At 72.7% G+C, this 57,060-nt stretch carries 48 protein-coding genes and 1 tRNA gene (2 of these 49 running past the window's edge); 29 read left to right on the top strand and 20 right to left on the bottom strand.

Going from position 1 to position 57,060, the window contains the following annotated elements:
* Positions 1–1,695 carry the 5' portion of an alpha-N-acetylglucosaminidase gene (locus tag ACFWBN_RS11590; RefSeq protein WP_385174343.1) on the bottom strand. It extends 573 nt beyond the left edge of the window, so the window shows 1,695 of its 2,268 coding nt (coding positions 1–1,695); it begins with the start codon at positions 1,693–1,695; its stop codon lies off the left edge, out of view.
* Positions 1,696–1,813: 118 nt separating this feature from the next.
* On the bottom strand, positions 1,814–3,502 hold the full coding sequence (locus ACFWBN_RS11585; protein WP_385174340.1) for a ricin-type beta-trefoil lectin domain protein: 1,689 nt from the start codon (positions 3,500–3,502) through the stop codon (positions 1,814–1,816).
* A gap of 193 nt (positions 3,503–3,695) precedes the next feature.
* Here ACFWBN_RS11585 and ACFWBN_RS11580 point away from each other — a divergent pair, with 193 nt between their 5' ends.
* Positions 3,696–4,364 carry a TetR/AcrR family transcriptional regulator gene (locus ACFWBN_RS11580; protein WP_385174334.1) on the top strand — a complete coding sequence of 223 codons (669 nt, stop codon included), beginning with the start codon at positions 3,696–3,698 and terminating at the stop codon, positions 4,362–4,364.
* A 14-nt stretch (positions 4,365–4,378) separates the two neighbouring features.
* Positions 4,379–5,305, top strand: coding sequence for a serine/threonine dehydratase (locus ACFWBN_RS11575; protein ID WP_385174331.1), 927 nt, complete (start codon positions 4,379–4,381; stop codon positions 5,303–5,305).
* A 61-nt stretch (positions 5,306–5,366) separates the two neighbouring features.
* On the opposite strand, the gene ACFWBN_RS11570 is transcribed toward ACFWBN_RS11575, so the two are convergent.
* Positions 5,367–5,837 (bottom strand): universal stress protein, encoded by a 471-nt coding sequence (locus ACFWBN_RS11570; protein WP_385174328.1) that lies wholly within the window; start codon positions 5,835–5,837, stop codon positions 5,367–5,369.
* 210 nt (positions 5,838–6,047) lie between these two features.
* Between ACFWBN_RS11570 and ACFWBN_RS11565 the strand changes: the two genes are divergently transcribed.
* Positions 6,048–6,413 (top strand): hypothetical protein, encoded by a 366-nt coding sequence (locus ACFWBN_RS11565; RefSeq protein WP_385174325.1) that lies wholly within the window; start codon positions 6,048–6,050, stop codon positions 6,411–6,413.
* A 49-nt stretch (positions 6,414–6,462) separates the two neighbouring features.
* Here the strand turns inward: ACFWBN_RS11565 and ACFWBN_RS11560 are convergent, their stop codons facing one another.
* Positions 6,463–8,241, bottom strand: coding sequence for a hypothetical protein (locus ACFWBN_RS11560; protein ID WP_385174322.1), 1,779 nt, complete (start codon positions 8,239–8,241; stop codon positions 6,463–6,465).
* Positions 8,241–8,316 (bottom strand) — tRNA-Cys (locus ACFWBN_RS11555). Before ACFWBN_RS11555 ends, ACFWBN_RS11560 begins: the two co-directional genes overlap by 1 nt.
* Positions 8,317–8,676: 360 nt before the next feature.
* Here ACFWBN_RS11555 and ACFWBN_RS11550 point away from each other — a divergent pair.
* The 4 genes from ACFWBN_RS11550 (at position 8,677) to ACFWBN_RS11535 (ending at position 14,913) form a co-directional block, all read left to right on the top strand.
* Positions 8,677–10,011 carry an ABC transporter substrate-binding protein gene (locus tag ACFWBN_RS11550; protein WP_385174319.1) on the top strand — a complete coding sequence of 445 codons (1,335 nt, stop codon included), beginning with the start codon at positions 8,677–8,679 and terminating at the stop codon, positions 10,009–10,011.
* 71 nt (positions 10,012–10,082) lie between these two features.
* Positions 10,083–10,904 (top strand): carbohydrate ABC transporter permease, encoded by an 822-nt coding sequence (locus ACFWBN_RS11545; protein ID WP_385174591.1) that lies wholly within the window; start codon positions 10,083–10,085, stop codon positions 10,902–10,904.
* Positions 10,901–11,794 carry a carbohydrate ABC transporter permease gene (locus ACFWBN_RS11540; RefSeq protein WP_385174316.1) on the top strand — a complete coding sequence of 298 codons (894 nt, stop codon included), beginning with the start codon at positions 10,901–10,903 and terminating at the stop codon, positions 11,792–11,794. Before ACFWBN_RS11545 ends, ACFWBN_RS11540 begins: the two co-directional genes overlap by 4 nt.
* Before the next feature lie 62 nt (positions 11,795–11,856).
* Positions 11,857–14,913, top strand: a complete 3,057-nt coding sequence (locus ACFWBN_RS11535) for an alpha-mannosidase (protein ID WP_385174313.1) — start codon at positions 11,857–11,859, stop codon at positions 14,911–14,913.
* A 7-nt stretch (positions 14,914–14,920) separates the two neighbouring features.
* Here the strand turns inward: ACFWBN_RS11535 and ACFWBN_RS11530 are convergent, their stop codons facing one another.
* A complete protein-coding gene (locus ACFWBN_RS11530; RefSeq protein ID WP_385174310.1) occupies positions 14,921–16,390 on the bottom strand; it encodes an alpha/beta fold hydrolase in 1,470 nt (489 codons plus the stop codon).
* Between the two features lie 173 nt (positions 16,391–16,563).
* Here ACFWBN_RS11530 and ACFWBN_RS11525 point away from each other — a divergent pair, with 173 nt between their 5' ends.
* Together ACFWBN_RS11525 and ACFWBN_RS11520 are read left to right on the top strand one after the other, a co-directional pair.
* Positions 16,564–18,588 (top strand): FAD-dependent oxidoreductase, encoded by a 2,025-nt coding sequence (locus ACFWBN_RS11525; RefSeq protein ID WP_385174307.1) that lies wholly within the window; start codon positions 16,564–16,566, stop codon positions 18,586–18,588.
* A 70-nt stretch (positions 18,589–18,658) separates the two neighbouring features.
* Entirely contained in the window at positions 18,659–19,072 is a 414-nt protein-coding gene (locus tag ACFWBN_RS11520; RefSeq protein ID WP_385174304.1) for a PaaI family thioesterase, read from the top strand.
* A gap of 3 nt (positions 19,073–19,075) precedes the next feature.
* On the opposite strand, the gene ACFWBN_RS11515 is transcribed toward ACFWBN_RS11520, so the two are convergent.
* Positions 19,076–20,434 (bottom strand): ATP-binding protein, encoded by a 1,359-nt coding sequence (locus tag ACFWBN_RS11515; protein ID WP_385174588.1) that lies wholly within the window; start codon positions 20,432–20,434, stop codon positions 19,076–19,078.
* 67 nt (positions 20,435–20,501) lie between these two features.
* Positions 20,502–21,179: a response regulator transcription factor gene (locus ACFWBN_RS11510; protein WP_385174302.1), complete on the bottom strand. Its 678-nt coding sequence runs from the start codon at positions 21,177–21,179 to the stop codon at positions 20,502–20,504.
* Positions 21,180–21,315: 136 nt separating this feature from the next.
* Between ACFWBN_RS11510 and ACFWBN_RS11505 the strand changes: the two genes are divergently transcribed.
* From ACFWBN_RS11505 to ACFWBN_RS11485, 5 genes are all read left to right on the top strand, one after another.
* The gene (locus tag ACFWBN_RS11505) at positions 21,316–21,906 is read left to right on the top strand and encodes a hypothetical protein (RefSeq protein ID WP_385174296.1); all 591 of its coding nucleotides are present in this window, start codon (positions 21,316–21,318) and stop codon (positions 21,904–21,906) included.
* Positions 21,907–22,029: 123 nt separating this feature from the next.
* Positions 22,030–23,415: an MFS transporter gene (locus ACFWBN_RS11500; protein ID WP_385174585.1), complete on the top strand. Its 1,386-nt coding sequence runs from the start codon at positions 22,030–22,032 to the stop codon at positions 23,413–23,415.
* A gap of 61 nt (positions 23,416–23,476) precedes the next feature.
* Entirely contained in the window at positions 23,477–23,929 is a 453-nt protein-coding gene (locus ACFWBN_RS11495) for an SRPBCC family protein (RefSeq protein WP_385174292.1), read from the top strand.
* A gap of 61 nt (positions 23,930–23,990) precedes the next feature.
* Entirely contained in the window at positions 23,991–24,581 is a 591-nt protein-coding gene (locus tag ACFWBN_RS11490) for a TetR/AcrR family transcriptional regulator (protein ID WP_385174290.1), read from the top strand.
* A gap of 34 nt (positions 24,582–24,615) precedes the next feature.
* The gene (locus ACFWBN_RS11485) at positions 24,616–25,224 is read left to right on the top strand and encodes a DUF4865 family protein (RefSeq protein WP_385174287.1); all 609 of its coding nucleotides are present in this window, start codon (positions 24,616–24,618) and stop codon (positions 25,222–25,224) included.
* Positions 25,225–25,292: 68 nt separating this feature from the next.
* Here ACFWBN_RS11485 and ACFWBN_RS11480 read toward each other — a convergent pair whose 3' ends face one another.
* From ACFWBN_RS11480 to ACFWBN_RS11460, 5 genes are all read right to left on the bottom strand, one after another.
* Positions 25,293–26,873 carry an alpha/beta hydrolase gene (locus ACFWBN_RS11480; RefSeq protein ID WP_385174284.1) on the bottom strand — a complete coding sequence of 527 codons (1,581 nt, stop codon included), beginning with the start codon at positions 26,871–26,873 and terminating at the stop codon, positions 25,293–25,295.
* A 173-nt stretch (positions 26,874–27,046) separates the two neighbouring features.
* Positions 27,047–27,526, bottom strand: coding sequence for a hypothetical protein (locus ACFWBN_RS11475; protein ID WP_385174281.1), 480 nt, complete (start codon positions 27,524–27,526; stop codon positions 27,047–27,049).
* 103 nt (positions 27,527–27,629) lie between these two features.
* Positions 27,630–28,619: an SCO0930 family lipoprotein gene (locus ACFWBN_RS11470; RefSeq protein ID WP_385174278.1), complete on the bottom strand. Its 990-nt coding sequence runs from the start codon at positions 28,617–28,619 to the stop codon at positions 27,630–27,632.
* A gap of 149 nt (positions 28,620–28,768) precedes the next feature.
* Positions 28,769–30,217, bottom strand: coding sequence for an NADH-ubiquinone oxidoreductase-F iron-sulfur binding region domain-containing protein (locus tag ACFWBN_RS11465; RefSeq protein WP_385174276.1), 1,449 nt, complete (start codon positions 30,215–30,217; stop codon positions 28,769–28,771).
* On the bottom strand, positions 30,214–31,068 hold the full coding sequence (locus tag ACFWBN_RS11460; RefSeq protein WP_385174272.1) for a hypothetical protein: 855 nt from the start codon (positions 31,066–31,068) through the stop codon (positions 30,214–30,216). Before ACFWBN_RS11460 ends, ACFWBN_RS11465 begins: the two co-directional genes overlap by 4 nt.
* An 817-nt stretch (positions 31,069–31,885) precedes the next feature.
* On the opposite strand from ACFWBN_RS11460, the gene ACFWBN_RS11455 reads away from it, so the two are divergent.
* Positions 31,886–32,794 (top strand): PucR family transcriptional regulator, encoded by a 909-nt coding sequence (locus ACFWBN_RS11455; protein WP_385174268.1) that lies wholly within the window; start codon positions 31,886–31,888, stop codon positions 32,792–32,794.
* 70 nt (positions 32,795–32,864) lie between these two features.
* On the opposite strand, the gene ACFWBN_RS11450 is transcribed toward ACFWBN_RS11455, so the two are convergent.
* The 4 genes from ACFWBN_RS11450 to ACFWBN_RS11435 all read right to left on the bottom strand — a co-directional run bounded on the left by ACFWBN_RS11450 (position 32,865) and on the right by ACFWBN_RS11435 (position 37,679).
* A complete protein-coding gene (locus ACFWBN_RS11450; protein ID WP_385174265.1) occupies positions 32,865–33,656 on the bottom strand; it encodes an RNA polymerase sigma factor in 792 nt (263 codons plus the stop codon).
* 165 nt (positions 33,657–33,821) lie between these two features.
* Entirely contained in the window at positions 33,822–35,183 is a 1,362-nt protein-coding gene (locus ACFWBN_RS11445) for a DUF1996 domain-containing protein (protein ID WP_385174262.1), read from the bottom strand.
* A gap of 14 nt (positions 35,184–35,197) precedes the next feature.
* Positions 35,198–35,860, bottom strand: a complete 663-nt coding sequence (locus tag ACFWBN_RS11440) for a DUF4142 domain-containing protein (protein ID WP_385174259.1) — start codon at positions 35,858–35,860, stop codon at positions 35,198–35,200.
* A gap of 322 nt (positions 35,861–36,182) precedes the next feature.
* A complete protein-coding gene (locus tag ACFWBN_RS11435; RefSeq protein ID WP_385174256.1) occupies positions 36,183–37,679 on the bottom strand; it encodes a carboxylesterase/lipase family protein in 1,497 nt (498 codons plus the stop codon).
* 244 nt (positions 37,680–37,923) lie between these two features.
* On the opposite strand from ACFWBN_RS11435, the gene ACFWBN_RS11430 reads away from it, so the two are divergent.
* The 8 genes from ACFWBN_RS11430 (at position 37,924) to ACFWBN_RS11395 (ending at position 47,594) form a co-directional block, all read left to right on the top strand.
* Positions 37,924–39,594, top strand: a complete 1,671-nt coding sequence (locus ACFWBN_RS11430; RefSeq protein ID WP_385174253.1) for an AMP-binding protein — start codon at positions 37,924–37,926, stop codon at positions 39,592–39,594.
* 29 nt (positions 39,595–39,623) lie between these two features.
* Positions 39,624–40,121 carry an acyl-CoA thioesterase gene (locus ACFWBN_RS11425; protein ID WP_385174250.1) on the top strand — a complete coding sequence of 166 codons (498 nt, stop codon included), beginning with the start codon at positions 39,624–39,626 and terminating at the stop codon, positions 40,119–40,121.
* 97 nt (positions 40,122–40,218) lie between these two features.
* Positions 40,219–42,615: a bifunctional salicylyl-CoA 5-hydroxylase/oxidoreductase gene (locus tag ACFWBN_RS11420; RefSeq protein ID WP_385174246.1), complete on the top strand. Its 2,397-nt coding sequence runs from the start codon at positions 40,219–40,221 to the stop codon at positions 42,613–42,615.
* A 12-nt stretch (positions 42,616–42,627) separates the two neighbouring features.
* A complete protein-coding gene (locus ACFWBN_RS11415; RefSeq protein WP_385174243.1) occupies positions 42,628–43,671 on the top strand; it encodes a carbon-nitrogen hydrolase family protein in 1,044 nt (347 codons plus the stop codon).
* Positions 43,668–44,780, top strand: a complete 1,113-nt coding sequence (locus ACFWBN_RS11410) for a cupin domain-containing protein (protein ID WP_385174240.1) — start codon at positions 43,668–43,670, stop codon at positions 44,778–44,780. The genes ACFWBN_RS11415 and ACFWBN_RS11410 overlap by 4 nt, the downstream gene beginning before the upstream one ends.
* 186 nt (positions 44,781–44,966) lie before the next feature.
* Entirely contained in the window at positions 44,967–45,872 is a 906-nt protein-coding gene (locus ACFWBN_RS11405) for a fumarylacetoacetate hydrolase family protein (RefSeq protein WP_385174238.1), read from the top strand.
* Between the two features lie 9 nt (positions 45,873–45,881).
* Positions 45,882–46,643 carry an Asp/Glu racemase gene (locus ACFWBN_RS11400; protein ID WP_385174235.1) on the top strand — a complete coding sequence of 254 codons (762 nt, stop codon included), beginning with the start codon at positions 45,882–45,884 and terminating at the stop codon, positions 46,641–46,643.
* A gap of 111 nt (positions 46,644–46,754) precedes the next feature.
* Positions 46,755–47,594 carry a PaaX family transcriptional regulator C-terminal domain-containing protein gene (locus ACFWBN_RS11395; protein WP_385174232.1) on the top strand — a complete coding sequence of 280 codons (840 nt, stop codon included), beginning with the start codon at positions 46,755–46,757 and terminating at the stop codon, positions 47,592–47,594.
* 12 nt (positions 47,595–47,606) lie between these two features.
* Here ACFWBN_RS11395 and ACFWBN_RS11390 read toward each other — a convergent pair whose 3' ends face one another.
* Entirely contained in the window at positions 47,607–49,235 is a 1,629-nt protein-coding gene (locus tag ACFWBN_RS11390; protein WP_385174229.1) for a carboxylesterase/lipase family protein, read from the bottom strand.
* Between the two features lie 249 nt (positions 49,236–49,484).
* Here ACFWBN_RS11390 and ACFWBN_RS11385 point away from each other — a divergent pair, with 249 nt between their 5' ends.
* The 5 genes from ACFWBN_RS11385 to ACFWBN_RS11365 are packed head-to-tail and all read left to right on the top strand — an operon-like array spanning position 49,485 to position 54,012.
* The gene (locus ACFWBN_RS11385; protein ID WP_385174226.1) at positions 49,485–50,660 is read left to right on the top strand and encodes an ABC transporter substrate-binding protein; all 1,176 of its coding nucleotides are present in this window, start codon (positions 49,485–49,487) and stop codon (positions 50,658–50,660) included.
* Between the two features lies 1 nt (position 50,661).
* Complete coding sequence (locus ACFWBN_RS11380) at positions 50,662–51,540, top strand: branched-chain amino acid ABC transporter permease (RefSeq protein ID WP_385174222.1); 879 nt, start codon at positions 50,662–50,664, stop codon at positions 51,538–51,540.
* A complete protein-coding gene (locus ACFWBN_RS11375) occupies positions 51,537–52,550 on the top strand; it encodes a branched-chain amino acid ABC transporter permease (RefSeq protein WP_385174218.1) in 1,014 nt (337 codons plus the stop codon). Before ACFWBN_RS11380 ends, ACFWBN_RS11375 begins: the two co-directional genes overlap by 4 nt.
* Positions 52,547–53,308, top strand: coding sequence for an ABC transporter ATP-binding protein (locus ACFWBN_RS11370; protein WP_385174215.1), 762 nt, complete (start codon positions 52,547–52,549; stop codon positions 53,306–53,308). Before ACFWBN_RS11375 ends, ACFWBN_RS11370 begins: the two co-directional genes overlap by 4 nt.
* A complete protein-coding gene (locus ACFWBN_RS11365; protein WP_385174211.1) occupies positions 53,305–54,012 on the top strand; it encodes an ABC transporter ATP-binding protein in 708 nt (235 codons plus the stop codon). The genes ACFWBN_RS11370 and ACFWBN_RS11365 overlap by 4 nt, the downstream gene beginning before the upstream one ends.
* Positions 54,013–54,042: 30 nt before the next feature.
* On the opposite strand, the gene ACFWBN_RS11360 is transcribed toward ACFWBN_RS11365, so the two are convergent.
* The gene (locus ACFWBN_RS11360) at positions 54,043–55,161 is read right to left on the bottom strand and encodes a CapA family protein (RefSeq protein ID WP_385174208.1); all 1,119 of its coding nucleotides are present in this window, start codon (positions 55,159–55,161) and stop codon (positions 54,043–54,045) included.
* 61 nt (positions 55,162–55,222) lie between these two features.
* On the opposite strand from ACFWBN_RS11360, the gene polX reads away from it, so the two are divergent.
* Positions 55,223–56,950, top strand: coding sequence for a DNA polymerase/3'-5' exonuclease PolX (gene polX, locus ACFWBN_RS11355; protein ID WP_385174205.1), 1,728 nt, complete (start codon positions 55,223–55,225; stop codon positions 56,948–56,950).
* 9 nt (positions 56,951–56,959) lie between these two features.
* Here polX and ACFWBN_RS11350 read toward each other — a convergent pair whose 3' ends face one another.
* Positions 56,960–57,060, bottom strand: partial view of a DeoR/GlpR family DNA-binding transcription regulator gene (locus ACFWBN_RS11350; protein WP_385174202.1) — the end only. The gene runs 709 nt beyond the window's last position; only the last 101 of its 810 coding nucleotides appear in the window; its start codon lies off the right edge, out of view — the gene reads right to left on this strand; the stop codon is at positions 56,960–56,962.

The following is a 57,060-nucleotide window of genomic DNA, read 5'->3' as shown; positions in this document are numbered from 1 at the left end:
CAGGGCCGGATCCACCTTGAGCAGGTGGTCCAGGGCTCGGCGCACCGAACCGGCCGGGTAGCGCATGGACTGGGGGCTCCAGTACGCCGCCCCCGCCGCGGTCAGGCTCGGCCGTGCGGTGAAGAGGCTGTCCTGCGACTCCGACCACAGCCCCGAGGAGGTGCTGTACGGCCCCTTGCGCAGCTCTTCCCACGCGGCCGAGGCCTCGGCGTCGGGGCGGCCGTAGCGGCGCGCCGCGAAGTCGGCGAACCACCGGCGTTGGTCGATCGGCCCCGGTTCCCAGGCCAGGTCCGTGAAGAGGTCGAAGGCGGCCGGATTGGTGCCGGTGCCCTCCGGGAGGTAGGCGATGCCGGTCAGGGCGCTGTTGCCCTTGGCCCGCCAGGGGCCGAACCGCTCCAGCCAGACGGAGGTGTTGGCGCCGACGGTGGTGTGCCCGCCGAAGTTGTAGATCGTGCCCATCGCGTACGGCGTACCGCCCCAACGGGCCTCGCGGTCAAGGCGGTTGTACCGGTCGGAGAGGCCGTCCAGGATCAGCAGCCTGGTCCTGTCCACCCCCGCGAGGAGCTCCGCGGTCGGATCGTCCTGCCATCCCAGCACCGCCCACAGCGCCCCCGGGTGCGCGGCGTGGAGGGCGGCCTGGATGGCGCCGGCCGCCGCGCCGACGTCGACGGAACCGGTCCGGCCGCCCTCGTGCAGCGGGCTCATCCGGTACATCGTGCTGTCCCCGAACACCGCGCGCTGCTCTGCGTAGTAGGCCGCGGCCAGCCTTCCGAACACAGGCGAGGCCGGGTCCAGCCAGTCCGGGCGCTCGAAGCCCGCCCAGTCGCCCTGCGGCACGGTCGCCGCCCCCGGGTTGCGCGCGGCGAACTCCGGCGGCACGGTGCCGAAGTAGCCCGGCAGCACCGGGGTCATGCCGAGGCCGCGCAGCTGCTCGGCGATCCGCCCGCCCAGCTCGGCGCGCTCCCGCATCAGCCGCTCGGAGACGGGTCCGCCGAAGCCGTTCAGGTTCTGCAGCAGCCACCAGCTCTGGTGGGCCGGGCCCGGGATCCAGGCGCGCAGCTCCTCGGCGGAGTAGCCGAAGCCCTGGAGCGCCCGGTAGTACGGGTACTCGGCGCCGACCTGCACGAACACCTCGTTGACGCCGTGCAGGGCGAGCAGGTCGATCTGCCGCTGGTGCTCCTCGAAGGTGCGGTACGGGCCGGAGTAGCCGTCGTCGGTGTCGTTCAGCGCGTACCGGTGGGGTACGAGCGCGCTGCGGGTGACGGGTGCGGGGACGCCCGGCAGGCGGGCGGGCAGCATTCCGATGCTGTCGCCGGGCCAGCCGATGTCGGCCCCGGCGACGTGCTGCAGGTACCAGCCGACGCCCGTGAGCAGGGTGGCTCCGGTGCCGGCGCGCACGGTGATCGCGCCGGGCGGGCCGGAGAGCGTGAAGGTGTCGGCGGCGGCCGCCGCGTCGGGCACGAACGTGAACTGCCCGGCGTGGCGCGGCAGCAGCCGCTCCAGCGCGGCCCGCGCGGGGGCGACGTCGAAGGTCGCGCGCGGCCCAGGGGCCGGAAGGCCGGCCCGTACGTCGGCCCGCACGTCGGCCCGTACGGGCGCTGCGGCCCCGGGCCCGGTGGCGGCGGGCGCCACACCCGCGCAGACCACGGCCAGCAGCGCCGCGGGCAGTACGGCGAGCGCGACCGGCCGGGACACCGTCCGCCGCCCACGCCGCCCGGACACGGGCACAGGCGCCGAGCCCGGGAGGGACGCGGAGTCGGGCGGCACGGGGAGAGGCGCGGCCAGGGGCATCGGGTTCGTCATCCGTTCGCCGTCAGACCGGCAGGGACCAGGCCTGGTCGACCCGGTGGTCGCCGCAGGGGGTCAGCCGCAGCCGCTCGGCCGGGGCGTCCGGGGTGGCGGCCGCGGCCGGGGCCGTCAGGCACTGCCCGCTCGCCTCCTCGACGAGGGCGCCGTCGCGCCGGTGTGCCCAGCTCTGGCCGGGCTGCTCCGCCGGCCCCGACGCGCAGTCCGCCAGCTCCACCAGTCCGCCCTCGCCCGCCGACAGGCACTCGCCCGCCAGCCGCAGGCGCCCGTCCTGGCCGACGATCCACCGCTGGTCGGGGGCCCCGGTGCACGCCGACAGCACGACCGCGCCGACACCGGTGGTGTTGGCCCCGTCGGCGCAGCGGACGCCGTTGCCGACGATCTGCCCGGTCGCCACGGCCTGCGCGCAGCCGCGCGGGGTGAGCCGCCAGACCCCGGTGTCGTGACCGGCCACCCTCCCGGTCAACGTCTCGGAGAGCTCGCGGCGTTCCCCGTTCCAGAGGTTCCGCGCGTCGACCGTGCAGGACGGCAGTCCGATCTCCTCCAGCGGCACCGCGATGTCGCGGGCGGTGGACGAGCGGTTGAGGACGGCCACCGCGCGGTCGCCGTTCGCGAGCGGCCGTACCAGGATCTCGAAGGTGGCGTTGGAGGAGACCACCGCGCCCTGACGGCCCATGGGGTCCTGGTCCAGCTCGATCATCCGGGTGTTCCCGAGGGCGGCGAGCCCCTCCGGGGTCAGCTTCGAGACCTCGGAGGACAGGATGAAGGGGGCCGCCATCATGGCCCAGAGGGCGACCTGGCTGCGGCCCTCGGCCGCGGTGAGCCCGGGGGCGCCCGCGATCAGGAAGTCGGGGTCGTTCCAGTTGCCGGGGCCCGCGTACCGGCCCAGCCAGCGGTTGTAGCCGTAGTTGCCCAGCACCGAGCTCCACCGCGAGGTGGCGGGGGCGGCGGGCTGGTACACCTTGATGTCCTTGCCCTCGCGCCACAGCTGGCCCGTCTCCCCGACCCAGCCGAGGACCCTGTGCCAGTCGGAGCCGCCCCACTCGCCCTGCTGGAAGTAGGCGGGCGCGGAGGCCGACAGCACCATGTCCCGGCCGCTGCCGCGCAGGGCCGCGGCCACCGCGGTGTACGCGTCCCGGTAGGCCTGCTCCTTCGTCTTCCCCGGCGGCACCCACAGGTTGCAGCCGTCCATCTTCACGTAGTCCACCTTCCAGGAGGCGAACTGCCGGGCGTCCTGCGCGTAGTGGTCCGCGCCGCCGCCCTGCGGGGCGCCGCTGCCCGGGTACTTCTCGCAGGTGAGCGAGCCGGCGTCCTGGTAGATGCCGAACTTCAGGCCCTTGGCGTGCAGATGGTCCCCGAGCCAGGCCATGCCGTGCGGGAACTTCGCGGTGTCGACGACCAGTGCGCCCTGCGCGTCGCGGCTCTTGGTCATCCAGCAGTCGTCGACGGTGACCGTGTCGTAGCCCTTGGCGGCGAGGCCGGTGGACACGAGGGCGTCGGCGTTCGCGACGACCTTGGCCTCGTCGATGTCGCACATGTAGTGCGCCCAGTTGTTCCAGCCCATGGGCGGGGTGAGCGCGAGCGGCGTGTCCGAGGTCGCGGTGGGCTCCGCCCCCGCGGGGGCGGGGGAGAGGGCCAGGGCGAACAGGGCGGCCGCGGTCAGACAGGGGAGCGAGGCGCGCAGGCGGAGCGGCACGGAGTCTCCTTGACGTGAGGGCACTCGGTCGGGGGGCGGTCGAGGACAGTCGTGCGCCCAGTGCAGCCAGGTGACTACCCGCTGTCAACATACGTCGTTGATTATCCGTCAATGACCAGCAATATGGCCGTAGTCGATCGCATGCGAGAGCGGTGATACGTCGTATGGTACGAGGTATGTTACGATGTATCTCATGCCGAGGACATCAGCCGCACTGGACCGCGCCACACCCGAGGCGATCGCCGTCGCCGCCCTGCGCCTCCTCGACGAGGAGGGCCCGGGACAGCTGAGCTTCCGCGCCCTCGCCGACCGGCTCGACGTCTCCCACGCCACCGTCCAGCGGCGCTGCACCGACCTTGCCGGCCTGCTGGACCTCTGTACCGAGCACCTGGCCGCGCAGCTCCCCGACGTCCCCGCCGGCACGGACTGGGCGCAGGCGACCGAGCAGCGCTTCACCGCCCTCTACCGGCTGCTCACCGCGCATCCCGGGCTGCTGGTCCTGCGCGGCGGCCGGCCCTGGCTCGGGCGGCAGCTGCTGGCCCGGCTCGTCGAGCCCGCCCTCGCCGACAGCGTGGCCGCCGGGATGACCGCCGCCGAGGCGATGACCGTCTACCGCCGCATGTACCTGCTCACCCTGGGCAGCGCCGCCTTCGTGGACCACCGGGATCCGGCCGGAGCCACCGCCGCCTCGCGGGCGGCCCTGGCCGCGCTGGATCCGGAGGAGTTCCCCGTGCTCTCCGGCGCTCTGGCCGACGTACTGCCCCCGCTGACCGACCACGAGGTGTACTACGGCGCCCTGCGCCAGCTGATCGACGCCGCCCGTCCCGGCCGGCCCGCGGGGCCCGCCGGGCCCACCGTCTGACGAGGAGTCCGCCCATGGAACAGCAGCTCGACTACGCCGCCGTACGCGCCGCCGCCGACCGGATCGCGGGCGCCGTGCGGCCCGTCGCCGTCGCCCAGGCGGCCGAAGGCGTCTGGTACGCCCTGGAGCACCTCCAGCACACCGGGTCCTTCAAGGCCCGCGGCGCCCGCAACTTCCTCGCCGCCCACCGCGAGGCCGGCACCCTCCCCGCCGCCGGCGTCACCATCGCCTCCGGCGGCAACGCGGGGCTCGCCTGCGCCTGGGCGGCCCGCGCCCAGGCCGTGCCCGCGACCGTGTTCCTGCCCGCCAACGCCCCGCGGGTGAAGGTGGAACGGCTGCGCGGCTACGGGGCCGAGGTGCGGCTCGTGGGCGACCGGTACGCCGAAGCGCTGGCCGCCTGCGAGGAGTTCGCCGCCGAGAGCGGGGCCCTGAGCAGCCACGCCTACGACCACCCGCTCATCGCGGCGGGCGCAGGCACCCTGCTCGACGAGATCCGCACCGCCCTGCCCGGGCTGGACACCGTGGTCGTCGCGGTCGGCGGGGGCGGGCTGTTCGCCGGGGTCGCCACCGCCGCCCGCGAGCACGGCGTACGGGTGATCGCCGCCGAGCCGGAGAACTGCCGGGCGCTGAACGCGGCCCTCGCGGCCGGCCGCCCGGTGGACGTCGCCGTGGACTCCGTGGCCTCCGACTCCCTCGGGGCCACCCGGGTCTCGGCGGACGCGGTCGCCGCCGCGCAGGAGGAGAACGTACGGTCCGTCCTCGTCCCCGACGGGGAGATCACGGCCGCCCGGCGCGCGCTCTGGGAGGAGCACCGGATCGTGGTCGAGGCCGGGGCCGCCACCGCGCTGGCGGCCCTACGGGGCGCGCCGGAGCCGCTGGGCGCGCGGGTCGCCGTCATCCTGTGCGGGGCCAACACGGACCCCGGGGACCTGGTGCCGTGACCGCGGCACCGGCGGCTCCCGGGTTCCGGGTTCCCTGGTGCTGTGACCCCGGTGGTCGGGGTCAGTCGTTCTCGTCCTCGCCCTCGCGGACGACCACGACGCTGCTCACCGAGTACTGCACGACCTGCTGGCTCACGGACCCCAGCAGCGCTCCCTTGAAACCGCCGTACCCGCGGGTGCCGACCACCGTCAGGTCCGCCTCCTTCGACGCGTCGACCAGGACCTGGGCCGGCGAGCCCTGCTCCACGCGCCGGAACACCGGCACGCCGGGCGAGGTGCCGACGGTCGCGGCGACGGTGTCCGCCAGCTTGCGCCGGGCCGCCTCCTCGGCCGTGACCGCCGCGCTCTCGTCGGTCTGGGCGGAGCCCATGCCGATGGCGAAGGGGTTGGTGTTCCATTCCCAGGCCATGACGGCGTGCACCCGGCCGCCCATCATCCTGGCCTGCTCGACCCCCCAGCGCAGCGCCTCCTTGGAATGGTTCGAACCGTCCACGCCGACGACGATCAGAGGTTCGATGGCGTTCTCACTCACGGTGGGTTCCTCTCGCTTCGCCCGAATAGTCGATCTCCTCCCTGTATACACGGCAAAGGTGGTCTGACCTCGAACGACGATCGTCGCGGCAGGCGACGACTTTGGAGGACAGCACCGGCACCCCGCCCTTTGCGAAGGTCGGAGTGTCCGGGCGACCGCGGCCGGACGCGAACGGCACGAGCGGTATACGAGCGACACGGAGGAACGGGCGTGGCACAGCGCAAGGGTTGTCTGATCGGCTGCGGGGTGGCCCTGGTGCTGGGCGTGGGGCTGCTGGTGGCCCTGGTCTTCGGCATGGGCAAGGTCCTCGACATAGCCGACAAGACCCTGGTCGACCCCAAGGTCTACGAGGCCGTGAAGACGGGCGACGCGGAGAGCGAGGTCCGCGGCAAGCTCCCGTCGGGCGACACCTTCGTCAAGGGCGTCCTCAAGGAGGGCGGCCCGGCCCAACCCGAGGGCAGCGCCTGCTCCTGGTACGTCTCCAGCGGTGACACCAAGAACGGCAACGAGACCGTCTTCCGCTTCTGCTTCAAGGACGGAAAGCTCGCGGAGAAGGCCGAGTACCCCATGAAGTAGGGGCTGTCGCCCCCCTCATGCGGCTCGCCCCCCATGCGGCTCGTCCCGCTCATGCCGCCGCGAGCCGGAGCCCGGCGAGGGGCAGGGCGATCCGGACGGCGGTGCGCACCGGATGCCGGGCGGCCCGCGCGTCGATCCAGGCGAGTACGGACGCCTGCTCGTCCGCGGTGCACAGCGAGAGGTGGAACAGCAGCTGCCGCCAGGCGCACGCGGTGCTCTTGGCGGTGGCCCCGGGGCGGGTCGCGGCGGTGAAGGCGCCGCGGGCAAGGCCGTCCCAGCCGGATCGCGGGGCGATGCCCACGTGCCGGACCAGGGTGGCGAGGTGGGACGTGGTGAGGATCCGGGCCTGTTCGATCACCGTGGGGTCGGTGGCCAGTGCCCGGCCGGCGTGCCCGGCGTGGCCCGCGTGCCCGGCGCACAACTCGGCGAAGTCGGCCAGGTTCTGAGTGTCCGCCAGGTCGCGGACCGCCGCGTAGTCGATGCCGTAGTAGCGCTCGTACACCGTGCCGTGCAGCAGCTCGGCGGCGGTCCGCGCGGCCGCGAGCAGGTCCGCGCAGGCCGTCCCACTGGAGGAGTCGGCGAAGGGTTCGGTGAGGAACGGCACGGGCAGATCTGCCTGCCGGGCGAGTCCGGACAGGGTCAGGACGAGCGCGTTGGGCAGTCCCGCCCCGGGGAAGGCCCGGAGCGTGAGTTCGGCCAGTGACCGCAGGGTCGCCCGGGCCGTGGCCGCCGGATCGGGATTCCGGTCGCCGAGGGCGCGTACCCAGGGCGAGGCGGCGAGCCTCGCGCGGTGCTCGGGGTCCCACCAGTGCCGGTACCCGCGCCGGGCGCGGTACATGGCGGCCATCAGGGTGCGCAGCGACGCGTCGGCGTAGCCCTGTACGGCATACGTGACGAGCAACTGCGGTGACAGCTCGGCGAGGACCGTGGCCGAGGGGATCGTCCCCCGCTCCAGCAGTACGTCCAACGGGGCGTCGAGGGTGCCGGCGACCACGGCTCGCACCGACGGGGGGACCGCGGTCCCGACGGGTAGTCCGCTCTCCAGGGCTTCTTGGGCGGTCACCGGACCGGTCGCCGGTCCGACCTCCGGCAGGCCCCGGTCCACGGGGTACGCGGAAAGCCGGCGCAGGACCAGCGCGGTCAGTTCGTGGTGCGTGGGCCGGTCCGCCTGCCGCACCCGGTCGCGCTTGGCGCCTGCCGACGTGACGGCGTGCCGGAGCAGGCCCGCCGGCCGGGGAGCCGGCGCACGGCCGGCGACGGCCTCCTCCAGCGCGCGGCGCAGGATCGACGCGTTCGACTTGGGGTCGAGGTGCTTGGTGCAGCGGGTGTGGAGGGCCGCGAGGGACCGGTACCGCGTCAGCAGGGCGGCGCCGTCGGCCCGCCACGCCGCGCCGTGTGCGTCGGCGCGCAGCCAGTGGGAGAGCAGCTCGTCCTCGAAGGGCCGCCAGACGGTGAGAGCCTCGCGCTGGGCCTCGACGGCCGGGTCGGGCTCGCGGAGCGAGAGCAGGGCGGCCGCCTCGCCGACGGTACGGCGGTGCACGGCGTCCGCCTCGGGTACCGGCAGGCTCGCGGGGTGCGGCGCGAAGCGCACCTCGCGGGCGAAGGGCCGCAGTTCCTCGACGAGTTCCGCGGCCGCTCCGGTGTCCCCTGCGCGCTGCAGCCAGGCCACGGCGAGCAGCGCGGCCTCCTCGGGCGCGTGCAGCGCGTACCGCCCGCTGTCCAGCAAGGACCGCAGCCAGGCGAGGCCTTCGTCGGTGAGGCAGTGGGCGAAGGCGTCGCCCGGGGACATGCCCGCCAGGGGGTTCGGGTGCTGATCGTTCTCGTTCATGGCCGGCGTGGCAGGTCCTGCCCCTGCGCCCTCCGACTGTGCAGGTCGGTGCTCTGGCTGCTGAGCTACACGCCGTATCCGGAGCCTACAACAGGCCTCCGGTGGGGCTGGGCGGCAAAGCGGGTTTCGGGATCGGGATAAAGCGCATTAGTGGGCGTCTTCGCGAACCGTCGATAAGAAGTCAAACCGCTGACGGCGAGCCAGGTTGTTATCGAATCGATACCACCCGCAAATGCCTTTGGACTAAAGCGCATTAGTGCAGGTCGGGGCGGTCGACGAGGAGGCCGTGCCAAGCGCTCGCAGTCCTCTCGGGCCATTCGGGACCTGCGTACCACCGGCCAGTGGGGCCGGTGCCTCATTGACGGGAACTTCCTTTCGGACGACCGTGGGCACCGCCCCCGGCAATGAGGCCGGACTTCTGCGAAGGCGGCGACGATGACGCGTACGAACCTGCCCCGTATGGCCGTTGGCACGCTGGTGGCCGGCGCCCTCCTCTCGACCGCCGCCTGCGGGTTGAGCGGTGGGTCCGGGGACGTGAAGGAGGCCGAGAAGACGGGCAGAGTGGCCGGGGAGATCACCTTCCGGACCCTCCAGTTGAAGCCCGCCTTCACGGCGTACGTGCAGGGCGTGATCGACGCCTTCGAGAAGAAGTACCCCGACGCCAAGGTCAAGTGGGAGGACGTGCCGGGCGACGGCTACAACGAGAAGCTCGTCGCGGACGCCCAGGCCGGAGCCCTCCCGGACGTGGTCAACCTCTCCACCGACTCCTTCCAGCTCCTCGGCGACCGCGGCATGCTCGCCGACGTCGCCACGCTCGACGGCGAATCGGCCAAGGAGTACGTGCCGGGCGCCTGGGAGCAGTTCAAGCTCCCCGGCAAGGGCGACGGCGTGTACGCCTACCCGTGGTACGTGACCCCGGAGATCCTCACCTACAACAAGGAGCTCTTCGCGAAGGCGGGCCTGGACCCGGCCAAGCCGCCGACCAGCGTGGAGCAGTTCTTCGACTACGCCGAGCAGATCGCCGCCAGGTCCGGCGGCCAGTACTCCGCCTTCATGGCCGACCCCAAGGGCCGACTGCCCGGGGACTGGCAGAAGATGGGCATCCCGATCCTCAACGAGAAGCAGGACCGGTTCACCTTCGACACCGACCAGGCCGTCGCCTGGGTGGAGCGGATGAAGGACCTGTACGCCAAGGGGGCCATGCCCAAGGAGTCCCTGCTCAAGTCGGACGACATCAACCAGCTCTACGGCGGCGGAAAGATCGTCTTCGGCCCCGGCTCCCCGGGCTTCGTCAAGGACATCAAGCAGAACGCCCCGCAGGTCTACGCGAACACCCAGGTCGCGGGCGCCGTCACCGGCAAGCTCGGCCACATAGGCATCTACGCCCAGTCGCTCGGCATCAAGAAGGACACCAAACACCTCGACGCGGCGGCCGAGTTCGCCAAGTGGGTCACCAGCGGCCCCAACCAGGTGGAGTTCTCCAAGAAGGCGACCATCTACCCGTCCAACGCCCAGGGCCTCGCCGACCCGCGCTTCGCGGACCGGGGCGACGGCAGGGACGCGGAGACCGTCGCCCGCGCGATCGGCGCCGAGCAGCTGAAGACCGCCGCGCTCGACGCCAACACCCCCGTCCAGTGGACCAACCAGGTCGGCGACGCCGTCGTACGGGAGATGCAGAAGGCGATCAAGGGCGAGCAGGACGCCCGTACGGCGGTGAAGAAGGCCCAGGAGGAGGCGAACAAGCTCCTCGCCAACGCGGTCAAGAAGTGACCGCTGCCGAGACGGGGCTGCGCCACCGCAAGTGGTGGACCCCCTTCCTCTTCCTCGCCCCCGGCCTGGTCATGGTGGCGCTGTTCAGCCTCTGGCCGTTCGTCAACACCGTCATCCTCTCCTTCACCAGCGCCCAGGTCCTGCGCGGCGGCACCTTCGTCGGCTTCGACAACTACAGCCGCGCCTTCGCCGATCCCGACTTCTGGGTCGCGACCGGCAACAGCGTGCTCTACCTCGTGGTCGTCGTCCCGTGCCTGGTCTTCCTGCCGCTCGCGCTCGCGGTCCTCGTCCAGACCCGGATCCCCGGCATCGGCTTCTTCCGCTCCGCCTTCTACACCCCGGTGATCGCCTCCGCCGTGGTCGTCGGCCTGATCTGGCAGTGGGTGCTGCGCAGCGACGGACTCGTCAACACGCTCTTCCAGGAGCTGCGCCTCATCTCCGAGCCGATCCCGTTCCTGACCGACAGCACGATGCTGCTGGTCTCCGCGATGCTCGTGACCGTGTGGAAGGGCCTCGGCTACTACATGGTCTTCTACCTCGCCGCGCTGGGGAACGTCCCCGCCTCCCTCTACGAGGCGGCCGCCATCGACGGCGCCGGAACCGTCCGCCGTTTCTTCAGCATCACCGTCCCCCAGGTGAAGCCGATGATGCTGCTGGTCGGCACCCTGTCCGCCATCTCCGCCCTCCGCGTCTTCACCGAGATCTACATCCTCGGCGGCGAGAGCGGCGGGCCCGGCGGCGGCGCCCGGACCCTGCCCTTCCTCATCCGCCAGGTCGGCCTCGGCTTCTCCGGCGAGACCGGCTACGCCTCCGCCATCTCCATCCTGCTGTTCCTCCTGACGCTGGTCTTCAGCCTGCTGGGCCGGCGCCTGTCGAAGGGAGACGAGAGTTGAGCACCACCGTCTCTCGCAAGGGCACGGCCTCCCCCGGGAGCAGGGCCACCCCGCGCGTCGGCGCCGACCGCCGGCGCCACCTGATCGGCCTGGCCGGCCGGTACGCCACGATGCTCCTGATGCTCGTGATCATGCTGGGGCCGATCGTCTGGCAGTTCCTGACCTCGATCCGGGGCCGCACCGAGAACGTGTACGACGGCGTGCTGCCCTCGCAGCCCACCCTCGACAACTACGTCCGGGTCGCCGAATCGTTCCCGCTGCTGCAGTACGTGGGCAACACCCTGATCGTCGCCGCCCTCGCCATCACCTCGAACATGCTGTTCGCGGCGATGGGCGGGTACGCCCTCTCCCGGGCGGGCTGGAAGGGCCGCAAAGCCGTCTTCACCGTGCTCGTGGCGACCCTGATGTTCCCCTTCGAGTCCGTGATGATCTCGATGTTCCTCACGGTCCGCGAGATGGGCCTGGTCGACACGCTCATCGGCGTCTGGCTCCCCGGCGCGGTCTCCGTCCTCAACGTCATGATCATGCGGGCGGCCTTCCTCGCCGTCCCCGCGGAGGTGGAGGAGGCCGCGGTGCTGGACGGCGCGGGCGAATGGACCCGCTTCACGCGGGTCTTCCTCCCCGCCGCCAAGGGCGCCCTGGCCGTCGTCTGCATCACCAGCTTCATGGGTGCCTGGGACGACTTCCTCTGGCCCCTGCTGGTCCTGACCAACAGCGACAACTACACCCTCCAGCTCGGCCTGAAGACCCTGGCCGGCGCCACCACCGTCAACGACCAGCGGCTCATCGCCGCCGGCGCGATGGCCGCGCTCATCCCGATGATGCTCCTCTTCTTCGCCCTCCAGCGTTTCTTCTTCAAGGGCGTGGGCGAGGGAGCCGTCAAGACCTGATCCCGCGACCCCGCACTGCCGTACTGCCGCACCCACGACACCCCTCTCCTGGAGCAGCCGTCATGCATGACGACCGCAGCATCACCGAGCACCGCCTCCGCCGGGTCCTCAAGGAGCGCATCAAGCCCGCCGTCCACTCCCGTCCGGTCCCGCTGACCGTCGAGCGCTGGGAGGCCCCCGGCGAGCCCGTGCCCGTCGCCCAGGGCCTCGCCGCGACCTACGAGCCCTGCGCGATCGGCGACGCGTGGGGCCCGGCCTGGGGCACCACCTGGTTCAAGGTCACCGGCACCGTCCCGGCCGCCTGGGCCGGCCGCACGGTCGAGGCCGTCCTCGACCTCGGCTTCGACCGGATGATGCCCGGCTTCCAGTGCGAGGGCCTGGTCCACCGCGCCGACGGCGGCGAGATCAAGGCGCTCAACCCGTACAACGAGTGGGTGCGGGTCGCCGACCGCGCCGAGGGCGGCGAGCGGATCGAGTGGTACGTCGAGGCCGCCTCCAACCCGATCCTGGTCGACCACTCGGTCACGTACGAGGGCGACGAGCGGACCAGCGGCGACCAGCCGCTCTACCGGCTCGCCCGGATGGACCTCACCGTCTTCGAGACCGAGGTCTGGGAGCTGGTCCAGGACCTGGAGGTGCTCTACGACCTCATGACGCAGCTCGGCACGGGCGACGCGCGGCGGTACGGGATCCTGCGCGCCATCGACGCCGCGCTGGACGCGGTGGACCTCGGCGACGTGCCCGGTACCGCGGCCGCCGCCCGCGCCGAGCTGGCCGGGGTGCTCGCCGCCCCCGCCCACGCCACCGCGCACCGGATCAGCGCGGTCGGCCACGCCCACATCGACTCCGCGTGGCTGTGGCCGCTGCGCGAGACGGTGCGCAAGGTCTCGCGCACCGCGTCCAACATGGTCAACCTGATGGACGAGCACCCCGAGTTCGTCTTCGCCATGTCGCAGGCGCAGCAGCTCGACTGGATCAAGACCTACCGGCCCGAACTCTTCGAGCGGGTCAAGAAGAAGATCGCGGACGGGCAGTTCGTGCCGGTCGGCGGGATGTGGGTGGAGTCCGACACCAACATGGTCGGCGGCGAGGCCATGGCCCGCCAGTTCCTCTACGGCAAGAAGTTCCTCCTCGACGAGTTCGGCATCGAGACCCACAACGTCTGGCTCCCCGACTCCTTCGGCTACACCGCGGCGATGCCGCAGATCGTCAAGCTCTCCGGCTCCCGGTGGTTCCTGACCCAGAAGATCTCCTGGTCCCAGGTGAACAAGTTCCCCCACCACACCTTCTGGTGGGAGGGCATCGACGGGACCCGCGTCTTCACGCACTTCCCGCCCGTCGACACCTACAACTCGGACCTCGGCGGAGCCCAGATGGCGCACGCCGCCCGCAACTACCAGGAAAAGGGCCGGGGTTCGCGCTCCCTCGCCCCCTTCGGCTGGGGGGACGGCGGCGGCGGCCCCACCCGCGAGCAGCTCGCCCGGGCCAAGCGCCAGCGGGACCTCGAAGGCTCCCCGCGGGTCGAGATCGAGCGGCCCGACGCCTTCTTCGAGAAGGCGCACGCCGAGTACGAGGACGCACCCGTCTGGGCCGGCGAGCTCTACCTGGAGCTGCACCGCGGCACCTACACCTCCCAGGCCAAGACCAAGCAGGGCAACCGGCGCAGCGAATCGCTGCTGCGCGAGGCCGAGTTGTGGGCGGCGACGGCCGCCGTGCGCGTCCCGGGCTTCGGGTACCCGTACGAGGACCTGGAACGCCTCTGGAAGACGGTGCTGCTGCACCAGTTCCACGACATCCTCCCGGGGTCCTCCATCGCCTGGGTGCACCGCGAGGCGCGCGCGACGTACGCGGCCGTACGCGAGGAGCTCCAGGGGATCACCCTCGCCGCGCAGCAGGCCCTGGCCGGGGAGGGCGGGCAGGAGCTGGTCTTCAACTGCGCCCCGCACGCGCGCCGCGGCATCCCGGCCGGCGGCGCGGGCCGGCCGACCGCCCGAGCTGAGGCCGGGGACGGGGCCGGGGCCGGGGACGGGCAGCAGGTCACGGTGGAGGAGCGGCACGGCGGCGGGCACGTCCTGGCCAACGGCCGGCTGCTGGTGGAGATCGACGGCCGCGGCCTGATCGTCTCGGCGTACGACCTGGAAGCGGGCCGGGAGTCGGTCGCCCCGGGCGCCGCGGCCAACCTGCTGCAGATCCACCCCGACTTCCCGAACATGTGGGACGCGTGGGACATCGACGAGTTCTACCGCAACAAGGTGACCGACCTGGTGGAGCCGGCCTCCCTGGAGGTCACCGAGAGCGGCCCGTCGTCCGCGACCGTCCGCGTCGGCCGCTCCTTCGGCTCCTCCTCGGTGGTCCAGTCGGTCACGCTGCGGGCCGGGGCCAAGGCGGTGGACATCGTCACGGACGTGGACTGGCACGAGACGGAGAAGTTCCTCAAGGCCGCCTTCCCGCTGGACGTGAAGGCCGAACGCACCGCGTCGGAGACGCAGTTCGGCCACGTCTACCGAGCCACCCACACCAACACCTCCTGGGAGGCCGCCAAGTTCGAGATCTGCGCCCACCGCTGGATCCACGCGGAGGAGCCCGGCTGGGGCGTGGCGGTGCTCAACGACTCCACCTACGGCCACGACGTGACCCGCGCCGTGCGGCCCGACGGCGGCCAGACCACCACGGTCCGCCTCTCCCTGCTGCGGGCCCCGCGCTACCCGGACCCGGAAACCGACCAGGGCCGCCACACCCTGCGGTTCTCGCTGGCACCGGGCGCGACCATCGGCGACGCGGTCCGCGAGGGCCACGCCCTGAACCTGCCGGAGCGGGCGGTGCGCGGCGCGGGCCCGGTGGCCCCGCTCCTCTCCGTGGACAACGACGCGGTGGTCGTCGAGGCCGTCAAACTCGCCGAGGACCGCGGCGGCGATGTGATCGTCCGCCTCTACGAATCCCGCGGCGGCCGCGCCAAGGCCACCCTGGCACCGGACTTCCCGATCACGGCGGCGGTCGAGAGCGACCTCCTCGAACGCCCCCTGGAGGGCGCGGCGGTGGGAGCCCCCGGCGCGGACGGCATGGTCACCCTCACCCTGCGCCCGTTCCAGATCGTCACGGTCCGCCTGCGCCGCGCCTGAGCCGGGCTCAGCCGCTCCCGGCCCGCCCGTCCGGGCCCGGGGCGTGCTGCCGGGCGCGCAGGGCGGGGCGCGGATCGCAGTGTCCGGCAGCCAGTGCCCCGCGCAGCCCGTCCAGGTGCTCGGTCCGCGGCGGTACGTCGAGTGCGTCGAGGATGCCGAGGGCCTCGGCGGGGTCGAGGCGCCCGTAGACGTCGTGGTAGCTGCGCAGTACGGCCCGGAACACCGCGTGGTGCAGGGAGGGCAGGCGGGCGGCGGCCCGGTAGGTCTCGGCCTTGCCGGGCCAGGACACCGGCCCCGAGTGCTCCAGCACCCGCCGCGCCCGGCGCAGCAACGGCTCCGGGGCGCCGGGCAGCAGCCGTTCGCGGTCGTTGCCGAGGACCTCGGCGAAGGCTTCGTCGGCGGTTCCCGCGACCTCGAACCAGTCGAACCAGAGGGAGTCGGTGATCGCCGGGTACTCCCGGACGGCTTCGAGCCGTCGGCGGTAGCCGTCCCAGAGCAGGTCCGCCGGCAGCGGGCCCTCGGGCCCGAGATGGGCGGAGTGGACCTGCCCGGTCACCAGGAAGTGACCGCCGAGCAGATCCATCAGCCCGAGCGCCACCCGCAGCCGGCCCGCCAGGTCGAGCCGTTCGTCGGTGAAGGCCATCGAGCCGAGTCCGTTGGCGACGTCGTCCCGGTCGAGCGGCTCACCGGGGGAGTCGGCGTCGGCCCAGACCCCGTCGCCGGCCTGCGTGATGCCGTCCTCGGCGAGCCAGCGGCGGGCGAGCTCGATGTCGGGCAGCTGGTCCAGGAAGGCCGAGACCGCCTCCGTGAACTCGGCGGGGGCGGCGGCGTGCACCAGGTGGCCGACCGGGATCATGGTCAGCCGGGCGTCGGGGATCCGGCGGGCCAGCTCCGCGACGCCCTCCTGCGGAACGTGGCTCGTGGGGCCGCCCGCCACCACCAGGGTCGCAGCGGTGATCCGTCCGAGGCCTTCCAGCCATGCCGGATCGGGGCGGTCGAGCTGCCGCCTGACCGCGAGGACCATGTCCCAGTCGAAGTCCGGGTGGCTCTCGGGGCGGACCGGAGCGACCGCCTCGCGGGGGAGGGGGGCCGGTACGTCCTCCAGGACGAGACGGACCACCCGGTGCGGCTGCGCCTGCGCGACGAGGTGGGCCACGACGCCGCCCATCGAATGCCCGGCCAGGTCCACCCGGTCGAGCCCGAGGGCGTCCAGGAGGCCGAGCACGTCGTCGCGCATCAGCTCCAGCGAGTACTCCGCCGGCCGCCCGCTGCCGCCGTGGCCGCGCAGGTCCACGGCGTACACCCTGCGCTCCCGCGCGAGTCGCCGGCCTACGAGGGCCCAGGCGTCGGCGGTCTCGCCCAGCGCGGGCAGCAGGACCAGAGGGTCGCCGCCGCCGGGTCCGGCCGCCCGGTACGCGAGCCGGACGCCGTTCACGGTCAGGGTGTGGTGGCTGTAGCGGGTGCGGTGCTCCGTCATCCGGCCGACGGTACGGGGGGCGGCGTGAACTCCGCCACAGACTTCGCAGGGCCGGGCCCGGCGGCCCGGGAATCCCGGGGCGGGGACCTCCATCCCGGTTTTGCACTTAGTTGCAAAACCGGGCTCCGCTCGCTAGAACAGGTTCATCACCCCCGCGCGAGGAGGCGCCCCTCATGAGTTCCCAGAGCCGGTACCCGCACCTGCTGAGCCCCCTGGACCTCGGTTTCACCACCCTGCCGAACCGCGTGATCATGGGCTCGATGCACACCGGCCTCGAAGAGCACGAGGGCGGCTTCGAGCGCCTCGCCGCCTTCTACGCCGAGCGCGCCCGCGGCGGCGCCGGGCTCATCGTCACCGGCGGCATCGCCCCCAACGACGCCGGCCGCCCCTTCGAGGGCGGCTCGCGCCTCACCACCGAGGACGAGGCCGCCGAGCACCGGGTGATCACCGACGCGGTGCACGCCGAAGGCGGGAAGATCGCGATGCAGATCCTCCACTTCGGCCGCTACGCCTACCACAAGGACCTGGTGGCCCCCAGCGCCCTCCAGGCCCCCATCAGCCCCTTCGTCCCGAACGAGCTCACCGACATCGAGGTCGAGCGGACGGTGGAGGACTTCGTGCGGGCCGCGCGCCTCGCCAAGTCCGCCGGCTACGACGGCGTCGAGATCATGGGCTCCGAGGGCTACCTGATCAACGAGTTCATCGCCGCCGCCACCAACAAGCGCACCGACCGCTGGGGCGGCGCGTACGAGAACCGCGTCCGCTTCCCGCTGGAGATCGTCCGCCGCACCCGCGCGGCCGTCGGCGAGGACTTCATCCTCATCTACCGCCTCTCCATGCTCGACCTGATCCCCGGCGGCTCCACCCTCGACGAGGTCGTCCACCTCGCCAAGGAGATCGAGGCGGCCGGCGCCACCATCATCAACACCGGCATCGGCTGGCACGAGGCCCGCATCCCCACCATCGCCACCTCCGTCCCGCGCGGCGCCTACACCTGGGTCACCAAGCGGCTGATGGGCGCGGTGAGCGTCCCCCTCGTGACCAGCAACCGCATCAACACCCCGGAGATCGCCGAGGAGCTGCTCGCCGACGGGCGCGCCGACCTGGTCTCCCTGGCCCGGCCCTTCCTCGCCGACGCCGACTTCGTCGCCAAGGCCGCCGCCGGCCGCTCCGAGACCATCAACACCTGCATCGGCTGCAACCAGGCCTGCCTCGACCACACCTTCAGCGGCAAGATCACCAGCTGCCTGGTCAACCCGCGGGCCTGCCACGAGACCGAGCTCGTCCTGTCTCCCACGCGGACGAAGAAGCGCGTCGCCGTCGTCGGCGCCGGCCCGGCCGGCCTGGCCTGCGCGGTCTCCGCCGCCGGCCGCGGCCACGCCGTCACCCTCTTCGAGGCCTCCGGCCACATCGGCGGCCAGCTCGACATCGCCCGCCGCATCCCCGGCAAGGAGGAGTTCGAGGAGACCATCCGCTACTACGGCACCCAGCTCGTGGAGAGCGGGGTGGAGGTCCGCCTGAACACCCGCGCCGACGTGGAGACCCTGCACGGCTTCGACGAGGTCGTCGTCGCCACCGGAGTCACCCCCCGCACCCCCGACATCGAGGGCGTGGACCACCCCCACGTCGTCAGCTACCTCGACGTGCTGCGCGACGGCGCCCCCGTCGGCGAGCGCGTCGCCGTCGTCGGCGCCGGCGGCATCGGCTTCGACGTCGCCGAGTACCTCACCGACAGCGGCGAGGGCGCCTCCCAGGACCCCGCCGTCTACTTCCGCCACTGGGGCGTGGACACCGAGTACACCGGCCCCGGCGGGCTCGCCAGGCCCGAGCGCCCCGCGCCGCCGCGCCAGGTCCACCTGCTCCAGCGCAAGGCCACCAAGGTCGGTGCCAACCTCGGCACCACCACCGGCTGGATCCACCGGGCGGAGCTCAAGCACCGCGGGGTCGTCTCCGTCGCGGGGGCCGCGTACGACCGCATCGACGACGAGGGCCTGCACATCACCGTCGACGGCGAGCAGCGCCTCGTACCCGCCGACACCGTGGTGCTGTGCACCGGCCAGGAGCCGCGCCGCGACCTGTACGAGGCGCTGCGCGCGGCGGGCGTCGACGCCCACCTCATCGGCGGAGCCGACGTGGCCGCCGAACTCGACGCCAAGCGGGCCATCCGCCAGGGCACGGAGCTGGCCGCCACCCTCTGACCGGGTGCGCCTGTGAACCTCTGGCCGAAAGGGGATTGTGGCGGTCCGGCCGGGCCGCCACAATCGCCCGGTGACGTTCTCACCCGCAGAAGCAGACAAGATCCTCGCCGACAACTTCGCCCCCTGGGTGCTCGCCCTCGGCCTGTCCGTCCAGGAGACCGGCGACCGGCACGCCGTCCTGCGCCTGCCCTGGTCGGACACCCTCGCCCGGGATGGCGGGGGCCTCTCCGGCCAGGCCCTGATGGCGGCCGCCGACACCGCCACCGTCATCGCGATCTCCGCGGCGCGCGGGGGCTACGGCCCGATGACCACCGTCCAGCAGTCGACGAGCTTCCAGCGGCCGGTGGTCGGCGCGGACGTGCTGATCCGCGTACGGATCACCAAGCTCGGCAAGCGGATGGCCTTCGCCGACGTCACGATGACCCCCGAGGGCGCGCAGGAGCCGTCCGCGACGGCCTCCACCGTGTACGCCCTGCTGGGCTGAGACTCAGCCCCGCCGCGCGGCCGGCAGCCGCACCACCAGCCGGGCCCCGCACGGGGAGTCCTCGGCGGTGAGGGTGCCGCCGTGGTGGGCGGTCAGGTCACGCGCTATGGCGAGGCCCAGGCCGGCCCCGCCGTGGTCCCGGCTGCGGGCGTCGTCGAGACGGGTGAAGCGCTCGAAGACCCGCTCCCGGTCGCCGGGCGGGATGCCGGGGCCGTCGTCGACCACCTCCAGCACGGCCGTCCGTACGGACGGTCCGCAGGTGGTGCGCAGCACGACGTCCACCCGCCGGCCCGCGAACCGCTGGGCGTTGTCGAGCAGGTTGGTGACCACCCGGGCCAGCCACAGTTCGGAACCCTCCACCTCGATGCCCGGTGCCAGCTCGGTCCGTACGGGAACGCGGTCCCCGAGGCGTGCCTCCACGGCGTCGCGGATCACCGCCCCCAGGTCCAGCCGGACCGACGCCACGGGCTGGGCGGCGTCGATGCGGGCGAGCAGCAGGAGGTCGGCGGAGAGCTGCTGGAGCCGCTCGATGTCCTGGAGCGCGCCGCTGATCAGCTCCGGCCACAGCTCCGGGTCCCGGACGGCCAGGGCCACCTCCAGCTGGGTGCGCAGCACCGTGATGGGGCTGCGCAGTTCGTGGGAGGCGTCGGCGATGAACTCGCGCTGGCGGTTCCCGGCGGACTCCAGCCGGTCCAGGGTGGTGTTCATCGTCTGTGCCAGGCGGGCGACCTCGTCGTGCGTGGGCGGTACGGGAACCCGGCGGTGCAGGTCCCGCTCGGTGATCTCGGCGACCTCGGCGCGGATCGCCTCGACCGGCCCGAGCGCCCGGCCGGTGACCCGCCAGGTGACGAGGCCGACGGTGGCGAGGAGCAGCGGGCCGCCGACGGCGAGGGCGGCGGCGGTGGTGTCGTCGGCCGCGTCCACATCGCGCAGCGAGGTCCCCACGAACACGGTGACCATGCCCTGCGGGGTCTCCGTGGTGACCTGGACGACCCGCTGGCGGTGGCCGCCGCCGAGCGGGCCGACCTTCCAGGTGTGGAAGACCGTACCGGGCCGGAGGGGATCGGCGGGGGCGAGCGAGCGTTCTCCGGCCAGGTTCGGGGAGGCGCGCAGCACCCGGCCGCGGGCGTTCACCACCTGGACGAAATCGACCCCGTGCAGGGGCGGCCGCATGGTGTCGAGGTCTCCGGAGGCCGCGAGCCGGGCGATCGTCCCGGCCTGCTGCACGGCGTCGCGCTCGGCGTTGCGCAGCAGATTGGCCTCCAGTAGTCCGAGGAGGGCGAAGGAGGCCAGCGCCAGGGCCGCGGCGACCACCACGACGGCGCCCACGGTGGCCCGGGCACGGACGGTCGTGGGCCACACGCGGCGCAGCGGCGACGACCGGAGGAGGCGCCGCAGGCGGCGGAACGGGAGGCGGGGGAGTGCGGGCTCAGCCACCGTCGACCGCCAGCCGGTAGCCGGCGCCGCGTACGGTTTCCAGGGCCGCGCGGCCGAAGGGCGCGTCGATCTTGCGGCGCACGGCGCTGATGTGGACCTCGACCACGTTCGGATCGCCGGCGAACGCGATGTCCCACACCTGTTCCAGGATCTCCCTCTTGGGCACGACCTCGCCGGGGCGCCGGGCCAGGTACTCCAGGACCGCGAACTCCCGGGCCGTCAGCCGGATCTCGGTCCCGCCGCGGGAACAGCTGTGCCGGGCGGGGTCCAGCACCAGGTCGCCGAACCGCATGACCTGCGGGCCGCGGCGGCCCGTACGCCGGGCCAGCGCGCGCAGCCGGGCGACCAGGACCAGGTAGGAGAACGGCTTGGAGAGGAAGTCGTCCGCGCCGGTGTCCAAGGCCTCCGCCTCGTCGTACTCGCCGTCCTTCGCGGTGAGCATCAGGATCCCCGACTCGTTGCCGGCCGCGCGCAGCCGTGCGCAGACCCGGTAGCCGTTCAGGCCGGGCAGCATGATGTCGAGCACGATCAGGTCGTAGCCGTGCTCGGTGGCCATCCACAGCCCCTGCAACCCGTCGTGGGCCACGTCCACCGAGAACCCCTCCGATTGGAGCCCCCGCTGCAGGGCCACGGCCAGCCGCCGTTCGTCCTCCACCACCAGTACGCGCATGCCGACCAGGGTCTCAGGCCCGGCCCGCGCCCGGCTGAAGAGGTCTTCAGGTGGCTTCAGGTGGGCTTCAGCATCCGCTCAGCATGCTCTGCAACGAGCCGGGTGCCGTGCCTGGTTGTGTATGAGGAGTCCCGGTATGTCTGAGTCTTTCCCGCCGTCCGAGCAGCCCGAGAACGCTCCGGAGACCGGCGCCCGCACGCGTGTGAACCTGGGGCGCCTCGTACCCCGGCGCAAGGGCGCCCGCTGGGCGGCGCTGGGCGCGGCCGTGGTGATCGCCGGCGGTGCGGGGGCGGCGCTCGCGGTGGCGGTCACGGTGGACGGGCACCACGAGAGGGTGGGCGTCGGGGGTCCGCGTTTCGCCGGCGACGAGCACGTCGTCCGGAAGTTCGGCGGCGACCCCAAGGAGCTGAGGGCCCTGAAGGAGGCGAGGGAGCCGGGCGACGCGGGCCCGAAGCTGCGCGACGGCGTACCGGGCCCCGGCGGCCCGGCGAAGAGGGGGGCCGCGCCCGCGCCCCTGCCGTCGCTGGCCATCGGCCAGGCGGCCGAGAAGGCGGCCGCGGCGGTGGACGGCGGCAAGGTCGAGAGCATCCGGGTGGTCGCCCAGGAAGGCGGCGGCAGCGCCTGGCTGGCCGTGGTGCTCGGACCGGACGGGGTCCGCCACGCGGTGACCGTCTCCGGCACGGACGGCACCATCACCGGCAACACCCCCACCGCCGCCGGGCGGTAGCACCGCGGGCCGTTCCGCGGCGCCCTCCTCCGACGCTCGCGGCGCACCTCCGGAAAACGCGATGACAGGGCGGGCTCCCGTCACCTACCGTCCGGTGTCGACGTCCGCACCCGGAGAGGGAGCCTGACCATCGCATCGAACGCGGCACCCCGCCCAGAGCCCAGCCCGCTCCGGCGGAACAGGGACTTCAACGTCTTCTGGCTCGGCCAGGCGCTGTCCGTCCTCGGCGGCTCCATCTCGCTGCTCGCGCTCCCGCTGCTGGTCCTGGAAGCCACCGGGTCCGTCGTGCAGATGGGCATCCTCACCGTCATCTCCGGGGCCACCGGCATCGGTACGGGCATGTTCGCGGGCTACGTGGTGGACCGGGTGGACCGCCGCCGGCTCATGATCGTCTGCGATCTGACGCGGGCGGTGCTGCTGGGCGTGGTGCCGTTCGTCTGGTGGGCCGCAGGTCCGAAGATCTGGCTGCTGTACGTACTCACCGCGCTGACCGCGGTCCTGCGGACGCTGTTCGACGTGGCCTACGTGACGGCCGTGCCCCGGCTGGTGCGCACCGAGGACCTCACCGCCGCCAACGGGCGGCTGATGGGCACCTTCGCCCTCGGGACCCTGCTCGGGCCGGTGGCGGCCGGGCTCCTCGCGGCCTCGGTCGGCGCGAACTGGGCGCTGGCCGTGGACGGGGCGACCTTCCTGGTCTCCGCCGCGAGTCTGGGGTGGGTGCGGTTCACCCGGGCCGCCGACGGCGACCCCGCCGACCGGGCGGGGGCGAAGCGGGCGGCAGGGTCCGGGACGGGGGTGTTGCGGGAGGTGTTCGTCGTGGGATTCCGCTTCCTGTGGACCCATCCGCTGCTGCGGCCGCTCACGGTCCTGCTCACCCTGCTGACCTTCGTCACCATGGGCGCCACCGACCTGCTGATCTACCGGATCCGGCACGACCTCGGCCGGGACGCCGCCACCCTCGGCTACGTGATCGCCGTGAGCGGGATCGGCGCCATTGCCGCGGCGGCCGCCGCCGGGGCGCTGCGCCGGATCTTCGGGTTCGGGACCTGCTGGCTGGCCTCGGTCGCGATGATCGGCGCCGGGATCGTGGTCACCGGCGTCAGCAGCAGCGTGCCGGTGATCGCCGTGCTGGCCGCCGTGTTCATGTTCGGGATCACCCTGGCCGGGGTCAGCTCCATGACCCTGCGCCAGCAGGTGACCCCCGACCACCTGCTCGGCCGGGTCACCTCCGCCTTCTGGACGGTGCACAACGCCTCGGGCCCGGTGGGCGCGGCCGTCCTCACGGTGCTCGCCGCCCGCCACGGGGTCCCGGCCGTCAGCCTGGCCTGCGGGGCCTTCTGCCTGCTGATCCTCGGCGCCGGGCTGCTCAGTCCGCTGCGCGGCCGCAGGGGCGGGGACCCGTCCGCGTCCGGGACCGCGTCCGGGAAGCCGGTTGCCGGATCCCCGGCCGACCCGGCCGACCGGGCTCCGGCCGTCGAGCCCGAGCCCCCGTGCCGCCCGCGCCCGTAACGTGCGGCCCGGATTCCGGTCTGGGATCGTGAAGTACGGGGCACCCCACCGAGGAGCCGACATGTCCGGACAGTTCGAGGCGACCGTCGAGGTCGACCGGCCGGTCGAGGAGGTCTTCGCCTACCTCGCCGACGGGCGCAACGACCCCGAATTCAGCCCGCGCGTCCAGCAGATCACCAAGACCCCCGACGGCCCGACCGCGCTCGGCACCGTCTTCCGCAGCACGGTCAAGGACGCCGGGATGAAGACCGGCCGCGTGTTCCGCATCGTCGGATTCGACCCGCCCCGGCTGATCCGCTGGGCGGAGGAGAGCAAGAACCTGGTCACGGCGGAGGGCGGCTACGACCTCGAAGGCCTCCCCGGCGGCCGCACCCGGGTCCGGATCTTCAACACCCTCGAAGGCCACGGGCTCGGCAAGCTGCTCGTCGGCTTCGCGCTGAGCGCCGCCCGCAAGGACGCCCCCGACTTCGGCCGCCGCATCAAGGCGGCCGCGGAGGCCGCCGGGGCGCGCTAGCGCAGAGTCGCAGCGCAAGGGCGGCGGATTTTCTGTACCTACTGGTATGTACACTACGAGCATGAGCACGTCCGAACGCCTCATCGAGAGCACGCGCGCACTGCTGTGGGAGCGCGGTTACGTCGCCACCAGCCCCAAGGCCATCCAGCAGCGGGCCGGAGTCGGCCAGGGCAGCATGTACCACCACTTCGCCGGCAAGCCGGAACTGGCGCTCGCCGCGATCGACCGTACGGCCGCGGAAATGCGCGCCAAGGCCGAGGCGCAGTTCGCCGCCCCTGGTTCGGCGCCCGAGAGGATCACCGCGTACCTGCGGCGCGAACGCGAGGTGCTCAAGGGCTGCCCCGTCGGCCGGCTCACCCAGGACCCCGACGTCATGGCCGATCCCGCCCTGCGCCGCCCGGTCGTGGAGACCTTCGCCTGGCTCCGCGAGCGGCTCGCCGGCGTGCTGGCCGAGGGGCGCGACCGCGGCGAACTGGCCGCCGGACTCGATCCGGACGCCACCGCCGCAGCCGTCGTCGCGGTGCTCCAGGGCGGATACGTGCTGGCCCGGGCCGCCGATTCCGCCGAGGTGTTCGGCCAGGCCGTCGAAGGCCTCCTCGGGCTGCTCGCCGCACACGCCACACCGGGCCCCGACCCCGAGCACCACTCCTGACCGACCGAGCCGACCCGAAGGGCAGCGCAGCCCCGTGTACGCCAGTCAGTACGAGATCACCCTCCCCGCCGACTACGACATGCGGATCATCCGCAAGCGCGTCGCCGACCACGGCCACCTCCTCGACGACCGGGCCGGGCTGAAGGCGTACCTCGTCCGCGAACGCGGCACCGAGGGCTCGCCCGTGAACGAGTACGCGCCCTTCTACCTCTGGAACGACATCGGCGCGATGGGCCGGTTCCTGGTCGGCGGCGCCGGATTCCAGGGCATCGTCCGCGACTTCGGCCGCCCGCCCGTCCACCACTGGACCGGACTGGCCGCCCTGGCCGGGCCCGCCCGCGCCGCCGCCCCGGCGGCCGCGTCCCGCCGCCTCACCGCCCTGCCGGGCGGCCCCGGCCCCGATCCCGACGGCCTGGGACTGGCCGGGCGGATCGAGCGCGAGACCGGGGAACTGGCGGAGCTCGCACGGCGGGACGGCGTGCACACCGCCGTCCTCGCCGTCGACCCCCGGGACTGGCGACTGCTCAGGTTCGTCGTGTGGGCGGACGCCGTTCCGCAGGACGAGGACGCCACCGAGCGGTACCAGGTGCTGCACCTGTCCGCGCCCGGCCTGGCAGACCTGCCGAACGGCCTCCACCCGTAGTGCTGTCGGCCCGCCCGTCGAGTCGTTGACTCGTTGACTCGTTCAGTCCTCGACTCGGGACGGAACGGTCAGAACCGGTTCGGCGCGGCCGGGAACGGCAGCGGACGCGACGGCGACGGGGACAGCGCCTCGCGCCGCTCCGTGCCGCCCGCCGGGCTCTGGCAGGTCACGTCCTCGGCGGGCAGCCGGCCCGTCGTCAGGTACGTGTTGATCGGGGCGTTGGCGCAGGAGTTCGGGTCGGCGAGGTACACGCCGTGGCCCTCACCGCCGGCCGCCAGCACCATCCGCGAGCCCTTGAGCGCCCGGTGCAGGCCCTGACCGCTGGTGAGCGGGGTCTGCGAGTCCCACTCGTTCTGCACGGTCAGCACGTTCGCCCGCGTCTTCATCGGCGTGGCCGCCTCGACCGGCCGCTGCCAGAAGGCGCACGGCTTGATGTTGGACGCGAAGTCCCCGTACAGCGGGTACTTGACCTTGTCCTTCGCCGCGTCCCGCTCGTACTGCTCGGTGTAGCGGGGCCAGGTGCCCGTGTCCCCGCACACCACGGCCCAGAACACGGCCGTACCGTTGTCCGAGGCGGGCTCGGCGGCCTGGGCGCCCCCGACCAGCCGCTTCGCCTCCGCCAGGGCCGGGCCCGCGGGCAGCGGCTTGCCCTCGGCGGCCGCCTTGAGGGCCACCACCAGGGGAGTGGCCTGCGCCGGGTAGAAGAACACCGCCCGTGCGGAGCGGATGTCGTCGCCCGTCACCTTCTGCCCGTCGAGGTCGATCGGGTCCTTGTCGGCGCGCGCCACCAGCCCCCAGAACGTGTCGGACACCGCCTTCGGGGTGTCGCCCAGCTCGTACTCGCCCGACCGCTCCGCCGCCCACTGCGTCCACCGGGCGTAGGCGGGCTCCGCCTCCGTCGCCCAGACCTGGAGCATGCCGCGCCAGATCCGCTGCGGGTCGACACCGCTGTCGAGCACGAAGCGGTCGGTCCGCTCCGGGAACATCTGCGAATAGACCGCGCCCAGGTAGGTCCCGTACGAGTACCCCAGGTACGAGAGCTTGCGCTCGCCCAGCACCGTACGGATCGTGTCCATGTCGCGCGCCGTGTTGCGGGTGGTGATGTACGGCAGCACCGCGCCGGCCTTCTCGCGGCACTTGTCGGCGACCGAACGCGCCCACTCCACGTCGGAGGGGAAGCTCTCCGGCCGGTAGGGCCGGTTGATGTTCTGCTCGGCGTCGGTCAGCCCGCAGGTGATCGGGCTGCTGCCACCGACGCCGCGCGGGTCGAAGCCGATGAGGTCGTACTGCTCCCGTACGTCCTTGGGCATCGCCTCGTTCATCATCAGGGGCAGATCGAGCCCGGAGCCGCCCGGACCGCCGGGGTTGAGCAGCATGGCGCCGTGCCGCTTGGCGGGGTTCTCGCTCTTCATCCTGGATATGGCGAGGTCGATCGTGCGCCCTTCGGGGCGCCGGTAGTCGAGCGGGACCTTCAGCGTGGCGCACTCGTACGAGGCCGGCTGGTCGGGACTGCAGCGGTGCCAGGCGGGCTTCTGCCGCAGGTAGTCGCCCGCCGGGGCGGCGGACACCTGGGTGGCCGTCAGCAGGGGCACGGTGGTGGCGATGAGTCCGGCGGCGGCGAGCAGCGGTGCGGAGCGTTTCAGGCGCACAGGGGCCGTTCCTTTCGGTGAAGTCGCTTACCCGCTCACCTTGTTGCACGCCGGGCCGGGGCGAATCATCCCGAAGGTCGGGCCTTGTGCGTCTCACGAATGAGCCGAAATCCGGACAACTGGCCGACACGCCGCCGGAGTCGGAAGCCGGTCGGTGTTGCGGCGGCGTCCTCTCACCCGCCTGCCGGGCTCGCGGCCCCGTGGCCGGCGTGCCCCGAGGGGGCTTCGAGGGAGCCGCCGAGGCGGGTGCGCAGGGCGGCCAGGGCCTCGGGGGGCTGGGCGGTGACGACCCAGCGGTCGCCGACCAGGTAGCTGCCGCCGTACATGCGGGCTTCGGCGAGCCAGGAGGTCTGGCCCTCGGCCGCGGCGAAGGTGACCATGCGAAAGGCGCCCTGCCCGGTCTGGCATCCGCCCTGGCGCAACTCCTCGGCCTGGACGCTCACTTCGGCGCTGCAGCCGACGGCGGCGGCGATCTCCTCGATCGAGGTCGAGGTCGAGGTCGAGGCCGGGGCCGAGGTCGGGGCCGAGGCCGAGGCCGACGGCGGCCGGGCGGTGGCCGAGTGCTCGGCGCAGCCGCCGCTCAGCAGGGCGGCGGCGCACGCGGCGATGACGGGCAGGGTCCGGCGGGCGGGGCGGTGTGGCGGCCGTGGCATGGCGTCCTCACTGGCTGATCGGGGATGGCCGTGGTGCCCGGTGGGGAGAGCCGGGCACCACGGGTCTGTAGGGGCCGGGACCCGGGCCGGGGCCCGGTCGGTCCTAGCCGGCGGCCTTCGCCTTCTTTCCCTTGTCGGTGACGGCGAACCAAAGGCCCTGCTTGTTGTGCCCGTTGATGTCGCCGGGCTCCTTGTCACCCGTGAACAAATAGACCGGCCAGCAGTCGATCGTCAATTGCTCCGAGCCGTCGGGGCGCTTCACCGAGCCGACCAATTCGGCGGCAATTCCCGACACCTTCGTCCGGTCGACGGGCTGTGCGGGCTTCCAGGTGTCCAGGCAGGCATCGAGGCAGCCGAATTTCATCGGCCAGGCGCTGTCCTTGTCGAAGCGGTAGAGCGTACGGCCCTCCGCGTCCGCGAGGATTCCGCCGAGCTGCGCATTCTGCCGGACGGACAGTTCGACGCCCTTCTCCGCCTTCTCCGCCTCCTGCGCCGGCTTCTTGGCCGCGGCGGCCGGCTTTCCGTCGGCGCCCAGCACGTGCCAGGTTCCGCCGACGCCCTCGCCCAGGGCGTCACCCGCCTTGGTGTCCTTCGCGTAGCGGTAGACGGGCCACCCCGCGAGGGTGAGCTGCCGGGTGCCGTCGGCCCGGGCGACCGAACCGAGCAGGCCCGCGTCGATCCCTTCGCCCGCAGTGGCGTCGTCCGCGGCCACGACCGGCCAGGCCTGGGCGCAGTCCCCTTCGCAGTTGGACTTGGGGGGCTTGGCCGTGTCCTTGTCGAACCGGTAGAGGGTGAAGCCCGCCCCGTCGGTGACCGCGCCGCCCAGATTCGGCAGCTCCGCCACCTTGAGCTGCCCGGCCGGGCCGTTCTTCCCGGCTTCGCCCACCGTGGCGGTGCCCGGATCGCTGCCGTACCCCGTATCGGACCCGGTACCGGATTCCGAGCCGTATCCCGAGCCGAGTTTCTTGCTGTCGCTCACCGGCTGCACCGCACTGCTCTTTCCCGGGGATTCGCCGCCGAGACCGCATCCGGCTGTCAGCAGCAGTGCCGCGACCGCCGACCCGGCGAATATCCCGCGATGCATTCTCTTCATGATCTCTCTCCTTTGGATTCGGTCCCGCGATGTCGTGCCCTCGGCTATTCATACGGGCCCCGGGAGAGCGGAAGTCGATATCCCTCGGAATTTGTCAGATCGCGCCAAGAACGAACTCGGGGCGGTCCGCGGACGTGCACCGGCCCGGCTCATTCCTGGATGCGCAGGGCGAGGGCCGGGCAGCGCCGGACCGCGCGCAGCGCCTTCGGCCGCAGCCGCCCCGGCACCGGCATGGAGGCCTGGGCCGGATATCCGTCCGCGTCGAGCCGTACGACATCGGGAAGGATGTCCACGCACAGCCCGTGCCCCTTGCACAGGGTCCAGTCCACGACCAGCCGCTCCGGACTCTCGTCCCGCGGCAGCGGCAGCGCCCCGAGCACCCGCCGGCCGCACCCGCTGCCGAGGGCGTGGTCGTGGAACTCGTCGGGGAAGGCGGCCAGCGCCGAGGCCACGAAGTGCGAGGTGCCGTCCGGATGACTGCACGCACCGCGGCCGCGGACCGCCCCCATCCGCGCCTCCACCGCCTCCAGGGCCGCCCGGCCGCCGCCTCTGACGGCGTCCTCCAGTACGTCGGCCAGCGCGGGCAGCCCCCGTACGCAGGGCCCGCACTGGCCCGCCGACTCCTTCGCCATCCACCGGGTCACCCGCGCCACCTCGCCGGCCGGGCAGGTGTCCTCGGGCAGGGGCAGTACCGCCCCCGCCCCCAGCACCGCGCCGAGGGACGCCAGGGACTGCCGGGACACCGGCGCGGTGCGCGCGGATCCTGCGTCCAGCCATCTGCCGTGGTAGCCGCCGACCAGTACGCCCTGGCCGGGATCGGTGCCGCACAGCTCCAGGACGTACGCCAGCGAGGCCCCCGTCGGCGTCTCGACGACCGTGGACCCGGCGACGGTCAGCAGTACGGTGCCCGGCTCGGCCGGCAGGCCGGTCGCGCGGTACTCCGGCGCGCCCAGCCGCGCGGCGACGGCGAGTTGGGCGAAGGTCTCGGTGTTCGACAGCAGGGTCGGCACACCTCCCAGGCCCCTCTCGCTGGTCCGCACCTTCTGTCCGGACGGCACCACCGCACCGCCGTTCAGCCCGCTGACGAGGGCGGTGCCCTCCCCGGTCACGAACCGCTCGGGAAGCCTCGTCACGCGCACCCGGCGGCCGGCCGGGCCGCGCTCGGCGACGGCGTCCCGCACCGACTGCTCCACGTCCGCCCGGGTGACGGCCACCACCACCTCCTCGGCGGAGAGCGCGGCGGCGGCCAGCAGGGCCCCGTCGAGCACCAGGTGCGGTACGTGCAGCAGCAGAGCGGTGTCCTTGAGGCAACTCGGCTCGCCCTCACTTCCGTTGACGACGACAGCGGTGGGGGCGTCCCGGCCCCGGGCGGAGCGGGTGACGGCCCGCAGCTTCCTCGCGAAGGGGAAGCCGGCCCCGCCACGGCCCCGCAGGTCGATGTCGTCGGCGAGGCCGACGAGTTCGTCGGGGCGGTAGCGGGGCAGCGTGCCGTGCACGGCCAGATGGGCGGAGCGGTCCAGCCGTGGCGCCCGGTCGAGTCCGGCGAGCAGTCGGGGGGCGCCCACGCAGCCGAGGCCGGGGCGCGGTTCGCCGGTCACATCCACCGCTCCGGGGCGGCGGGCTGCCGATCGGAGCCGCCCGGCGCGTACGCCGCGGCGTACGGGGGGCGTTCGGGCCGGGGCGGCGGCACCGGCCGTACGGACACGGTCCTACGCGGCCCCGTACCCGGCCCCGGACCCGGACCCGGACGCGGCCGTGGTCGCGTGGGCGGAGCCCCAGCGGGGCGCGAACGAGCCCCGCTCATCCGGGACTTGAGGCGGAGCGCGAGCACGGTGGCGACGCCGATCAGGCACAGCGCGTAGGCCGCCATCACCCAGACGGCGCCGGGCCGGCCCGCCTTGAGCCCGTGCACGAGCGACGCCCCCCACGCGGGGTAGGCGCCGATGTGCAGGGCCCGCCACCACAGGGAGCGGCTCTTGGTGGCGAACACGCTGCGCACCGCCCCGGACACCGCCACGGACACGAAGAGGTATCCGGCCAGTGTCCCGAGGCCGATGAGGACGGGCTGTTCGTCGTCGGCGAAGGGCAGGACGGCCGCGGCCGCGGTCGTCCGCTGCTCCGCGACCTTGACCCAGACGTGCAGGGCCAGGAAGCCGAGCCCCGCCACGGCCAGGCCGCGGTGCACACCCTGGGCGAGCAGCCGGTGGCCGGGACCGAGCAGCACCCGGTCGGTGGCCACCAGCCCCCACAGGACGGTGGCGGTGAGCGAGACGAGCGAGAGTACGCCCGCCCCGTAGTCGAGAAAGTCCCATACATGGGTCAGGGCGCCCGCGCGGGCGGCCACGATGACGGAGGCGAGGGCCGCGGCGGCGACCGGAGCCGCGGGCGCGGGAAGACTCCTGCGGCGGGCCCGGTGCGAGCGCGGTATGTGCAGCTGGGGCAGGGGCATCCAGATCTCCTGTGCGCCTGGGTGCCGAGCACTCCAGCGGGCGCTCGGCACCCGGGGGTCGTTGACGGTCGTGCCCGGCAGCGCTGTGAAATTCCTGCGCCGGCCGAGGTGCTTGGGGCCGGAGTGCAGCAGCATCGTGGAGCTGCACGGCTCCTCCACAGGATTTATCGAAACGTGATAATTTCTCGCACCGCGTCTCCGGCGCATCGAACAACCCCGGAAGATTCCCCTCCAGTGGAGGTTGCGACAGGCCAACGCACTGCCCGCGGCCTACGCGTCCCCGACGGCAAAAACAAGGCAAAACCGCGGGACCGTAGGGGGTCGGTTCCCTCCAGGAGGTAGTACGAGGATCGCAACTCACTTGTCGAACAGGGCAGTTGGCAAGCGAAGCGACCTCGGCAGGCCTGTCGCTCCCGCACCGGGCAGGCCTCACCCCGGCACGAACGAGGAAACGATGTGCGAACTTCTGAACCGCATCTGGTCCCGCCCACGCGGAGAGTGGACCCGCGTCCTGCGAAGGGAACTCCCCGCGCTGGCCGCCGAGATAGTGGAGGAGCTTCTGCATGGAATTCCGGGATTTTCCACGCTTATCGATGACAACGATGCCATCGATGACGAATTGCTCATACAGCGGGTGGAAGAGGCCCTTCTCGCCGCTCTCGGCTACCGCGACGCCCCGGCCGAACGGGACGTGCGCGACGGCCACTCGGGCACGGAACAGGAGCAACACCCGGCACCACAACGACTGCAGGCACTACCGGCACCGCGAGGACCGCAAGGATCGCAAGGACCGCAGGGGCGGCAAAGGCCCCAGGTGGTGAAGCCGCCGCAGCCACCCGCTGAACCGGAGACCGAGAGCGAGACCGATGCCGATGCAGAAACCGGTACCGAGACCGAGACCGAGGGCGCGGAACACGCGGACCACGGCAGCAGGGCGCGCCAGGAGCTCTTCAGGGCGCTCACCGACGACCGGGCCGCATCCGAGAACTCCCTCGCCGAGCTCGCGGAGGCGGCAGGCTGGCCCCTCCCGACAGCCGTACGGGCCATCGCACCGGCCACGCCCGGCGAGACGCAGCAGCTGGCGACCGTGCTGGACGACGCCCTCGCCGGCATGTTCGCCGGCCGGCCGTGCCTGCTGGTGCCGAGCCCGGATCCCGACAGCCGGGCCCCGCTCGAACTCCCGCTGCGCGGCCGGTTCGCGGCGGTCGGCCACGCGGTCCCGCTGCGGGACGCCGCGTCCTCGCTGCGCTGGGCGCTGCGCCTGCTCGCGCTGACACCCGCCCGCGCGGGCGGCCTGGACGCCCGCGCCGTCTTCGTCGACGACCACCTCTCGACCCTGCTCCTGCTCCAGGACGAGCCGCTGGCGCACGCGCTGGCCGCCCGGTGGCTGCGGCCGCTCGCGGACCTGACCCCGCGCCAGAGCGAGCGGCTGGAGGTGACCCTGCTGGCCTGGCTGGAGGGCGGCGGCGCACCCGAGGCGGCCAAGGCCCTGAGCGTGCACCCGCAGACGGTCCGCTACCGCATGCGGCAGCTGGAGAAGCTCTTCGGACCCGGACTGCGGGACCCCCGCACCCGGTTCGAGCTGGAGATGGCCCTGCGCAGCCGCCGGCTGATGGCCCAGGTACGGCGTCAGCACTCGCGGGTGAGCCGCAGGACCGCCCGCGTCGTCACCGCGGACTTCACACCGGTGGTCGTCGGGCGGATGGCGCGCGTCAACGGCCTGTGATCCACCGCCGGACGGCAGTCGGCCCGGCCCCGTCACCACGGGGCCGGGCCGGCTTCGCTCGCGGGGGCGGTCAGGCGGCGGCAGCGGAGTCCGGTGCCGGAACCGCCCCGCGCAGCGTCGAGTTGAGGTCGACCAGCTCCGCGTACGCCCGTGCGCAGGGCCCGCACGCCGCCAGGTGCACGGCGAGCCCGCGGGGCGGATGCGTACGGGCGGCGCGCCGCACCGCCGAGCCGAGCATGCCGCTGTAGTGGCCGCACCGGCCGCCCGCCGCGGTGTCCAGATGGGCGCGCAGATACGCCTCGCGCAGCCCCTCCCGCGCCCGGAACGCCAGCGAGGTCACCGCGCTGGGGGTGATCCCCAGCAGCGCGGCGACCTCGTGCGGCGGGTCCTCCTCGACGAGCGTGTGCCACAGCACGGCCTGCCAGCGCGCCGGCAGCGTGCGGAAGGAGCGGACGACGAGCCGCCGGTCCTCGCCCGCGAGCAGCCTGCCCTGCGGGTCGCCGCCGGCGGCCGCCTGCTGGCACCAGGTGTCGAAGTCCGCCGTCAGGAGGGTCCTGCCCTCACCGTCCCGCCACTGCATGGCGGTGTTGCGCACGACGGCCAGCAGGTACGCCCGCCAGGGGCCCCGGGGCCCGGCGCCGGAGCGGACGGCCTGCAAGGTGCGTAGGAAGGCCTCCGATACGAGGTCCTCCGCGTCCTGCGGGGTACGGCAGCAGGTGCGCGCGTACGCGAGGGCCGCCCGCCGGTGCCGCCGGTAGAGGAGATCGCACACGGCCGGGTCCGTGGCGCCCGTGCCGAAGCCTCTCCTGAGCCGCCGGGTGAGCTCCCCGTCGGAGTCTGCGGATGTACGAGAGCCGGACATGGGACTCCTCGCAGGGTCGTTCGGGACCGGGCCGGCCCGGCCGGGGATGTGCGGTGTTGGCCCGAAGTCGGCTTCGGGCCAACACCTGTCCCGGGCGGGCGCGATGGGTGGGGGAGGGGTGCGCCGCGCCCGGGAGCCTGGGGGATCCGTACGGTCGCGCGGGCGTCAGCGGCAGGCGCGCCCGCCGTTGATGCAGTCGACGGCGGTGGCCATCAGGTCCTTCGACATGACGTTGATGAAGTCGTCGTGGTCGGTGACGGGTTTGTGCAGCTGCTCCGGGAAGCTGTCCACGGCGAACCGCGCGCCCGGCGCGACGCCGTAGGTGATCCGGTTCACCAACTGCGGAATGGCGGTGAAGCCCTTGGGGCAGCGGCCGTTGCGGTCCGGGAAGGCCACGTGCGTACGGTGGTTGGCGCTGTCGGTGTTGCGGCCGTCCCAGCAGCTCTGGAAGGTGAAGGTGCGCACCACGTCACTGCCCTTGGGGCAGATCGGGTACTTGTCCTTCAGCTGGCGGTCCTCGAATCCGGTGCAGCTCCACGAGGCGTTGGCGTTCGCCGTGCCGTTGGTGAAGGCTTTGGCGTCGCCGGTGATGATCCGCAGGAAGCGGGGCATCGCGGTGACCTTGCCCGCGGGGCTGCCCTTGAAGGTGATCGTGACCTGCTTGGGCCGCAGGACGGTGCCGACGTTCGCGTCCAGCCCGCCGCCGGGCGCCTTGGCGTCCGCGGCCGCCTTGCCGTCGCGCAGCCGGACCACGGGCCAGTAGTAGCTGGACTGGTCGCCGTTGCCGCAGGTGGTGCCGGCCGCCGCGAGGCTGTCGTTGGTGGAGAAGGCGTCGGTGGACTTGTTGCCCACGTAGTCGTGCATGTGGTGGGCGCCGTTGGAGACGCCCGGCGCGACGATCACGTTGTCGGGGTTGGAGTGGCCGTTCTCGTTGCGGCCGCACCGGGAGCTGAAGGAACCGGTGGAGGCCCCGGCCGCCGCCGCGGGGGTGCGTACGTTCGGCCGGACCTTGGTGATGGAGACGAAGTCGCTGCGCGCCGGGCCGGCCTTGCCGCCGATGCTGCGGGCGGCCTCCGGATCGGCCGCCGCGTCGTCCTCCTGCGCCGACGCCTCCTTCATCCGACATCCGGCGAGGGACTTGAGCTGCTCGGGCCGGTCCGCGGACCGGGCTATCGCATCGGACATGCGGGTGATGGTGCGGTCGCGCTGTCCCTGGAGTTCGCCGAGGAGGGCGTCGCCGCGCGCCTCGCCGGAGGCGAGCCGCCGGTAGGCGTCGGCCACCTGTACGTCGAGCTCGGCGAGGCTCTCGTCGACCTCGGACCGGGCCTGGTCGGGCACGGCCGTGAGCCGGTCGCCCACGTCGGGGCAGTCGATGGTGGCCGTCACCCGACCCGCACGGTCCTGCTCCTGGCCCGCGTTGGCGTTGCCGGCGACGATGGCGACCCCGCCGCCGCCCAGGACCAGAGCGGCGACGGTGGCCAGGAGCCTCTTCGACAAACGGGGGCGTTTGTGTCCCTTTTCGCTCATGCGATCACTTCACTTCACTTCGTCGTTCGGACAGGGGAGGGGACGGGAGCGGGGGTCGCGTCGGAGAGCGCGTCGAAGTCGACCAGCCCGCTGTCCTCCAGGACCGTGATGTGGTCCAGGACGGTGGTGTTGGCGGAGGTGGCGAGGGCGCGGACCATGGAGTTCCGCGTCTGCGCCCGCACTTGGGCGAGCAGCGCGAAGACCTTTCCGTGCGCGCGGCGCAGCAGCTGGATGAACAGCCGCTCGTACTCGTCCCCCTTGGCGCGGGTCAACTGGCCGAGCCAGTCCTGCTGTTGCTCGCTGGGTTGGTTGGGCAGGTCGATGCCGAGGGCCTGGCCGACCTGGATGACCTGCCGGTCCAGCTCGGTGTGGCCCTCGACGAGGTGCTCCCCGGCCGTGCGCACCGCGGCGCGCGTGCCGCGCTGTTGGGCCTGCCGGCCGGCGGGCAGCTCCCACAGTCCGGCGAGCCGTACCTTGCGGACGAAGTCGCGGTCCGCGGGGGTGAGCGGTCCGTACGCCGTGCTCAGGGTCCCGCCGCCGTCGTCCTCGGCCGCCGGCCGCCCGGCCGCGGCCGCGGTCCGGCCGCCGAACTTGTCCACCGGGATCAGCAGGGCGATCAGCGTGACGGCCAGGGCGGTGATGACGAAACCGCTTCCGATCGTGTATCTCGTGGCCACCGACAAGCTGTTGATGGACCTCCGCCGGAATGACAGCACAGTGCCTCCTTGCTCCGTGGGCCGGGAGGGTGGCGGGGCAGGGGGGCCGCACGCGCCGTGCGGGGCACACCCGCGTTCCCGGGGTGTCACGGGACGCTAGTGCCCCTTGTGGTGCCGTTGCGGGAGGGCCATCACTATTGGATAAACATCCGGGCGAGTACTCGAAAGGCTGATATCTTGCCGCGCCCCACGTGCACACGTCCGCCCCGGTCCCTGCGGGGACCGGGGCGGATCGGCGTCGGGCGCAGCGTCGGCAACGACGCCCGCCACCTGGGAGGCTCCTTCACCCGAGCGGATCCGCACGGCCCTCGATGACGGAGTCGAAGCGCATCGTGGTGCGGGACTGCCGGTCGTACCGCTCCCAGCGGGGCACGCCCGGGTGGTTGGGGTCGCCGGTGCGGATGAAGGAGATCCAGGCCCGGTGCACGGCCCGGGCGAGGCCGTCCCTGACCCTCGTGTCCATGCCCGCGAGGAAGGGCGCGTGCGACCAGTCGTCGAAGTTGTCGAAGACGAACGGCAGGTCCAGGCAGTGCGGGGCGCCCAGCCGGCCCTCGTGCGCGGGGGTGGGGAAGGCGAACTCGTACGCCCAGACCGGGCGACCCCGCTCGGCCCGCGCTTCCGCGAACGCCAGGGTGGGCTTCCTGAACGCCTCGTCGGTGGTCAGGTCGACGAGGACGTCGATCGGCCGGGCGCCCGGGCGGGCGGCGGCGTAGGCGGTGTACGCCGCGGCCGCCGCGTCGCCGAAGGAGTCCCGGGCCCGGCGGAGCACCTGCTCCTCGGTCGTCGACGCGTACGCCGGGTTCAGCGCGAAGGTGAACGCGGACTCCTCCCGCGTCCAGCCGATCATCACGTCGATGTCCGCGCCCGGACCGTCGAGCAGGTTCTCGACGGGCCGGCGCGGCGCGGTCGGGCCGTCGAGCACCGGCATGAACGGGGTGGTCCAGTGCCCCCATTGTGCGGTGGCGGCGAGGAGTTCCGGGGTGGCTCCGACCAGCCGGGGCCACGGGGCCGTGCGCAGCTCGTCCATGTCCTTGGCGCCGACGGCCTCCAGGTAGGCGGCGGTTCGGGCCGCGGCCTCGGCGGGCGTGGCGAGGGGCATGGCGAGCGGGACGCTCTGGAGGATGGCCCGGTGGAAGGGGCGGCCGCCGCCGGCGTGGCCCGCGAGCGCCGCCGTGGACAGGGCGCCGGCGGACTGGCCGGCGACGGTGACGTTCCCGGGGTCCCCGCCGAACGCGGCGATGTTGTCCTGCACCCAGCGCAGCGCGGCGAGTTGGTCGGTGAGCCAGAGGTTGTGGTGCTCCGTTCCGTCGTCCGGGGCGCGGGAGAGGAGGCCGAGCGGGCCGAGCCGGTAGTTGAGGTTCACGACCACCAGGTCGCCGTTCCGCGCGAAGGTCCGCCCGGAGTACTGGGGCATCGCACCGGAGCCGGAGATGAAGGCGCCGCCGTGGATCCAGACCAGGACGGGGCGGCGCGCGTCGTCGGCGCCGGGCGTCCACACGTTGAGCGTCAGGCAGTCCTCGTCGAAGGGCGGGGAGCCGTGGCCGCCGAGTACGGGGTCGCCCTCGCGGACGGTCTGCGGCGAGCCGGGCCCGTAGGAGGCCGCGTCGAGGATCCCGCTCCAGCCGGGGTGGGGCCGCGCGGGGCGCCACCGGAGGGGCCCGACGGGCGGCGCCGCGTAGGGCACGCCCCTGAACACGGTCAGATCGCCTTCGACGACGCCGCGGAGGGGACCTGAGCGGGTGTTCACGACGGGTGCGGTGCGGTGCTGGGCGGAACCCATCCAGTGCTTCCTTCCGGACCGGATCGACAGTCTTGGCGATGCTCAAGGTATTGCGTAATTTCGCCGTACGTCAATCTTTCGCGATCCAGGCCGGCCCGCGGGCCGGCCGCCCGCACCGCCCCCGGGCCCCGGTCGCGTAACACGCTGTTAACACGATGCGTTATTGCGCATCATTGACGGTCGGCAAATTAGCGGGATACTTGCTCCCACTCCCCCTGCTGCCCCGAGATTGAGGTGCCGCCCCATGGAGCTCTCCCCCTCTGCCCATGTCGACACGTTCTGCCGTGACCGGCTCCCGCCCTTCCCCCTCTGGCCCGAACTGCACTTCGACCTCCCGGAGTTGCACTACCCGGAGCGGCTCAACTGCGCCCAGCGGATCCTCGACGACACCGTCCACCGCTGGGGCCCCGACCGGCCCTGTCTGCTGACTCCCACGGACCGGTGGACCTACGGTGACCTGCTGGAACGTGCCAATCAGGTCGCCCAGGTGCTCACCGAGGACTTCGGCCTCGTCCCCGGCAACCGCGTCCTGCTGCGCGGCCCCAACAACCCGTGGCTGGTGGCCGCCTGGTTCGGCGTCCTGAAGGCCGGCGGCGTCGCCGTCACCACCATGCCGTTGCTGCGGGCCGGCGAGCTCGCCCAGCTGCGCGGGATCAGCCGGCCGACCGTCGCCGTGTGCGACCACCGCTACCTCGACGAGCTCACCGCCGCCGACGGCCCCGGCCCGGCCGTACTGTCCTACGGCGGTACCGGCGAGGAGGACCTCGTCGCGCGCTGCGCCACGAAGGACGGGCGCTTCGCCAACGTCGCCACCGCGGCGGACGACGTCGCCCTGATCGCCTTCACCTCGGGAACGACCGGGCGGCCGAAGGCGACCCTGCACTTCCACCGGGACGTGCTGGCCAACGCCGACACCTTCTCCCGCCACGTCCTGCGCCCCGGCCGGGACGACGTCTTCACCGGGACCCCGCCCCTCGCCTTCACCTTCGGGCTCGGCGGACTCGTGGTCTTCCCGCTGTACGCGGGCGCCGCCACCCTGCTGATCGAGCAGGCCGCCCCGCAGCAGCTGGCCGACCTCGTGGCGGAGCACGGAGTCACCGTGCTCTTCACGGCGCCCACCGCCTATCGGGCGATCATGGCGGCCGGCGCGGTGGACCGGCTGGCGGGGCTGCGCCGCTGCGTGTCCGCCGGAGAGGCGCTGCCCGCGGCCGTGTGGGAGGAGTTCCACGCCGCCACCGGGCTGGCCATCATCGACGGCATCGGTGCCACCGAGATGCTCCACGTGTTCATCTCGGCCTCCGACGGCGACATACGCCCCGGCTCCACGGGCAGACCCGTGCCCGGATACCGGGCCCGCGTCGTCGACGAGCACGGCGAGCCCGTCCCGGACGGGCAGCCCGGACTCCTCGCCGTCACCGGCCCCACGGGCTGCCGGTACATGGAGGATCCGCGCCAGACCGTATACGTCAGGAACGGCTGGAACATCACCGGCGACACCTACATCCGGGACGCCGACGGCTACTTCTGGTACGTGGCCCGGAGTGACGACATGATCGTCTCCTCCGGTTACAACATCGCCGGCCCCGAGGTGGAGAAGGCGCTCGCCACCCACCCCTACGTCGAGGAGTGCGGGGTCGTCGGAGCCCCGGACGACAAGCGCGGCATGGTCGTCAAGGCGTACGTGATCCTGCGCCCCGGCGTCGCGTCCGACGGGGCGACGGTCAAGGAGCTCCAGGACCACGTCAAGCGAACCGTCGCGCCCTACAAGTACCCGCGCGCCGTCGAGTTCGTCACCGACCTCCCGCGCACGAGCAACGGGAAGCTCCAGCGTGCCGAGCTGCGCAAGCGCGCCCACGCCGTCGAACCCGCCCCGGCGCACGCAGACGCCCCCGCCCGCTCCACCACCGCCGGCTAGCCCCCGCCGGCCGAACGAAGGACACCATCATGGACACCTCCAGCCCGCGGCACGCGGCTTCCGCACCGACGGACAGCTGCGCCGCCGGATGCCCCGAGGCATCCGAGCAGAACCTGCCCGGCGTCGTCATCGAGCGGCGCGTCGAATGGCAGGACACGGACGCGGCCGGCCACTACCACCACTCCACCGTGGTGCGCTGGGTCGAGGCGGCCGAGGCCGTCCTGCTGCGGCGACTGGGCCTGGCCCACCTCTTCGGCAGCACCCCCCGCGTCCACTTCGAGGCCGACTACCGGGCCCGGCTGTGGTTCGGCGAGACCGTCCGCACCGAACTGGCGGTGGTCAAGGTCGGAAGCAGCTCCCTGCACTACGCCTTCACCGTCCGCGGCGAGGGGGAGGAGCCGGCCGCCACCGGGCGCATGGTCATCGCGCACTCGGCCTCGCGCGCCACGGGGTCCACGGCCTGGCCCGATGACGTGCGGGAGGTCCTCACCAAGGCCGGTCCCCAGGCCCCCGAGCTGTTCGCGTGACCCGGGAGAGCGCGTCGCCCGATCGAATGTGCTGGATTCTTGACGATCGCCAAATATGCAGCATATTCTGTTTTCCGGAACCACAAGGAGGAGCACCGTGCGTGTAGCAGTCATCGGAGGAGGGCCCGGCGGGTTGTACTTCGCGGCCCTGGCCCAGCAGCTCTCACCCGAGTGGGAGATCACGATCTGGGAGCGCAACGCCCGCGACGACGCCTTCGGCTTCGGCGTCGTCTTCTCCGACGAGACGCTCGACGGCATCGCGCAGGCCGACCCCGCCGTGTTTGCGGCCATGTCCGCCGAGTTCGCCCGGTGGAGCGACATCGACGTCCGCTACGGCGGTGAGGTCCACGTCTCCGGCGGCCACGGCTTCGCCGCCCTGGACCGCAACCGGCTGCGCGAGATCCTGCAGAAGCGCTGCGCCGAGCTCGGGGTGCGGGTGCACTACGGCACCGAGGCCCCGCCCGTGGAGGAGCTCTCGGCCGGCTACGACCTGGTGGTCGCCGCGGACGGAATCCGCTCCACGGCCCGCGAGACCTACGCCGACAGCTTCCGCCCGGACCTGGACGAGCGGCACTGCCGCTACATGTGGCTCTCCACCGACCGCGTCTTCGAGGCGTTCACCTTCATCGTCGAGAGGCAGGACTTCGGCAGCATCCAGGTCCACGCCTACCCGTACGACGGGCAGCGCAGCACCTTCATCGTGGAGATCGCGGAGGACGACTGGCGGCGGGCGGGCTTCGAGGCGCTCGCCGACCGGGAGTTCGCCCGGGGCGAGAGCGACGAGGCGAGCGTACGACGGTGCGAGGAGATCCTCGCCGATCACCTCGACGGCCACCGCCTGATCCCCAACGCCTCGAAGTGGATCCGCTTCACGACCGTCCGCAACGCCTCCTGGCGCCACGGCAACGTCGTCCTGCTCGGCGACGCCGCCCACACCGCCCACTTCTCCATCGGCTCCGGCACCAAGCTCGCCATGGAGGACTCCCTGGCCCTGGCCGCCTGCCTGCACGAACACCCCGACGTGGCCTCGGCGCTCGCCGCCTACGAGGCCGAGCGCCGGCCGGTGGTCGAATCCACCCAGCGCGCCGCCCAGGCCAGCCTCGAATGGTTCGAGAACGTCGGCCGCTACACGGCCCAGGAGCCGCCGCAGTTCGCCTTCAACCTCCTCACCCGCAGCCGTCGCGTCACCTACGACAACCTGCGGGTGCGCGACGAGGCGTTCACGGCTGCTGTCGATACCTGGCACTCCGACGCGAGCGCCCTGAGGGCCACCCCGTCCGGCACCGGCACCGTCGTCCCGCCGATGTTCCGCCCGTTCCGGCTGGGCGGCCTGCGCCTGCGCAACCGTGTCGTCGTACCGCCCACCGCGCTGTACACCGCCCGGGACGGGGTCCCGGGAGACTTCGAACTCGTCCACCTGAGCACCCAGTCCCTGGGCGGCAGCGGCCTCGTCCTCGCCGGGATGACCGCGGTCAGCGCCGACGGCCGGGCCACCCGGGGCTGCCCCGGCCTGTACACGGACGAGCAGGAGGCCGCCTGGCGGCGCATCACCGACTTCGTGCACGGCCAGTCGGACACCTGCCTGGGCATCCAGCTCACCCACGCCGGCCGCCGCGCCGCGACCGGCGTGCCCAGACCGGACGGCCGGGCCGTCCCGCTCGGAGCCGACGGGTGGCCGCTCGTCGCCGCCTCCCCGCTGGCCTGGGACGAGCAGGCCGCGATCCCGCGGGAAGCGACCCGCCGGGACATGGACGACATCGCACGCGACTTCACCGCCGCGGCCCTACGCGCCCATCGCGCCGGCTTCGACGCCCTGGAACTGCAGTACGGCCACGGCCACCTGATGTCCGGCTTCCTCTCGCCGCTGACCAACCAGCGGACCGACGAGTACGGCGGCAGCCTCGCCGGCCGGCTGCGCTTCCCCCTGGAGGTCCTGCGCGCGGTGCGCGCCGTCTGGCCCGAGGGCAAGGCCCTCGTGGTCCGCATCTCCGCGGCCGACTGGGCCGACGGCGGGACCAGCGAGGCCGACGCGGTGGAGATCGCCCGCGCCCTGGGCGAGGCCGGCGCCGACGCGGTGGACGTGTCCACGGGCGAGGTCGTCGCCCACGAGCGGCCCCGGTACGGCCGCAGCTACCAGACGCCGTACGCCGACCTGATCCGCAACGCCACCGGGGTGCCCACCATCGCCGTCGGCGCGATCTCCACCTACGACGACGTGAACTCCGTCGTCCTGGCCGGCCGCGCCGACCTGTGCGCCGTCGGCCGCGCCCAGCTCCACGACCCCCTGTGGACGCTGCATGCCGCGGCCGCCCAGGGCTACCGGGGCCCGGCGGCACCGTGGCCCGCCTCCTGGCGGGCGGGCAGCGGCCGCCCGCCGGGCGCGCGCACCGACCGCGTTCCGCCCCGCCTCCAGCTGCTCCGCGAGGCTTCCGCACCCGTGCACCAGCGCTGGGTTCCGCACGTTCCCGCTGCCGCCGCCGCGGCCGCGCGCTGACCTGGAGGACCGATGGACAATCTGCCACGCTTCACCGCCGCGGCCGTGCAGGCGGCCCCCGTGTACCTCGACCTCGCGGCGACCGTCGACAAGGCGGTCGGGCTCATCGCGCAGGCCGCGGCGGGGGGCGCCGAACTGGTCGTGTTCCCCGAGGTGTTCGTCCCCGGATACCCGTACTGGAACTGGACGATGAACCCGGTCCAGGGCTCGCCCTGGTTCGAGCGCCTCTACCGCTCGGCCATCGACGTCCCCGGCCCGTACGTGGACCAACTGCGCGCCGCCGCCCGCCAGTACGGGGTCACCCTCGTCATCGGCGTCAACGAGCGCGGTCCGCACAGCCTCGGCGTCCTCTACAACACCCTGCTCACCATCGGCCCGGACGGCGAACTCCTCGGAGTTCACCGCAAGCTGGTGCCCACCTGGGCCGAGAAGCTCACCTGGACCGGGGGAGACGGAAGCTCCCTCAAGGTCCACCACACCCCGATCGGCCCGCTCGGCGCCCTCGCCTGCGGCGAGAACACCAACACCCTGGCCCGCTTCGCCCTCCTCGCGCAGGGCGAACTGGTCCACGCCTCCTGCTACATCGCCCTGCCCGTGGCCCCGGCCGACTACGACATGGCGGACGCGATCGCGGTGCGCACCGCCGCCCACAGCTTCGAGGGCAAGGTCTTCTCCGTCGTCGCCTGCTCGACCATCTCCCCGGAGATCGTCGACGCCCTCGCGGGCGACGACGAGGAGCTGCGCAAGCAGTTCACCCGCCCGCGCAGCGCCCTGTCCGGGATCTTCGGCCCCGACGGCCGCCCCGTCACCGAGCCCCTCGTCGACGAAGAGGGAATCGTCTACGCCGAGATCGACCTGGCCAAGTGCATCCAGCCCAAGCAGATGCACGACATCGTCGGCCACTACAACCGGTTCGACGTCTTCCAGCTCCACGTCGACAACCGCCCCCGTACGCCGGTGACCTTCGCCACGGATCCGGCGCACTTCGCGGCACCCCTCTCCACCGACACCAACGGCACCACCGGTATCACCGGCACTCCGAAGGAGGACGCATGACCACCGAGTACGACGACAGCCGGCTCGGGCGCGCACGGGTATCCGACTCCCCCGAACTCGCCGTGTTCTACGGCGAACTCGCCCAGCTCGAAGCAGGCGCGCTCTGGACCGTGGCCAATGACATCGAGCCCTGGTACCCGCAGCCCAAGTCCGTCCCCGTGCTGTGGCGCTACAGCGAACTGCGGCCCCTGGTCCGCAAGGCCCTGGACCTGGTCAAGGCCGACGACGCCGGCCGCCGCGTGGTCATGCTCGTCAACCCGGGCCGCAAGGACGTCAGCGCCGCGGTCGGACTCCTCTACACCGGCCTGCAGATCATGGGACCCGGCGAGGCCATGACCGCCCACCGCCACCAGGCCGCCGCCCTGCGCTTCGTCCACGAGGGAACGGGCGCCTGGACGATCGTCGACGGCCAGAAGCTGAAGGTCGGACCGGGAGACTTCGCCATCACCCCGAACGGCACCTGGCACGAGCACGGCAACGAAGCCGACGACGCCCCCGTCATCTGGCAGGACGGACTGGACATCCCGCTGGTCAACGCCCTGGACGCCGGGTTCTACGAGGTCCACCCCGAGCTGTACCAGACCCCCGGAAAGGTGATCAACTCCTCGGTGCTGACGTACGGCGCGAACCTGCTCCCGTACGGCGTGGAGAAGTGGACCCGCCCCTACTCGCCGCTGCTCGCCTTCCCCTGGGAGCCCACGTACGAGGCCCTGCTGAACCTGTCCAAGGCCACCGAGGGCTCCCCGTACGACGGCGTGATCGCGGAGTACACCAACCCGCTCACCGGCGGCTCCGTCATGCCGACCATGGGCGCCCACATGCAGCTCCTGCGGCCCGGCCAGGCCACCTTGGCCCACCGCCACACCGGCTCGGTCATCTACACCGCGGCCAAGGGGCGCGGCGTCTCGGTGATCGCCGGACAGCGCTTCGAGTGGCAGCAGGGCGACATGTTCTGCGTGCCCTCCTGGGCCTGGCACGAGCACGAGAACCTCGACAGCTCCGAGGACGCCTGCCTCTTCTCCTTCAACGACTTCCCCGTCATGCGCTCCCTCGGCTTCCACCGCGAAGAGGCGTACACCGACAACGGCGGGCACCAGCCCGCCTCTTGAGCCGCTCCGCCGCACCGGACGCCGCCGGCCCTGACACCGGCGCCGGCGCGGCGGAGCACCGAACCGGGCCGGTCCTCATGCCCCCGTACCGCCCGGAACGGGGCGGCGGCGGAGCACCTGAACTCCGCCGCCGCCCGACCCTCCACCGGCACCCCTCACCCCCTCACCTGCAAGGAGCACCCACCCATGCGGCTGGTCAGCTACACCCACGACGCCTCGCCCCTCCGCCTCGGGGCACAGGCCGACGACCTCGTCGTCGACCTCGCCACCCTGGCCGCCCGGGCCGGCGAACCGCTGCCCCTGGACCTCCTGTCCTTCATCCGGGCGGGCGCCGCCGCCCAGGACACCGCGCGCCGCCTGCTGGCCGGCGGCCCCGCGGCGTGGCCGGCCGAGGCCGTGCACCGGATCGAGGAGGTGTCGCTCGCGGCCCCGCTGCGCCCCGGGAAGATCATCGGAGTCGGACTGAACTACGTCGAGCACGTCGAGGAGTCCAGCCGTAGCCTGGACACCGACAAGGAGCGCCCTTCGCGCCCCGTGCTCTTCAGCAAGCCCGCCACCGCCGTGACCGGCCCCGGACAGCCCATCCTGCACAACGCCGACCTCACCACCCAGCTGGACTGGGAGTGCGAGCTCGCCGTCGTCATCGGCCGCACCGCCTTCCGCGTGAGCGAGGAGGAGGCCTACGAGCACATCTTCGGCTACAGCATCGTCAACGACATCAGCGCCCGCGACCAGCGGCGCTCCGGCCAGTGGTTCTTCTCCAAGGGCCAGGACTCCTACGCCCCCTTCGGCCCCGCCGTCGTCACCGCCGACGAGATCCCCGACCCCATGGCCCTGGACCTCTCCCTGCGCGTCAACGGCGTCACCAAGCAGAAGTCCAACACCCGGCACATGCTCTTCCCCATCGCCCGCCTCATCGCCGACATCTCCTCCGGCGTCACCCTCGAACCCGGTGACGTCATCGCCACCGGATCGCCCGCGGGCGTGGGAGCCGGCATGGTCCCGCCGGAGTTCCTGCACCCCGGTGACACCGTGGAGGCCACCGTCGAGGGCGTCGGCACCCTCACCAACCCCGTCGTCGACGCCCGCTGAGGAGCGAACATGTCCCCCCGCACCTACCGCATCGGCCAGATCGTGCCGAGCTCCAACGTCACCATGGAGACCGAGGTCCCGGCGATCCTGCGCGCCCGGGAGGCCATCGCCCCGGAGCGCTTCACCTTCCACTCCAGCCGGATGCGCATGACCCACGTGACCCCGGAGCAGCTCAAGGCCATGGACGCCGACTCCGACCGGTGCGCCGTCGAGCTCTCCGACGCGCGCGTGGACGTACTGGGCTACGCCTGCCTCGTCGCCATCATGAGCATGGGCCTCGGCTACCACCGCACCTCCGAGGAGCGCCTGCACACCCGTACCGTCGAGAACGGAGCGGCCGCTCCCGTCGTCACCAGCGCCGGAGCCCTCGTCCACGGCCTGCACACCATCGGGGCGAAGAAGATCGCCCTGATCGCCCCGTACATGCGCCCGCTGACCAAGACGGTCGTCGACTACCTCACCCACGAGGGCATCGAGGTCCTCGACTACGAGGCCCTGGAGATCCCGGACAACCTCGACGTCGCCGCCCACGACCCGGCCCGCCTCCCGGGGCTCGCCCAGGCCCTGGACCACGCGGACGCCGACGCCGTCGTGCTCTCCGCCTGCGTCCAGATGCCCTCGCTGGGCGCCATCGAGGAAGCCGAACAGCTCCTCGGCAAGCCCGTCGTCTCGGCCGCGGTGTGCACGGCCCACCAGATGCTGCGCGCCCTGGACCTGCCCGCCGTGGCCCCCGGAGCCGGCCATCTGCTGTCGGGCGCGTATGCGGAGTGACGGCGCCGCGCCGCCCTTCGTCGTGTGCCCGGGCCACCGTGACCCGGACCTGGACCGCGCCCCGGCCGCCCGGCTGGGTAGGATCGCGACCGCACACGACGGAAGGCGATCATGGCGGACAGTCCTCTCAGGCCCAGCTCGTTGATCAACACGGTCTACGGGGCGTTCCTGCGCCGCCTCGGCGGCTGGATCTCGGTCGCCGACCTGATCACCCTGATGTCCGAGCTGGACGTCGACGGCCCGGCGGCACGCTCGGCGATCTCCCGCCTGAAGAAGAAGGGCGTCCTCGAAGCGGAGCGCCGCGGCGCCACGGGCTACCGGCTGAGCCCGGCCGCGCAGCCCGTCTTCGACGAGGGCGACCGGCGCATCTTCGGCAGTCTGGAACCGGCGAAGCTGAGCGACGGCTGGGCGATGGCCGTCTTCTCCGTACCGGAGTCCGAACGCTCCTACCGCTACCAGCTGCGCACCAGGCTGACCTGGCTCGGCTTCGGCAACATCGCGCCGGGAGTCTGGCTGGCCCCCGGCCGGCTGCTCGACGACGCCCGGGACATGCTCGTCCGGCGCGGACTCAGCGACTACGTGCACCTGTTCGCCGCGGACTACGCAGCCTTCAGCGACCTGCCCGGAACGGTCAGCTCGTGGTGGGACTTCCCGGCGATCCAGGCGCAGTACGCCACGTTCACCCACGCGTACGGCCCCGTCGCCGAAGGTCTCGCGCAGCAGCGCGAGATCGACGGCGGCGAGGCCTTCCGCCACTACGTCCCGATGCTCACCCAGTGGCGCCGGCTGCCCTACCTGGACCCGGGCCTGCCCAGCGAGCTGCTCCCCGCGGACTGGAACGCGGTCGCCGCGCGCCGGATCTTCCAGCAGCTGCACGAGGTGCTCGCCGAGCCGAGCCTGCTGCACGTGCGGCAGGTCACCGGCCTGGCGGAGGCGGCGGCCGAGTCCTAGTGCTGTGCGGCGTTACGGCGTCGCGGGATGGTGCAGTCGGCGCCAGTAGCCCGCCAGGTCGCCGACGGCGGTGGTCACCGAGTCCAGGGCCATCGTCGTACGGGAGTCCCGGTCGTAGCGGTCCCAGCGCGGCATGGGGTCGTGGTTGGGGTCGCCGGTGCGGATGAAGGAGATCCACGACGCGTGCACGGTCGCGGCGAGCCCGTCGCGGACCCGGGGGTTCAGCCCCGCCAGGAAGGGCGCCTGCGACCACTTGTCGAAGTTGTCGAAGACGAACGGCAGCTCCAGGCAGTGCGCGGCCCCGAGCTGACCGTTGTGGGCCGGCGTCGGGAGGTTGAACTGGTACGCCCAGACCGGACGTCCGCGGGCCGCCCGCCGTTCGGCCAGGGCCACGGCGGGCATCCGGAACAGGTCGTCGGTGATCAGGTCCATGAGGACGTCCACCGGGCGGGCGCCGGGCCGGGCCTCCTCGTACGCGGTGTACGCCTGGGCCGCCCGGTTGCCGAAGGTGTCCCGGGCCCGCGCGAGCACCTGCTCCTTGGTCGAGGCCGCGTACGGCTCGCTGAGCGCGAAGGCGAAGTTCGCCTCCTCCCTGGTCCAGCCGATCAGGACGTCGATGTCCGCCCCGGGCCCGCTGAGCAGCAGGTCGACGGGGTCGCGGTCCAGGGTGACCTCGTCGAGCACCGGCAGGAACGGGGTCGACCAGTAGCCCCACCGCCCCGTGCGCCTGAACATCTCGAAGGTGGCGGCGATCAGCCGGGGCCAGGGCACGGCCCGTAGCTCCGCCACGTTCTTGGCGCCGAGGATGTCCATGAAGGCGGCGGTGCGCTGGAGCGACTCGGCGCGGGTGGGGATCTTCAGCCCGAGCGGCGGGCTCTGCAGGACGGCCCGCCGGAACAGCGGGCGGCCCTTGGTCCGGGCGCCGGCGAGCGCCGCCACCGACAGCGCGCCGCCGGACTGGCCGGCGAGCGTGATGTTGTCCGGGTCGCCGCCGAACGCGGCGATGTTGTCCCGGACCCAGCGCAGCGCGGCGAGTTGGTCGGTGAGCCAGAAGTTCCCGCCGGCCCCTTCCTCACCGAAGTAGAGGTAACCCAGCGGTCCGAGCCGGTAGTTGAGGTTCACGACGACGAGGTCGCCGTCGCGCGCGAAGGTCTCGCCTGAGTACCCCGGTACCGAGCCGGAACCGGAGATGAAGCCGCCGCCGTGGATCCACACCATGACCGGCCGCTTGGCGTCGTCGACCCCGGGGGTCCAGACGTTGAGCGTGAGGCAGTCCTCGTCGAACGGGGGTGCGCCGTGCGATCCGAGGACCGGATCGCCGCCCTCCCGGTAGGGCTGCGGCGCGCTCGGGCCGAAGGCGGTCGCCTCGCGCGTGCCCTGCCAGCCGGGGTGGGGCTGCGCCGGCCGCCATCGGAGGGCGCCGACCGGCGGCGCCGCGTAGGGCACGCCCTTGAACACGGCGAGACCACCTTCGGTGCTGCCGCGCAGTCGGCCCGCGGGCAGTTCCACCACGGGGGAGGACGCGTCCGTGCGCGGGCCGGCCTGTGCGGTGCCCGCGCCGGCGATGCCGGAGAGCAGTGCGGCTCCCGCCAACACCCCGCCGTTCCTGAGGATTTCGCGCCGCGATGGATCGTCGGTCATGGTGCTTCACTCCCTGACTGATCAAGAGCCGGTCGCCGAAGTGGCATTGCGTCAAATTGACGAGGGTTAGTGTTACGGCATATATCGAGCCGGGGTCAAGGGCTCGGCCCCTTGCGTGATCGCGGTCTTGCGAACTCTTGACGGCCGTCCCAAAAACACGATAGACACGTGTCACTTCCCGGACCCTCACGGCAGACCCATCAGCAACATCCGGCCCTTCCGGGCCGGTTGACGACGTACGGAGTTTCCATGGCAGGTCGGTTTCGTCCCGTTGGTCCGATCGCCGCAGCGGCGGCCCTCTTGCTGGCCACGGCATGTGGCGGCGCCAGCCTCGGGACAGGCGGCGACGACAGGCAGAGCGGGCCCGTGAAGCTCGGGCTCCTCGTCCCGCAGTCGGGGATCTACAAGGCGCTGGGCGACGACATGAAGCAGGGCTTCGAGCTCTACGTGAAGCAGCACGGCGGCAGACTCGGCGGCCGCGAGGTGGAGATCGTGGTCGCGGACGAGGGGGAAACGGCCGACTCGGGCAAGGCCGCGGCGGAGAAGCTGGTCAAGCAGGACCGCGTGCTGGCGGTGAGCGGAGTGGTCAGCTCGGCCACCGTCAACGGGGTCAAGGACCTCTTCGAGAGCAGCAAGGTACCGCTCGTCGGCTCGAACGCCTCGCCCACGACGCTGACCGGCACCAAGTACATCTGGCGCACCTCGTACGTCAACGACGAGCCCGGCAAGGCGCTCGGCAGGCACGTGGCCGAGAAGGCCGGCGGCCCGGTCTTCCTCATCGCCGCCGGCTACCAGGCGGGCAAGGACGAGGTGGAGGGCTTCAAGTCCACCTTCCTCCCGGCCGGCGGCACGATCGCGGGGGAGGAGGTCTACACGCCGTTCCCGGGGACGAAGAACTTCCAGCCGTACCTCGCGCAGATCGAGAAGTCCGGCGCGAAGGCCGTCTTCTGCTTCTACGCCGGCGGCGCGGCCGTCGACTTCGTCAAGCAGTACCGGGACTTCGGACTGGCCGGCAGGATCCCGCTCTACGCGCCCGGCTTCCTCACCGAGGGTGGCGTGCTCCAGGGGCAGGGAGACGCCGCCAACGGCATCCTCACCGCGCTCAACTACAGCGCGGACCTGGACAACGCGGCCAACAAGCGGTTCGCCCCGGCCTACACGGCCGCCTACGGATCGGCCCCGACCACCTACGCGATGGCGTCATGGGACGCGGCGCAGGTGCTCGACAAGGCGATCAAGGCCGCCGGCTCCGACGTGACCCCGGAATCGGTCAACGCCGCCATCGCCGCGGTGGGGGACATCGACAGCCCGCGCGGGACATGGCGGTTCAACAGCGGCGGCACGCCCGTCCAGCCCTGGTACCTGCGCGAGGTCAGGCAGGGCGCCAACACCGTGAGCTCCGAGCTCGGCCGGCTGGGCGGCTGACATGACCGGATGGTTGGACGGCAACTTCGTCAGCGTCGTCGATGGGGTCGCCTTCGGTCTGCTGCTGTTCACGATCGCCGTGGGCCTGTCCCTGGTCTTCGGGATGATGGACGTGCTCAACCTGGCGCACGGCACGCTCTACCTGGTCGGGGCCTACGTCGCCTACGCGCTGTCCGACGGCAGCCTGTGGGGTCTGCTCCTCGCCCTGACGGCCGGCGCCCTGGTGGGCGCGATGGGCGGAGCGGCGCTCACGTTCCTCACCGCGCCGCTGGCCCGGCGCGGGCACCTGGACCAGGCCGTGCTGACGCTCGGCATCACCTTCATCGTCGCCGACCTCCTCGCCGCCGGCTTCGGCGGCGAGGTGCTGCCCACGGATCCGCCGGTCTCCCTGCGCGGGACGGTCGGCCTCCTCGGCCACGCGTATCCGGTCTACCGGCTCGTCTTCATCGGCGTCGCGGCCGGCCTCGCGCTCGTCGTGTACCTCGTCTTCGAACGCAGCTCGCTCGGAGCACTGGTACGGGCCACCGTCGCCGACCGGGACATGGTCCGCGCGCTCGGCGTCGACATCCGCAAGGTGCTCTACGGGGTCTTCGCCTTCGGCGCGGCCCTGGCGGCCGCCGGCGGCGTCCTCGGGGCACCGATCCTGGGTCCCGGGCCGGGCGTCGACGAGACCGTGCTCGTCCTCTCGCTCGTCGTCGTGGTCGTCGGCGGCCTCGGATCCGTGCGCGGCGCGCTCGCAGGCGCCCTCCTGATCGGCCAGGTCCAGACGCTCGGGGTGGCGCTGCTCCCGGAGTACGCCCCCTTCCTCCTCTTCGGCACCATGCTGGCCGTGCTCGTCGTCCGCCCGAACGGCCTCGTCCCGACGGCGGTGCGCACATGAGCCTGCCCGGAACCACCGCACCTGCCACACCTGTTGGAACCGCCGCGCCGGCCCGACCCGCCGTACGACGCCTCTCGGTGACCGCGGTCGCCGTCGGGCTCGCGTCGGCCCCCTTCGTCCTCGGCCCGTACGCCGTAGGCACCCTGTCGCGGATCCTGGTGTTCGCCCTTCTCGCCCTGAGCGTGAACCTGCTCACCGGCCTGACCGGGCTGCCGACCCTGGGGCAGTCGGCCTACTTCGGCGTCGGCGCGTACACGGCGGCGATCGTGGCGACGCGCCTCACCGACATCGGCGTACTCCAACTCCTCATCGCCGCGGCCGTCTCCGCCCTCGTGGCCGTCCCCACGGGATGGCTCGCCGTGCGGGCCCGGGGCGTGGTGTTCCTGATGCTGACGCTGGCCATCGGCGAGATCGCCTACAGCGCCGCCGTCAACTGGAAGTCGCTGACGAACGGCACCGACGGGATATCCGGCATCCCGCCCGTCGTACCGTTGCCCGGCATGCCCGCGCTGGAACTCGACGGACTGGTCTACTTCTACGTCCTGGCCGTGTTCCTCCTGCTCTTCGCGGCCGTCTCGCGGCTCGGCTCCACCCCCTTCGCCCTCGCCCTGCGCGGCATCCGCGACAACGAGCGCCGGATGAGCGCGATCGGCTACCCCACCCGGCGGTACGCCCTGACCGTCTACGGCGGTGCCGGGGCACTGGCCGGCGCCGCCGGAGCCCTGTGGGTGTCGGTGCAGCGGTTCGTCTCGCCCGGCGACGCCGGATTCGAGATCGCCGCCCTGGCGCTGCTCGCCGTCGTGATCGGCGGCTCCGGCTCGATGTGGGGCGCCTGCGCCGGCGCCGCGCTCGTCTGGCTCACCCGCGACTACCTCGGGAACCTCGAAGCCGTCGCCGGGCGCGGGCCGCTGCTGCTTGGAGTCTTCTTCGTCATCGCGGTCTACACGCTGCCCCGCGGGCTGGCCGGCCTGCGGATCCCGCCCAAGCTGACCCGGAAGAGGACGGCGTGACAGACCTCGATCCACTCGAACTACGGCACGTGTCACGGCACTTCGGCTCCTTCGTGGCCGTCGACGGCCTCGACCTCACTGTGCGGGCGGGCGCGCGGCACGCGATCATCGGCCCGAACGGCGCCGGCAAGTCCACGCTGTTCGGCCTGATCTCGGGAACACTGCCGGCCACCGCCGGATCGGTCCTCGTCGACGGCCGCGACGTGACCCGGCTGCCCGTGGACCGCCGCGTCGCCCTCGGGGTCGCCGCGACCTTCCAGCACTCCAGTCTCTTCCTGCGCGAGAGCGTGCTGGAGAACGTCCTGCTCGCCGTGTTGCGCCGGTCCGGAAGCGGATTCGGCGGCTGGCGGAAGGTGGGCGCCAGGGCCGGGGCGATCGACCGGGCCCGCACGCTGCTCGACCGCGTGGGCCTGCCCGCCCGGCACGGCGAACCGGCGGCCGCGCTCTCCCACGGCGAACGGCGCCAGCTGGAGGTCGCCGTCGCCCTCGCCACCGAACCCCGGCTGCTGTTGCTGGACGAACCCGCAGCCGGCATGTCCCCCGCGGAGACGGCGCGACTCACCGAACTGATCGCCGCCCTGCCCCGCGAAGTGACCGTGCTCCTCATCGAACACGACCTCGACATGGTCTTCGAACTCGCCGACACGGTGACCGTCATGCACCTCGGCAGACACCTGAAGACCGGCTCCCCGGACGAGGTACGGGCCTCCGCCGAGGTCCAGAGCGCCTACCTCGGCACCATGGAGGTCTCCCCGTGACACCGTTCCTCAGCATCCGTGACCTGCGCTCCGGCTACGAGGGCGGCGTGGTCCTGGGCGGCGTCGACCTCGACCTCGACGCGGGCGGGACCGTCGCCGTCCTCGGCCGCAACGGGGTCGGGAAGACCACCCTCATCTCCACCGTCGCGGGATTCGTCCGGCCCTACGGGGGCAGCGTCACCCTCGACGGCCGGGAGATCGCCGGGTCCCGTGTCGACGTGATCGCCCGCGCCGGGGTGGGCGTCGTCCCGCAGGGGCGCCGCGTCTTCGCGCCGCTGACCGTGGCGGAGCACCTGGCGATCGCCTCGCGGCGCCCGGCACGCGGCCCCTGGACCAGGGCCCGCGTCCTCGACCTGCTGCCGCGGCTGGGGGAGCGGCTCGGCCACCGCGGCGACCAGCTCTCCGGCGGCGAACAGCAGATGCTCGCGATCGCCCGCGCCCTGCTGGGCAATCCCCGTCTGCTGCTGCTCGACGAACCGTCCGACGGCCTCGCCCCCGCGATCGTCGCCCAAGTGGGCGAGGTGATCCGGGAGGTGAGCACGCAGGGCATGTCGGTGGTCATCGTCGAACAGAACCTGGGCCTCGCCTTCTCCGTCGCCCAGAACGTGGCGGTCATGCAGAAGGGCCGCATCGTCCACCAGGCGTCCTGTGCCGCCTTCCGCTCCAGCCCCGAGGACCGCCGGCGCCTCCTGGGCGTCGACTGACCGGCCGGCCCGGAGGCCCGACGCCGCCCTTCAGCCCGCGCGGACGGTGAAGGTGCCCTCCGGGTCGCGGGTGATGTGGGTGCCGAACGTGCGGCTGGTGCGGGCGAGGACCTCGTGCAGCCAGGCGGAGTCCTCGCGCGAGGCGTGCCGCAGACGCATGCGGTGGGCCTGGAGGGGGACGAGCCGGGCGTGGTCGAGCCGGCCGGTGTCCGGCTCCAGGGAGAGGAAGTACAGCAGCCGGAGATCGTCCCGGTACCGGTCGTGGCCCCCGATGCCCTCGTAGTCGTCGATCAGGTCGCCGCAGCCGTAGAGGACCGGATGCCCCCGGTACACCTCGAACGGGCGCGGATGGTGCGAGGAGTGCCCGTGGACGACGTCCGCGCCGCCGTCGACGAGCGCGTGCGCGAAGCGGACCTGGTCGCCGGGGACGGAGTGGCCCCAGTTGGAACCCCAATGGATCGAGACGACCACGAGGTCGCCGGACCGTTTCGCCCGCCGGACGCGGTCCGCCACCTCGGCCGCGGCCGCGTCCGAGGCCTCGTCGACGAAGTCGATCCCGCTCCGGTCCGCGCCGGCCGCCCACGTGCGGGGGATGCCGCTCGACGCCATGCCCAGGGAGAAGACCAGCAGACGGCGCTCCCCGGAGAGGGGCAGCGCCGCGGGCCGCCGCGCCTCGGCGAGGTCCCGGCCCGCTCCCGCCGTCCGCAGTCCCGCCGCGGCGAGCGAGTCGAGGGTCTCGGCCAGCCCGCCACGGCCGTAGTCCAGGACGTGATTGTTGGCGAGTGCGCAGGCGTCGGGCCGGGCGGCGGCCAGGCACGGCAGGTTGGCGGGGTGCATCCGGTAGTGGACCGACTTGCCGGGGGCGATGTCGTCGCTCTGGGTGACGGAGGTCTCCAGGTTGAGGATCCGGGCGTCGGGCGCGGCCTCGTCGAGGAGCCCCAGCGCCTCTCCCCAGGGCCAGGAGAAGGGCGCGCCGCGCGGGATCGTGCCGTTCGCCGTCTCCGCCAGCTCGACGTACGTGCGGGCATCGGTGACGTACGCCTCCGGCAGGGCCGGGTCGCCGGGGTGCGGAAGGATCTGGTCGATGCCGCGGCCGAGCATCACGTCACCGGCGAGGAACAGCGTCAGGACTCCGCCATCACCGCCCATCCCTCCAGGCTAGTGCCGTGCCCGGCGTGCCCGCCCGGTCCGGTCGGAGGACCCTGGAGGCATGGCCCGAGCCAACGACCAGGTCGAGGCGCTGCTCCAGGAGTACGCGGACCTCATCGCGATCCGGGGCGGGGAGGCCTTCAAGGCACGCGCCTACGAGAAGGCCGCCCGGGCCGTCGGGGGCTGCCCGCAGGACGTCTCGACGCTCGACGCCAAGGGCCTGCGCGAGATCCCCAACGTCGGCAAGTCGGTCGCCGACAAGATCATCGAGTACCTGCGGACCGGCCGCATGTCCGTCGTCGACGAGGCCAGGGCGTTCGTGCCGGCCGGCGTGCGCGAGCTGATCGCGATTCCGGGGCTGGGGCCCCACAAGGCCATGACCCTGTACGAAGAGCTGGGCATCACCTCCGTGGATCAGCTGCTCGACGCCATCCACCAGGAGCGGCTGCGTGATCTGAAGGGCTTCGGCGAGCGCACGGAGGACAGGATCCTGCACGGCATCTCGGTGCTGCAGAAGGCCGGTGAGGGCCGGATCCTCGTCAGCGCGGCCATGGACATCGCCGAGCAGCTCGTCGTCGAGCTGTCGGACATCCCCGGGTGCGTCCGCTGCACGTACGCGGGCTCCCTGCGCCGTATGAAGGAGACCATCGGCGACGTCGACATCCTGGTGGCGGCGCGCCGCTCGGCTCCGTTCATGGACGCCCTCACCGCCCTCCCCTCCACGGCCGAGGTCATCGCGCGCGGGGAGAAGAAGACCTCCATACGGACCGCCACCCGGCTCCAGGTGGACCTGCGGGTGCTGCCCCCCGCCTCCTGGGGCGCGGGGCTCCAGTACTTCACCGGCTCCAAGGCGCACAACATCCGCACCCGCGCACTCGCGGTGCGCCAAGGCCTCAAGCTCTCCGAGTACGGGCTCTTCGACGCCGAGAGCGGCGCGAGCGTCACCTCCGAGACGGAGGAGGCGATCTACGCCCGGCTCGGACTGCCCTGGATACCGCCGACGCTGCGCGAGGACCGCGGCGAGATCGCGGCCGGTCTGCGCGGTGAACTCCCCGACCTCCTGACGGAGAAGGACATCCGCGGCGATCTGCACACCCACACCGACCTCACCGACGGGCTGGCCCCGCTGGAGGACATGATCGCCGCCGCTGCCGCCCGGGGCTACGCGTACTACGCGGTCACCGACCACGCCCCCAACCTGTACATGCAGCGCATGACCAGCGAGAAGATCCTCGCCCAGCGCGAGCAGGTCCGCGCCCTGGACGGCGCGCACCACCGGATGCGGCTGCTGCACGGCACGGAACTCAACATCGGCCCGGACGGCGCGCTGGACTGGCCCGACGAGTTCCTCGCGGGCTTCGACATCTGCGTGGCCTCCATCCACTCCCACTTCGACCAGAGCAGACAGGAACTCACCCGCCGCCTCATCCGCGCCTGCGAGAACCCGCACGTCGACGTCATCGGCCACCCCACGACCCGCCGGATCGGCAAACGCCCGGGCATCGACGCCGACTTCGACGCGGTCTTCGCGGCGTGCGCGCGGACGGGCACGGCCCTGGAGATCAACGCGCACCCCGAGCGGCTCGACCTGTGCGACGAGGACGTCCTGAGCGCGAAACGGTACGGCGTGAAGTTCGCGGTGAACTCCGACGCGCACGCCACCACGCATCTGCCGTACATGCGCTACGGGGTGGGGACGGCGCAGCGCGGCTGGCTGACCAAGGACGACGTCATCAACGCCTGGCCGCTGACCCGGCTGCGCCGGTTCCTGGACAGGAAGCGCACCTGACGACAGGCCCTAGTGCTCCTCGCCCGCGACGAGGAGTTCACCCACCGTCTCCGCGAGGACGGCGCGGGCCGGCGCGGGCATGCCCGCGTCGGTCACGAACCAGTCGGCCT

The sequence above is a fragment of the Streptomyces sp. NPDC059989 genome (assembly GCF_042736975.1).
GTDB lineage: Bacteria > Actinomycetota > Actinomycetes > Streptomycetales > Streptomycetaceae > Streptomyces.
Note: the sequence above shows the minus strand (reverse complement) of the source record. Positions and strands in the feature narration are given on the sequence as shown.

Excerpts from the sequence above, each read along its gene's own strand:
- ACFWBN_RS11430 (WP_385174253.1), top strand. The coding sequence starts at position 37,924 with ATGGAGCTCTCCCCCTCTGCCCATGTCGACACGTTCTGCCGTGACCGG.
- ACFWBN_RS11415 (WP_385174243.1), top strand. The coding sequence starts at position 42,628 with ATGGACAATCTGCCACGCTTCACCGCCGCGGCCGTGCAGGCGGCCCCC.
- ACFWBN_RS11550 (WP_385174319.1), top strand. The coding sequence starts at position 8,677 with ATGACGCGTACGAACCTGCCCCGTATGGCCGTTGGCACGCTGGTGGCC.
- ACFWBN_RS11410 (WP_385174240.1), top strand. The coding sequence starts at position 43,668 with ATGACCACCGAGTACGACGACAGCCGGCTCGGGCGCGCACGGGTATCC.
- ACFWBN_RS11445 (WP_385174262.1), bottom strand. The coding sequence starts at position 35,183 with ATGAGCGAAAAGGGACACAAACGCCCCCGTTTGTCGAAGAGGCTCCTG.
- polX (WP_385174205.1), top strand. The coding sequence starts at position 55,223 with ATGGCCCGAGCCAACGACCAGGTCGAGGCGCTGCTCCAGGAGTACGCG.
- ACFWBN_RS11470 (WP_385174278.1), bottom strand. The coding sequence starts at position 28,619 with ATGAAGAGAATGCATCGCGGGATATTCGCCGGGTCGGCGGTCGCGGCA.
- ACFWBN_RS11490 (WP_385174290.1), top strand. The coding sequence starts at position 23,991 with ATGAGCACGTCCGAACGCCTCATCGAGAGCACGCGCGCACTGCTGTGG.
- ACFWBN_RS11360 (WP_385174208.1), bottom strand. The coding sequence starts at position 55,161 with ATGGGCGGTGATGGCGGAGTCCTGACGCTGTTCCTCGCCGGTGACGTG.
- ACFWBN_RS11495 (WP_385174292.1), top strand. The coding sequence starts at position 23,477 with ATGTCCGGACAGTTCGAGGCGACCGTCGAGGTCGACCGGCCGGTCGAG.
- ACFWBN_RS11505 (WP_385174296.1), top strand. The coding sequence starts at position 21,316 with ATGTCTGAGTCTTTCCCGCCGTCCGAGCAGCCCGAGAACGCTCCGGAG.
- ACFWBN_RS11535 (WP_385174313.1), top strand. The coding sequence starts at position 11,857 with ATGCATGACGACCGCAGCATCACCGAGCACCGCCTCCGCCGGGTCCTC.
- ACFWBN_RS11390 (WP_385174229.1), bottom strand. The coding sequence starts at position 49,235 with ATGACCGACGATCCATCGCGGCGCGAAATCCTCAGGAACGGCGGGGTG.
- ACFWBN_RS11560 (WP_385174322.1), bottom strand. The coding sequence starts at position 8,241 with ATGAACGAGAACGATCAGCACCCGAACCCCCTGGCGGGCATGTCCCCG.
- ACFWBN_RS11400 (WP_385174235.1), top strand. The coding sequence starts at position 45,882 with ATGTCCCCCCGCACCTACCGCATCGGCCAGATCGTGCCGAGCTCCAAC.
- ACFWBN_RS11510 (WP_385174302.1), bottom strand. The coding sequence starts at position 21,179 with ATGCGCGTACTGGTGGTGGAGGACGAACGGCGGCTGGCCGTGGCCCTG.
- ACFWBN_RS11450 (WP_385174265.1), bottom strand. The coding sequence starts at position 33,656 with ATGTCCGGCTCTCGTACATCCGCAGACTCCGACGGGGAGCTCACCCGG.
- ACFWBN_RS11405 (WP_385174238.1), top strand. The coding sequence starts at position 44,967 with ATGCGGCTGGTCAGCTACACCCACGACGCCTCGCCCCTCCGCCTCGGG.
- ACFWBN_RS11460 (WP_385174272.1), bottom strand. The coding sequence starts at position 31,068 with ATGCCCCTGCCCCAGCTGCACATACCGCGCTCGCACCGGGCCCGCCGC.
- ACFWBN_RS11475 (WP_385174281.1), bottom strand. The coding sequence starts at position 27,526 with ATGCCACGGCCGCCACACCGCCCCGCCCGCCGGACCCTGCCCGTCATC.
- ACFWBN_RS11395 (WP_385174232.1), top strand. The coding sequence starts at position 46,755 with ATGGCGGACAGTCCTCTCAGGCCCAGCTCGTTGATCAACACGGTCTAC.
- ACFWBN_RS11580 (WP_385174334.1), top strand. The coding sequence starts at position 3,696 with ATGCCGAGGACATCAGCCGCACTGGACCGCGCCACACCCGAGGCGATC.
- ACFWBN_RS11375 (WP_385174218.1), top strand. The coding sequence starts at position 51,537 with ATGAGCCTGCCCGGAACCACCGCACCTGCCACACCTGTTGGAACCGCC.
- ACFWBN_RS11380 (WP_385174222.1), top strand. The coding sequence starts at position 50,662 with ATGACCGGATGGTTGGACGGCAACTTCGTCAGCGTCGTCGATGGGGTC.
- ACFWBN_RS11435 (WP_385174256.1), bottom strand. The coding sequence starts at position 37,679 with ATGGGTTCCGCCCAGCACCGCACCGCACCCGTCGTGAACACCCGCTCA.
- ACFWBN_RS11525 (WP_385174307.1), top strand. The coding sequence starts at position 16,564 with ATGAGTTCCCAGAGCCGGTACCCGCACCTGCTGAGCCCCCTGGACCTC.
- ACFWBN_RS11425 (WP_385174250.1), top strand. The coding sequence starts at position 39,624 with ATGGACACCTCCAGCCCGCGGCACGCGGCTTCCGCACCGACGGACAGC.
- ACFWBN_RS11530 (WP_385174310.1), bottom strand. The coding sequence starts at position 16,390 with ATGACGGAGCACCGCACCCGCTACAGCCACCACACCCTGACCGTGAAC.
- ACFWBN_RS11575 (WP_385174331.1), top strand. The coding sequence starts at position 4,379 with ATGGAACAGCAGCTCGACTACGCCGCCGTACGCGCCGCCGCCGACCGG.
- ACFWBN_RS11385 (WP_385174226.1), top strand. The coding sequence starts at position 49,485 with ATGGCAGGTCGGTTTCGTCCCGTTGGTCCGATCGCCGCAGCGGCGGCC.
- ACFWBN_RS11545 (WP_385174591.1), top strand. The coding sequence starts at position 10,083 with ATGGTGGCGCTGTTCAGCCTCTGGCCGTTCGTCAACACCGTCATCCTC.